This is a genomic window from Halomonas sp. CSM-2, from assembly GCF_002119345.1.
Taxonomy (GTDB): Bacteria; Pseudomonadota; Gammaproteobacteria; order Pseudomonadales; family Halomonadaceae; genus Vreelandella; species Vreelandella janggokensis.
This window is the reverse complement of sequence record NZ_NBYR01000002.1, coordinates 57,495-115,165: the sequence shown is the minus strand read 5'-3', so window position 1 is coordinate 115,165 and position 57,671 is coordinate 57,495. Positions and strand designations below refer to the sequence as shown.

Below are 57,671 nucleotides of genomic sequence, written 5' to 3'. Positions count from 1 at the left end.
TCGCAAGCGCCCATTGCCACTACGTATCCCTATAGTGAACAGCAGCGCATGCAGGCTGCCCATCACTGGAATGTTCTTGCCCGCCATGAGGCGACGCAGATCCTGAAGCGCGAGCGTGTCCGTTTCCGCGATTTACACATCCCGGATGCCCCGCAAGACGCCAACCACGCCTACAGCGGCGGCGAATTTGGCCGCGGCTTTCGGACTCTGCTCACCAGTGAACTGGTCTCGCGCGGTGCCAACCTGACCACCAAACCTCTGCCCAGCAGCGCCGAGGTTCATATTGACGTTGACGTCGTTGAGCACCGGGATCGAGACTTTGTACGCCCACCGATGGGGGCATTCACCGCCTTGGCAGGCGGTATAGCCGTGGCCGCGATACCGATCAATCAATGGGCGGAACCCGCCCTGGGACTTATCCCGGCCGCTGTCGCCGCTGACGTGACCAGCGGCAGTTGGACACACACCGGTAACGAAGAGATCATCGTCACCACCCAGATTCTCGACGGTGAGCAAATCCTCTATTCATCGTCGAACATTTATTACATTAACAGCGGCGACCGACGTCACTATGCGCCCGACCGTACCCCCTCAGCGCCGTCAACGCCGTCGGTTTCCATTACGGATAGGTGGTAATGCCATGTCTGCGATGTCATTTTCCGTTATGCACTTAACGCGCCCGCTTTCCGCTATCCGGTGGTTAACGGCCGGTCTTTTTGTATTGAGCCTTATGGGTTGTAGTGCGCTTGGCGGCGGTAATACGCAACAACAGGAACCCGCTCCAGACCTGCCCGAACTTGCACAAAAAGCGGCTGAGCAGATGGTGGCAAGCAACCCCGACATAACACGTTATAGCCCCATGATTGCCGCGACGTTCGTGAGCATCGACAACCTGAGTCAATCCTCCACGCTTGGGCGTATCAGCTCGGAACTCATGGCATCGGCACTGGGGCGCCAGGGCATGCAGGTGCGCGAGGTCAAGATGCGCGACAGCATGTTTATCGAAGAAAGCGTTGGCGAGCTGATCCTGTCTCGGCAAGTTCAGCGTCTGAGCGCACAGCACGATGCACGCTCCATCTTGATGGGAACCTACGCACAGGGGCAGGATTATGTCTACGTCAGTGCCCGCGTGGTGCGTTCAAGTGATGCCATGGTCCTGGGGAGTGCCGACTTCAGGCTTGCGTTGAACAACAATACGCGCAGCCTGCTTGAAAGCCAGGGCGGCTGGTAACGCCCAAAACACACGAACCCGCGCTTAACGGCGCGGGTTCGTGGCAAGTGCCCAACGGTTAATTGCCGACTAGGACGCTAGGACTGTTTCACCTTGCTGATAACCCACAGCAACACCACAGCGCCGACGATGGCCGTTACCAGTGACCCGATAAACCCACCGGCCTGCAGACCCAACAGGCTAAACAGGAAACCACCCAAGACGGCGCCCACAATGCCGACGCCGATATTGCCCAAAACGCCAAAACCTCCGCCTCGCATGATGTTGCCAGCAATCCAGCCAGCCAGACCACCAATAATCAACCAAGCAATGAAACCCATATCGCCTCCTTTCCGTACCTGTGGTTAATGTTATCCTGTTTCCTTGCGTGTTTTAACATAGCACACGGCGTTAATAATATTCATTGACAGTGGCTACGCTGAAAAAAGGATTGCCTATGATTCCCGACTCCCTCCAGCAGTTGCTTGATGGTGTAGACGGCCAGCAAACGTCTCACTGGCAAGGCCGCGACCTTGTACTGTTCAACGCCCCCTGGGGGGAACTGATTGTCTCGCTGCAAGGTGCCCAGGTGCTGCACTTTCGACCACCCAATGACCTTGGCTGGTTATGGGTAACCCCCACCCCACAGCCCATGCCTGGCGCCATCCGTGGCGGCATTCCGCTTTGCTGGCCCTGGTTTGCCGATGAACGCTACGCTGACGAAACGCCCGACCGGAGCGGCACCTTCCACGGCTTGGCGCGGCATGCCGACTGGCGGTTGGAAGCGGTCGATGAACATGCCGAGGGAATCGAACTTCACCTCTCCCCGACGCAGCCGTTGCACTCCCAACTGACGGTGCGCGCGGTCGTCCAGGCCAATGCCCAGCGGCTCGCAGTGGAATTGATCACTGAAAACGTGGGCGAAAGCCCGGTAAAGGTCAGTGGCGCACTGCATTCCTATCTCGCGGTCGACGATGCTCATCAGTGCCGACTGGAAGGGTTGACCGGTGCACGCTATCTCGACAAGCTGCGCGACTTTGCGGAAAGCGAGCAGCAAGGCATCCTGGCCATTCGCGGTGCGGTAGACCGTATCTATCACTCCAATGAAGCCGTGATGCTTCATGACGGCCCCCGCACGCTGCGCATCGGCAAACAGTCCAGCGATTCCACCGTGGTGTGGCACCCGGACCAACAGCCCCCTGCTGATACCTCTATCGAGGCCGCCAAACGCTTTGTGTGTGTCGAGGCCGCCAATACCCGTCTGGATCCCGTATGGCTGGTCCCCGGTGCCCAACATCTACTGGGTACCACGTTAAGCAGAAGCTGAGCTTTGCAAACCTTGATAGAGGACAACGCGCCATGCGCCAGCCGTTTCATCGCGAGCTGAGTAACCTGATAGAACGCGGCCGCGACCGCCAGCTTCGGCTGGCGGTCACCGGCCTCTCCCAGGCGGGCAAAACGGCCTTTTTGACCTCCCTGGTCAATCAACTCCGCCACGCTGGCGTTGAAGCACAGCTAGACCTGCTGCCGGCAGCCCGCGAGGGGCGCTTGCTCGGCGCCCAACGCCTTAACCAGCCTGACCTGGGCGTGCCGCGATTTCCCTACGACCCGGGAATGGCCGCGCTGCGCGATACCCCACCCCGTTGGCCTGAGCCCACCCGGGGGATCAGCGAACTGCGTCTGCAGTTACGCTACCGCCCCGCTCATCAGGGCTGGTTAGCGCCCGACATCGCCCATCTCACGCTGGATTTATTCGATTATCCCGGCGAGTGGCTGCTCGATTTACCACTGCTGCAGCACGATTTTTACAGTTGGTGCCAGGCACAGCCGCTGCACTCAGGCGACCAGCGCCGCGCCATGTTCCAAGAATGGCTGACCGAGGTGGAAACCCTCGACCCCGCTGCCGACGCCGACGAAGCGCAACTGGCAAGCCTAGCTGAAGCTTATGCTCAGGGGCTTCGACGCGCCAAACAGGCCGGGTTCTCCAACCTCCAGCCGGGGCGGTTTTTATTGCCAGGCGAGCTGGACGGGGCGCCGGTATTGCAGTTTTTCCCGCTTCCCAAGCTCAATATGCCCAAAGAACAACTGGAGGCACTTCCTCCTGACAGCCTGTATGCCACCCTGGCGGCGCGCTTTCGCTACTACCAGCAGCAGGTCGTGCGCCCCTTTTACCGTGACCATTTCCGCCGCTTCGACCGCCAGATCGTCCTGGTGGATGTATTGGGTGCGCTCAATGCCGGGCCTGAGCGGTTCGAGGACCTGTCCCAGGCGCTCAGCCAGCTGATGCACAGCTTTGATTATGGCCAGCGAAGCCTTTTGACGCGGCTGTTTGCCCCCAAGATCGATAAGCTGGCCATCGCCGCCACCAAAGCGGACCATGTCACCCCCGACCAGCACCGCCATGTCGTACAACTGCTGGAAGCTCTGCTGGCCGAGCCGCTCAAGGATCTGCGCTTTGCCAACATTCCTGTCAAGGCACTTTCGCTGGCCGCGATTCGTGCCACCGAAGCCCGCGAAGTGGTGCATAACGGTCAGCGTTCGCCCGCCCTGCGGGGCACCACGCTTGAGGGCGAAGATGTCCTGGTGTATCCCGGCGATGTGCCGCCCCGCTTGCCGACGCACGACTTCTGGCAACAGCAAGGCTTCGACTTCCCCAGCTTTCGCCCAATGGATACGCGATCTGAAGCCCTTGGTCACATTCGCATGGACGCCGCTATCGATTGGCTGATTGGAGATAAACTCACATGACCACCCCTCAGCCACGTCGGCACTTCAGCCTTGATGACCCCCAGGAAACCCGCGACGGTCCTGATGCCGAGCTGCGCCAGCGTAAAACCTTTACGCCTACCGATCACCACCAGCCCCTGCCCCCTACCGCCGAGGAAAAAGCCCTCCCCGAGGCTCGTCTAGGCGCGCCGCGCAAACGCCGCTGGGGGCTGATGCTGGCGCTGGGCGGGGGCGCCGTATTGGGCACCCTGGAACTGGCCACGGGTATTCCCGAGGCGATGGCCCAGTCCCAGTGGTTGACGATGGCCTGGCAGGCATTCGGCATTGGTTTGATCGGACTGGGCGGATTATCGTTGCTCAAGGAACTGGGCCGCTTAAGACGCTTAAAACGCCACGACCGGCTGCGCAGCGACCTGGCCGAGCTGCCTGAACGCTCTGCCAAGCAAGCCCAGCAGATGGCCGAACAGCTCAAACGCCAGCTCAAGCTGGCCGACGATGATCCGCACTGGCAAGCGTTCAGAGGCGCCTGTCAGCCCCACCATAGCGGCGAAGAGATCCAGACATTATTGCGCTACCACCTCCTCGCCCCCCGGGACCGGGAAGCACAGCGCTTGATTACACGCATGTCCGGCGAAACCGCCATCATGGTGGCAGTCAGCCCCCTGACACTGGTCGACATGGCGCTGGTGGCCTGGCGCAGCCTGGCGATGGTGGATCGGCTATGCCGTCTTTATGGCCTTGAACTGGGCTACGCCAGCCGTCTGCGGCTGTTTCGCCACGTGTTGCATAACATGGCGTTTGCCGGGGCAAGCGAGCTCGCCACCGATGCCAGCATGGATATGCTATCGCTGGATCTGGCCAGTCGCCTGTCCGCAAGGGCCGGCCAGGGCCTCGCCACCGGACTGCTCAGCGCCCGCCTTGGGCTACGCGCGCAACAGCTGTGCCGCCCGGTGGCTTTTACCGCCGAAGAGCAACCCAAACTCAGCGACTTGCGCCAGGATCTGTGGCGACAAATCAAGCGCCTCGACAAGGAAACCACGCCTCAAGACCGCTCATCCCGGCAGTAAACATCCTGATAGGCGGCTTCCGTTGAAAGCCCGTTAGGTTTCAACGCTGATTGTCGCCATGATAGTCGCTTGTCTCACCATTCTCGAATGAGGAGAAATCTTGCATGAATGATTCAAGCGATTCTGAATCCCCACCCATGGCAGACGACATGCAGACTGACTATGTCGTTGGCCAAGACAATATCTCAGGAAATCTCGGCCCCTTTGGTTTTGATATTCACAACCGGGTCTTTGCTGTATCAGCAGTTGCGTCAATTATTTTCATTCTCCTCACCCTGTTGTTCCCCGATCGGGCAAGCAACACCTTCCAGGCCATCGTCGCCTTCTCCACGGGGACACTGGACTGGTACTTCATGATCATCGTGGACTTCTTTATTCTGTTTTCCCTGGCGCTGGTCGTCCTGCCCCACGGATCGGTCAGGCTGGGCGGCCCTGATGCCCGTCCGGAGCACAGCTACCTCTCCTGGTTTGCGATGCTGTTCACCGCCGGGATCGGCATCGGCCTGCTGTTCTTCGGGGTGCTGGAGCCGGTTTATCATGCCAACGTCTCCCTGCCTTTGGGGGTTACCTCGCCGTTCGGGAGCGACGGGGAGTTGAACCCTGACGCAATTGCCGACGCCAGCGCCCTGGGCCTTGCTGGCACCTACCTGCATTGGGGCATCCACGGCTGGGCAGTGTATGTGGTGATGGCACTGGCACTGGGCATCTTTACCTACAACAAGGGCCTACCCTTCTCTATCCGCTCGGCGTTCTTTCCGATTCTCGGCGAGCGCGTCTGGGGCTGGTGGGGGCATGTCATCGATATTCTGGCAGTGTTTTCCACCCTCTTTGGGCTGGCGACCTCGCTCGGGCTTGGGGCTCAGCAGGCCAATGCGGGGATGAACTTCGTCTTCGGCCTGGAGGTGAGTACCTTCACCCAGGTCATCGTCATCATTCTGGTCACCGCAGTGGCGCTGGTATCGGTCTGGCGCGGGCTAGAGGGCGGCTTGAAGAAGCTCTCCGAGATCAACATGATCCTGGCCGTCCTGTTCTTCTTTTTCGTGCTGTTCGCCGGTCCCACCCTGGTCGCGCTCAGCGGGTTCTGGTCAGGACTTGCCACCTATGTCACTGACTTTCTGCCATTATCAGCGCCTTTCGGCCGTGACGACGATGCCTATCGCCAGTCCTGGACCATCTTCTACTGGGCGTGGTGGATCAGTTGGGCACCGTTCGTCGGTATGTTCATCGCACGGGTATCGCGGGGCCGTACGGTGCGTGAGTTCGTGCTTTGTGTGCTGCTGGTACCCAGCCTGTTCATCTTTATCTGGATGGGTGTCTTCGGCTCAACCGCGCTCGATCAGCTCTACGCCAATCCTGCCGCCAGCCTGGTCAAGGAGTATGTGATCGACAGCTACAGGCCCGAGCTTTCGCTGTTCGGCATGCTCAACGAACTGCCGCTGACCGGCCTGATGTCGACCCTGGGCATCATCCTGGCGCTGATCTTCTTTGTCACCTCCTCGGACTCCGGTTCCCTGGTGATCGATACCATCACCGCCGGTGGCAAGATCGATGCGCCACGGCCGCAGCGGATGTTCTGGGCAATCGTGGAAGGTCTCATCGCGATCGTGCTGCTCATCGGCGGTGGGCTGTCAGCGCTTCAGGCGGGCGTCACCGCCACCGCGATTCCGTTCTCCATTGTACTCCTGTTGATGTGCTACTCGATCATCAAGGCGCTCAATGGCGAATTGCGGCACTTACGCAGTTGAAAGGAAAACGGTGACAAAAAAGCCCTGCTGATCTGGCAGGGCTTTTTTTGTCCGCAGGTTTGAACGCTTACGCGAGTCGCTTCTCGGTCTCGGCGTTGAACAGGATCGCCCGGGCCATATCAACCCGCAGCGCCAGGCGTTCGCCGGGGGCAACGGCACATTTGGGCCCTACCCGCGCGGTGACCTCCTGCTCACCCAGTGGCAGGCGCAGCAGCATATCGGCGCCGGTCGGCTCAACGACGGTGACGCTGGCATGCATCAGCGTCCCTTCCGCCTGGGCGCTCAAGCGCTCATCCTCCTCGCTGAAATGCTCGGGGCGCAGGCCCAGAGTCACCGGCTTGCCCAGCTGCTCGGTCATGGCGTCGGTAACCCGTGCCGCTGGCCAGGGCAGGCACAGGTCCTCCTCATCCGGCGTGGCGATACGTACCGCATAGCCGTCACCATCACGCTCAAGCATCGCGCTGATAAAGTTCATCGATGGCGACCCCATAAAACCGGCCACGAACATATCCACCGGATTGTTATACACCTCGTCTGGGCTGCCTAGCTGCAAAATATGTCCGTCACGCATGACCGCAATGCAGTCTGCCAGCGTCATTGCCTCAACCTGATCGTGGGTCACGTAAACAATCGTTGTGCCCAGACGCTGGTGAAGCTTTTTGATCTCGGTGCGCATATCCACCCGCAGCTTGGCGTCCAGATTGGATAGCGGCTCATCAAACAGATAGACCTTGGGCTCCCGCGCCAGCGCACGCCCCATGGCCACCCGCTGGCGTTGCCCGCCTGACAGTTGCGAAGGCTTGCGCTCAAGCAACGGAGTGATCTGCAGCAGGTCGGCGACGCGCTCGACCGCAGCCTCACGCTCTGGCTTTGGCACCTTGCGCATTTCAAGCCCGAAGCTGATGTTCTGACGCACCGTCATGCTCGGGTAGAGGGCATAGGACTGGAACACCATGGCAATATCCCGATCAGACGGGGGACGCCAGGTGACGTCTTCGCCATCGATATAAATATTGCCGCTGGTGACCGGTTCGAGCCCGGCAATGGTGTTCATTAACGTCGACTTGCCGCAGCCAGACGGGCCCACCAATATCAGAAACTCGCCGGAATCAATCGAGATGCTGACATCTTTAAGGACCCGCTCTGCGCCAAACTCTTTGCGCACATTGTGGATTTCTAACGCTGCCATAATGAAAATCCTATTTGTTATTAGCCTTTAACCGAGCCCGCCGTCAGCCCACGCACGAAGTATTTTCCTGCCAGCACGTAGACCACCAAGGTGGGCAGCGCAGCGATCATCGCGGCTGCCATATCCACGTTGTATTCGCGCACGCCGGTGGAGGTATTGACCAGGTTATTGAGCGCCACGGTGACGGGCTGGGTGTTGTGGGCCGAGAACGCCACCCCGAACAGAAAGTCGTTCCATATCTGGGTAAACTGCCAGATCACCGATACCACGATGATCGGTGTCGAGACGGGCAGAAGGATACGCCAGAAAATACGGAAGAACCCCGCGCCATCCAGCTTTGCCGCTGATACCAGTTCATTGGGAATGCCGACATAAAAGTTGCGGAAAAACAGCGTCGTAAAGGCAATCCCGAACACCACGTGCACCAGAACCAACCCCGCACGGGAGCTTGAAATACCCAGCCACCCCAGGGTTTGCGCCATGGGCAGCAACACCACCTGAAACGGAATGAAACAGCCAAACAGCATCAGCGCAAAAACCAGTTCCGAGCCTTTGAAGCGCCATTTGGTCAGCGCGTAGCCGTTCAGTGCACCAATCGTTGTGGAGATCAGCACGGCGGGAATCACAATCGCGAAGGAATTCCAGAAGTAGCCGCCAACCCCATCACAGCGCATGCCGGTACAGGCCTCGCCCCAGGCTTTGGTCCATGGCGCCAGCGTCGGGTTTTGCGGCAGTGTCAGCAGCGTGCCGGCGCTGATTTCACTGAGCGGTTTCACCGAGGTCATCAACATCACCGCCAGCGGCAGGAGATAGAACAGGGCCGCGAGGATCAGCACGCTGTATACCGCCAGTCGACTGACGCGCGCGGCTAGCGTTTGACGACGAATCACATTAGCCATGCCGACGGCTCCTCAATTCGGAATACAGATACGGAATCAGAATGGCCAGCACACCGCCCAGCATTAGCATTGCGCTCGCCGAGCCCAGGCCAATCTGCGCGCGGTTAAACGCATGGGCGTACATGAAGGTGGCGGGCAGGTCGGATGCATAACCGGGTCCACCGCCTGTCAAGGCAACCACCAGGTCGAAACTCTTGATGGCAATGTGCGCCAGGATCATCACCGCGCTGAACACCACGGGGCGCAGGCAGGGCATTACCACCCGCCAGTAAACACGCGGCAGGCTGGCACCATCCAACTGGGCGGCCTTGATGATGCTGTCGTCAATGCCCCTCAATCCGGCCAGAAACAGCGCCATGACAAACCCTGACGCCTGCCATACGGCGGCAATCACCAGGGTGTAAATCACCATGTCCGAATCGACCAGCCAGTCAAAGCGGAATGACTCGAAGCCCCAACTGCGGACCATGGCCTGAATCCCCAGACTGGGGTTCAGCAACCACTTCCAGACGACCCCGGTGACGATAAAAGATAGCGCCATGGGGTAGAGGTAAATCGTGCGCAATGCGCCTTCCTGGCGGATTTTCTGGTCGAGCAGCATCGCCAGCAGTACGCCAATCACCAGGCAAATCACCACGAACAGCGAGCCGAAAATCATCAGGTTGGTGGATGCCACCCACCAGCGATCGTTTTGCATCAAGCGCGCATACTGACCAAAGCCGACAAAGTCGTAGCTGGGCAGCATGCGTGAGCTGGTCAGCGACAGAATAAAGGTCCACAGCATGAAGCCGTAAACAAAGAACAGCGAAATGGCCACCGAGGGGGCAAACACCAGGCGTGGTAACCACGCCTGCAACCCACTCGAGGTCGAGGCACGCGGAGCAGGATGCCCGACACGCGCCGTAGAAGTGTTTTTCATGGGGAAACGTCCTCGCCAGGAAGCGATGGCGCCGCCAGCACGGCGGTGCCGGTCAGCGCCTATACAGGTTGCGAATGAACGTTAGAACGAGGCTGCTTCAGCCGCGTTGACCAGCCGCTCCGCGGCTTCTTCGGCTTGCATGTCGTCGTCGTTGAAGTAGTTGGTCACCACGTCGAAGATAGCCCCCTGGATATCAGCACGTACGGCCATACCGTGCGCCATGCTCGGCACCAGCCCGCCCTCTTCAGCGGTGCGCTGGAAATCGCTGAGCGACTGCTGTGCACAGCTGTCAAACTCGCTCATGTCCAGATCGGGCCGTGCGGGAATCGAGCCCTTGGCCAGATTGAAGGCTTCCTGGAAGGTGGGCTCGAGTACCAGACGGGCCAGCGCCTGCTGGGCTTCCCGCTCGTCGTCATCGCTGACCCGGAACATGGCCAGGCTGTCGATATTGAAAGCAAAGACATCCTCGGTTCCCGGTGCCGGGGCGCACAGGTAGTCCTCCCCTGCTGTCAGACCTCGGGCAGTAAACTCGCCTTTGGCCCAGTCGCCCATCATCTGCATGGCGGCCTCACCGTCGATCACCATCCCGGTGGCGATATTCCAGTCGCGCCCGGACATGCCGTCATCCATCAGTGTGCGCAACCGCTTGAAGTCCTCCAGTGCATCAACCATCTGATCGCCGCCCAGGGCCTCGGGGTCAAGATCGACTAACGCGCGCTGATAAAATTCGCCCCCCTGACTGCCGATCACAACGCTTTCAAAGATGGTGGCGTCCTGCCACGCCTGACCACCATGCGCTAGCGGAATATAGCCCGCATCGCGAATGGCCTCGCCTGCGTCAAACAGCTCATCAAGGGTAGTGGGCATTTCAACGCCAGCGTCATCCAGTACCTCCGGGTTGGCCCATAGCCAGTTGACCCGGTGAACGTTGGCCGGCACTGCCACGTACTCGCCGTCGTACTGCATGATGTCGGCAACAACATCGGGCAATAACGCATCCCAATCTTCCGCCTCAGCGACATCATTCAGGCTGCCGAGCAAGCCAAGCTCGCCCCACTCTTGAATCTCGGGTCCCTTGATCTGTGCCGCCGAGGGCGGGTTGCCCGACATGGCACGCGACTTGAGCACCGTCATGGCCGTTTCACCCCCACCACCGGCAACGGCAAAATCTTTCCATCCGTAACCTTCAGCCTCCATCAGATCTTTGAGCACGTTAGCCGCCCGCGCTTCACCACCGGAGGTCCACCAGTGCAGTACTTCTACCTCATTGGCCTGAGCCTGGCCGGTCATGGTGAGGCCAGCGAGCGTGGTGGCAAGGACAAGGGAAGTTTTGTTCAACGCGGTTTTCTTCAACATGGGCATGGGTAACTCCTGCTGTTGTTGTTGTGTATCGTCAATGACATCCAACAGCGTACTGTATATACGCTCCCATGGGCGTTACCGAGTCCTGCATAGTGTTTAAGGTTTATTACAAATCCGTAATAGTTTCATGGTGCGGCACGGTCAGGGTGACGCACAGACCGCCCTCTGGATGATTCGCCAGTTGGATATCGCCGCCGTGGGCACGGGCGATGTGGCGGGCAATACCCAGGCCGAGCCCACTGCCCCCGGTATGGCGGCTGCGCGACGGCTCCAGGCGAACAAACGGCGAGAACACACGGGAAAACTGGTCGTCCGGAATGCCAGGGCCGTGGTCGCGAATCTGGATCGTCACGACGCCCGCCTGGTCCGCCAGCGATACATCCGCGTGGTGACCATAGAAGACGGCATTTTCCAGCAGATTCGCCAGACAGCGCTTGAAGGCCATCGGCTTGACCATGAGTGGTGCGGCCTTGCCCTGGACCGTTACGTAGCCGCCCTGAAGTCGAAGTTCCCCGGCGATATCGTCTATGAGTGACGCAAGGTCCACCGGCTCTGGCGTTTCGTGCAGATCCAGGCCTTTTACCGACGCCAGTGCGCCCTTGACCAGGCTATCGAGTTCGTCCAGGGCCGCACAAAAGCGCTCCCGCTGAACCTCATCCTCCAGCATTTCGGCGCGCAGACGCAGGCGCGTCAGCGGCGTTTTCAGATCATGAGAGATCGCCGAAAACAACCGTTCGCGTTCCTCGATCTGCTCCCGAATACGCTGTTGCATCCGGTTGAATGCCACCGCGGTGGCGGCGACCTCTTTGGGCCCACTCTCCTTGAGCGGCGGCATATCCAGGTCGTCGCCAAGCTGCAGTGCCGCTCTGGAGAGCCGAGCCAGGGGGCGGGTCGCACTACGAATCCCCATCAATGACAGGGCTATCACGCTGAGCAGCACCAGTAGCCCGACCAGTACGCGCTCTTCGGAAAGCCAGCGATAGCCGGTGAAAATATCCGGCACCCCCAGCAGCGTGGCCACGTAAAGCCAGGTGTCCGGAGCCAGCTCCAGTTGGACCACCAGAATCGGGGGCGAAAGTGGCTCCATCAGCAGGCTATGCTGGCCCCATCGCGGCGGCAAGTCCTTGAGTAACACTTCGTTATTCAAGACGCGAAGCGTCTCGGGCCGGGAGAACTCCACCACCACATCGTCGATATTGAGCTGCTCGGTGAGAATATTGCGCACGTTATCCACCACCACCCGCTTCTCCGGGCCCGAGCCAATATCCTCGATGGTCAAGCGCCGCTCGTTGATGCTGACAAAAAATCGCGTGCCGCCCATGTTGCGCAACTGGTCGAGCACGATGTGTCGATACTCATAGGGCAATGAACGAAAATACTGCATCGTGGATGCGATACTGAACGCCATATTGGTCGACAGCTCATCCAGCTGTCGCAACTGACTGGAACGCACTTGAGACGTCCAGATCGCATAGCTTGCCACCTGAGCGACCAACACCCCGGCCAGCATGATAATCACGAAGCGACCGCGTAACGTGGTCGGCAACCAGCGCGCGACACGCCGCTTGAGGGCTAGCCAGCGCAAAGGGGTCACGTCAGCGCGTCAACACGGGCGGTTAATATGTAACCCGCTCCCCGGACGGTGCGGATCAGTTGCGAATGCTGGGCGTCTTCGCCCAGTCGCTGGCGAAGTCGGCAGACGTGTACATCGATCGAGCGGTCCAGCGGCGGGGCGTCGCGGCCACGGGTGAGCGCATAGAGATCGTCGCGGGACAGTACCGTGGCGGGGCGCTCCAGGAAGACCTGAAGCAGTTGAAAATCGGCCCCGGACAACGCTGTACGTTCGCCCTGCTGGTCGATCAGTTCCCGGGTCATCCGATCCAGCTGCCAGCCGCCGAAGCTCACGCAGCGCGCCTGATCAGCGCTGGATGCGAGTTGAGCGGGTCGGGTTCTACGCATGACCGCCTTGATGCGCGCCAGCAGTTCGCGCGGGTTGAACGGCTTGCCAAGATAGTCATCGGCGCCCAACTCCAGGCCCAGAATGCGGTCGGTTTCATCGGCACTGGCGGTGAGCATGATAATCGGCACGTCGCTTTGCCGTCGCACTTCACGGCAGATCGAAAAGCCATCGTCCCCCGGCAGCATCAGATCGACGATCAGTAGATCTGCCGACGTCTGTTGCATAAGGGTTCTCAACGCATCGGCATCCTGGGCGGTAAGCACATGATAGCCATGACGACCCAGATAATCTGCCAGCAGTTCACATATTTCCGGGTCGTCGTCGACCACGAACAGCGTGGCGGGCTTGGTCGGGGTGGACGATGTCATGGTAGCGGTTGTCATCGAGGCAGGCTGATCCCACGCCATTATTATAAGGGAAGATGATCATGGGCGAGCCAAGCGCAGGTGACAAGGCTGCCTCGACTAAGGTGGTAGCCTGTTACAGCGCAAAGCGCTCGCGTAACCACTGGGCAACCGCCGCCTCACCATGATGACCAATACGTTTAGCGCCGGTGACGCGATCAGACAACGCCGGATGGGCGTTGGCCATCACCTGGGCTTCACCCGCCAGATCCAGCATTTCGGTATCGTTGAGGTTATCGCCAAAGGCGAGGCAGTCGGCGACCGTTAACCCCAACCGTTCCAGCAGTGATGATAGCGCGACCCCTTTGTTGACGCCGCGGGCCATGATTTCCAGCGAATCGACTGTCGAGTAGGTAATATGCAGCGCGTCACCATGAGCTTCCTGCGCCTGGGCCTCCAGCCGTTTCAACGCGGCTGGGTCGCCCAGATAAAGCACTTTGCCGACACCGTTCGTGTCCATCTGCGCGGGCGGTACGACGTCATAACGAAAGCCGGTAGACGCATGAAGTGACAGTAAGTGCGGGGCCTCAGCATCGATATGCCAGCCGCTTTCACGGTAAAGATTAAGCCGTACCTGGGGCGGGCGCGGAAGATCGATCAGTGTCTGTGCGTGTTCCGGGGCAACATGGTTGGCGGCGAGCAAGGTATCCTGCGGGTCGTGCACATAAGCGCCGTTGGTACTGATCAAGTGCGCCGGAATCGCCAGTTGATCACGGAACACCCGCATATCGTGATAATGACGGCCCGACGCCAGCGCGACGTGATGCCCCTGACCATGCAACTGGCGAAGTACGTCAACCGTCTCATCGTGCAGCCGATGATCACTCCCCAGCAGGGTTCCATCCAGATCCGAAACAATTAGCCGTGGTGTCATAGCGCGCTCCCGAGTGATGAACCAATAGCTTACCCGATTCGGCAAACTGCATGTAAGTAGTTGACTTGTCGTCTTCCAAATCGACCAACGGCAACGACAATTGGCGCGGCCCGCGGTAATCCGTATAGTGGCACCCTATCCTTCGCCAACTGATTGACCTCATGCTGCAAAACAATTCCGTGCTTGCCTCGCTCAAGCAACAGATTCGCGATACCACCCCACGTGCCGAAGGGGTGATCAAAGCTACCGAGAAAGGCTTCGGGTTTCTTGAAACCGACGACGGTGAATCCTATTTCGTGCCGCCCCCCGCCATGAAACAGGTGCTGCACGGCGACCGTGTCGAGGGCGTCATCCATGAAAACGGCGATAAAAAATCCCTTGAGCCCGAGAAGCTGATTGAAGCGGGGCTCGACCGTTTTGTTGCTCGTGTGCAAAAGCGCGAAGACCGCCTTGCCGTCGTGCCGGATCATCCCTCGATCCGTAACGTGCTTAAAGCGCGCATCAAGAACAGCCTGGATGAGTCGACCATTGCGGATGGTGATTGGGTCGTCGCCCGCCTGGTGCGTCACCCGCTGAAAGAAAATGATCGCGGTTTTTTCAGCCAGATTGACGAGCTGGTAGCCAAATCCGACGACCCCGCCGTGCCATGGCGTGTCACGCTTGCCCGTCATGCCCTTGAACAGGCATCTCCCAATGCGGGCGACGACTGGCCACTGCACGATGAAGGCCTCGCCCGTGAAGACCTGACGGCACAGCCCTTCTTTACCATCGACGGTGAAAAAACCCGCGATATGGATGACGCGCTGCACGTCACGCCGCGCGCCGAAGGCGGCTGGCAGATGAGCGTCGCCATCGCCGACCCTACCGCCTATGTGGAAGAAGGCCACGCCGCCGATCTCGAAGCGCGCACCCGCGCCTTTACGGTGTATTTGCCCGGCCAGAACGTCACCATGCTGCCAGAGAAGTTGTCGGATGAGCTGTGCTCGCTGTGGGAGGACCAAGAACGCCCGGCACTGGCCTGCACGCTGGATATCAATGCCGACGGTAGCCTGGGCAATTACCGCTTTTTTGCCGCCACTGTTAAATCCCACGCCAAACTGGCTTACGACCATGTGTCTGACTGGATCGACGGCCAGGGTGACTGGGCACCAGCGGATAACATTGCCGAACAGCTGACCGCGCTGCGCGATTTAACCGAAGCGCGTACCGCCTGGCGTAACGAGCATGCCCTGGTCTTCAAGGATCGTCCCGACTATGTCTTTGACCTGGACGATGCGGGGAATGTTCTGGGGATTCGCACCGAGGATCGGCGGATTGCCAACCGCATGATCGAAGAGTCGATGATTGCCGCCAACGCCTGTTGCGCCGATTTCCTCGCCCAGCACATCGGCCACGGCATCTTCAACGTGCACCGCGCCTTTGAGCCCGAGAAAGCCGAAGCCGCGCAGGAGTTCCTGGCGGGTCAGGAAATTGAGGTGGATCAGCAGGCGTTAACCGAGCTTGCCCACTACAAAGACCTCAAGCGCGCGCTGGAAAGCCGCGACGACGCCTGGCTGGATGCCCGCCTGCGCCGCTTCCAGGGCTTTACCAGCATGTCGGCCCAACCCGGCCCGCACTTTGGCTTGGGCCTTGCCGCCTACGCCACCTGGACCTCGCCGATTCGTAAGTACGGCGATATGGTCAACCATCGCTTGATCAAGCGCGTGCTGAAGGGTGAACAGGCTCCGGCCGAAGCCAGTCAGCAGCTCACCGAGCAGTTGACCGAGCGCCGCCGTCTGAATCGCATGGCCGAGCGCGACGTCAAAGACTGGCTCTATGTGCGCTACCTGACACCGGCAGCGCAAAACCAGGACACCTTTGACGCCGAGATCATGGCAATCAACCGTGGCGGCATGCGCGTTCGCCTGGTCGAAAACGGCGCCACCGCCTTTATCCCCGCCCCCTTGATGCACAGCGACCGCAGCAAGGTGGTCATCGACGATAAAGAGGGCCGCATCCAGATCGAAGGTGAAGAGCGCTACAAGCTCGGCGACAGCCTTCGCGTCGTGCTCACCGAAGCCCGTGAAGAAACCCGCTCGCTGGTGGCAAAACCCGCTGCTTGATAAGCGTGCTCATTGAGCTGACGTTAAGCCACGGTCTCGATTGACGAGAGCGTGGCTTTTTTATGTGCATTTCAGTCATCGCCCTGTCGCCGAACTGACTTATTGATTGGTTAAGGTAATTCATGACACTCATGTGGCTCGGAGGTTACCTTGCACATCGCCGATGTGACCATGTTCCATGCGCCGGCCAGCGGCGGCGTGCGTACCTATCTACAGGCCAAACATCGCGTCTTTTCCCGCTACCCCGGCGTGCGCACCAGCTTGCTGGTACCCGGTGCCGAGCGGGACAGCCTCGGTGATCAGCATACGTTACCCGCCTTTCGCTTACCCCTTGGGCAAGGTTACCGCTTTCCTCTACGCACCCGCCCGTGGCGCGATGCGCTGATCGGCTTACAGCCTGACCTCATCGAGGCCGGTGACCCTTATGTGACGGCCTGGGCAGCCCTTGAAGCCGGACAACGGCTGGGCATTCCCGTGGTCGGGTTTTATCACTCGGACTTGCCACGCTTGATGGGCGACCGTTTCGGGCAGCAGGTTAGTCGTCGCTTGATCCGCTATGTGACGACCCTCTACCGCCAGTTTGACAGTGTGCTGGCGCCCTGCCAGGCCATGGCGGACCGTTTGCGGGATTGGGGCGTCGAGCAGGTGCGTGTTCAGCCGCTGGGCGTCGACCTCAACCACTTTCATCCCACTCATTACGATGCTGAGTTTCGCGCCAACATGGGCATCCCCCCGCATAAAAAGCTGCTGGTTTTCGTCGGCCGTTATTCCCGGGAAAAGAATATCGATGTACTGCTGGCCACCATGCGCAAGCTGGGCGGCGGCTATCACCTGCTGCTGATGGGCCCGGGGATGCCCCACCAGGTCCCCAGCAACGTCACCGTGGTGGACCGCTGTTGCGGCGCGCACGAGGTCGCCAAGGCACTGGCCAGCAGCGACGCCCTGGTGCATGCCGGTACGCGGGAAACCTTTGGCCTGATCGCCCAGGAAGCCATGGCCAGCGGCATTCCGGTAGTGGCCGCCAGGGCCGGGGCACTGGCCGAGAACGTTCCCCTCGGCGCGGGCATTCTGTGCCGCCCGCTGGACCCGGCCGCCATGGCCGATGCCTGCGAAGCGCTGTTCAGTAACGACATTGCCGCCAGCGGCCGTTATGCGCGCCGCCATGTGGAACGTCATTTCAACTGGGATAGCGTGATGCATGCCCTGCTGGCGCACTATGAAAGCCTTACCGACATCGCCCTGCCCCATGCGCTCCCCCAACCTCGCTAAACCCGGCAGCGGACGTCGCTGGCGGTCGCTGCCTATCGCAATGATCGTTCTGGCCCTGGGGTTACCGCTGTTGCTGACCACCTGGATCGGCGGCAGCGACGCCTGGCAGCGAGTCGGACAGTTCCCGCTCGGCATCCTGCTGCTGATGCTGACGCTCGCCGCGCTATGCTGGAACCTGAACGCCGCGCGGCTGCGTTTGATGTTGGGCGGCCGGGCAGGCGCGCTCGGCCAGCGTGGTGCCCTGGGTATTGAGCTGGCCTCCAAATTCGCCCTGTGCGCCACGCCAGGCGGCAGCGGCGGTGCCGCCACGCTGCTGGTGCTATTGGCCCAGCGCGGGCTGCCGCCTTCCAAAGGCAGTGCCGTGTTTCTGATTGACCAGGGCTGCGACATGCTGTTTTTTCTCAGCATGCTCGGCGGGCTGGTGCTGTGGTCGTTGATTGGTGATGTGCACTGGCCGCACCAGGTGCTGGTCCAATCAGCTTTGGCGGGGCTGGTGATCGTCGCCACGCTGGTCTGCCTGCTGATCTACCATCTGCCACGCTTATTGCGCGCGCAGCGCTTCAGGCTCACCTGGCTCAGCCGTTACCGGCGGCGACGGCTTGCGCGAGGCTTTTTGGGGTTTCGTCAGGCGCTGAAGGTAACCCTGGCGTTGCCGCGGACCACCCTGCTTGCGATGATGGCGCTGACCACCGCGCACTGGCTGATGCGCTACAGCCTGCTTTACCTGGCCGTGCTGGGCGTCGGTGGCAACATCGATTGGGTATGGACCTTTCTGACCCAAATGCTGGCCATGGCGGCCAGCCAGCTGAGCTTTTTGCCCGGCGGTGCCGGCGCCGCGGAAGTCGGCGTGGGCTCGCTGCTGCTGCCATTGATGGCCGCTGAACAGGCCGCCGCTGCGGTACTGATCTGGCGACTGGTCAGCTACCATCTTTATCTGGCCGCTGGCGCGCCGTTTTTTCTCAGCTACGGATTTCGCTTGTTCAGGCGTAACGCCTCAATCGATGGCTACCTCCCAGAGACAAAAAAAGAGCACCCGTAGGTGCTCTTTTTTCATATCAGGCGCGTATTGTACACACCAGACGACGTAACCGTTTACCAGCCAGTCACTGCTTTCAGCGCGTCGCCGATTTCCGCCAGGGAGCGGACGGTTTTAACACCGGCGTCTTCAAGGGCAGAGAACTTCTCGTCAGCGGTGCCTTTACCGCCAGAGATGATCGCGCCCGCATGGCCCATACGCTTGCCGGGAGGTGCTGTCACACCGGCAATGTAGGCCACGACAGGCTTGGAAACGTTGGCTTTGATGTAAGCCGCTGCTTCTTCTTCCGCCGTGCCGCCGATTTCGCCGATCATGACGATGGCTTCGGTTTTCGGGTCTTTCTCGAACATCTCAAGGATGTCGATGAAGTTGGAGCCCGGGATCGGGTCACCACCGATGCCGACACAGCTGGACTGACCAAAGCCATGATCGGTGGTCTGCTTGACCGCTTCGTAGGTCAAGGTACCCGAGCGCGATACGATGCCAACACGGCCAGGCTGGTGAATGTGACCCGGCATGATACCGATCTTGCACTCGCCCGGCGTAATAACGCCCGGGCAGTTCGGTCCGATCAGGCGAACGCCCAGCTCGTCACACTTCACCTTGGCTTCGAGCATGTCAAGCGTGGCAATGCCTTCCGTGATGCACACAATCAGCTTGATACCGGCATTGGCCGCTTCAAGGATTGAATCTTTGCAGAACGGTGCCGGTACATAGATCACGCTGGCTTCGGCGCCGGTTTTCGCTACCGCTTCTTTCACGGTGTTGAAAACAGGCAGACCCAGGTGCTCCTGGCCGCCTTTGCCCGGCGTTACGCCGCCGACCATCTGGGTACCGTAGGCAATCGCCTGCTCGGAGTGGAACGTACCCTGGCCACCGGTAAAGCCCTGGCAGATGACCTTGGTGTTCTTGTCGATCAGGATGCTCATTACTTGCCCTCCGCCGCTTTAACGACCTGCTGAGCCGCGTCGGTCAGACTGGTAGCCGCGATAATGTTGAGACCGCTAGACGCGAGTTTCTCGGTGCCTAGCTCGGCGTTGTTACCTTCCAGACGCACCACGACCGGGACGTTGACACCCACCTGCTCAACGGCACCGATGATGCCTTCAGCGATCATGTCGCAACGGACGATGCCGCCGAAGATGTTCACCAGTACGGCCTTGACGGAGTCATCAGACAGAATCAGTTTGAAGGCTTCTGCAACGCGCTCTTTGGTGGCACCGCCGCCAACATCGAGGAAGTTGGCCGGCTTGCCGCCGTTCAGGTTGACGATATCCATGGTGCCCATGGCCAGACCAGCGCCGTTGACCATGCAGCCGATGTTGCCATCCAGCGCCACATAGTTGAGCTCCCATGCAGCCGCTTCAGCTTCACGCTCGTCTTCCTGAGACGGATCGCGCATTGCCTGCAGATCCGGGTGACGGTAAAGCGCGTTGCTGTCGAGGCCAAGCTTGGCGTCGAGGCAGTGCAAGTTGCCCTGGTCGGTGATGACCAACGGGTTAATTTCAAGCAGCGCCAGGTCTTTCTCATGGAACAGCTTGGACAGCCCCAGGAAAATCTTGGTGAACTGCTTGATCTGGTCGCCGGAAAGACCCAGTGCAAAGGCCAGTTCACGCGCCTGGTAAGGCTGTGCGCCGACCAGCGGGTCGATCTCGGCTCTGAGAATCTTTTCGGGCGTTTCTTCGGCGACTTTCTCGATCTCTACGCCGCCTTCGGTAGAGGCCATGAAGACCACGCGGCGGGTCGTACGATCGACAACGGCACCCAGATACAGCTCGTCGGCGATATCAGTGCAGGTTTCGATCAGAATCTTGGAAACTGGCTGGCCGTGCTCGTCGGTCTGGAAGGTCACCAGGTTTTTGCCCAGCCACTGCTCGGCAAACGCCTTGGCATCAGCCGGGTCTTTAATCAGCTTTACGCCGCCCGCTTTACCACGACCACCTGCGTGCACCTGGGCTTTGACCACCCACATGTCGCCGCCGATCTTTTTACATGCGTCTTCAGCTTCTTCGGGAGTGTCCACAGCAAAGCTCTTGGACACGGGTAGACCATAATCGGCAAACAGCTGTTTGCCTTGATACTCGTGAAGGTTCATCGATTCATGCCATTGGTTGCATGTGACTCGAACGATGATCAGTTTCCTTGAAAGAACTGTCATCCCCGTGCTTTCGATCTCTGTTTTTCAAACCGCGTCGAAAAGACATGGCCGAAAGCGTTGCGCCACCCTGGGGTGGCGCTTTTTTGTTACGGCGTAATTTACTTACGCTTTTTGCGGTTGGCCATATGGATCGCGTGGCCTTCAACCGCGAGCGCCGCTTCATGCACCGCTTCCGACATGGTCGGGTGAGCGTAGCACGTCAGCGCCAGGTCTTCGGCACTGGAACCGAATTCCATGGCAATCACGCCTTGAGCAATCATCTCACCGGCGTGCTGGCCAACGATGTGCATGCCCAGAATACGGTCGGTTTCCGCATCCGCGATGATCTTGGCATTGCCTTCGGTGGCGTTGTTGGCCATCGCACGGCCACTGGCCGCGAAGGGGAAGCTACCGGTTTTGACCTCGATACCTTTCGCCTTGGCTTCTTCTTCGGTAATCCCTACCCAAGCGACTTCCGGGAAGGTGTAGATCACGTTGGGAATGGCGTCATAGTTCATCTCGGCCTTATGACCGGCGATGATATCCGCCACCATGATGCCTTCTTCAGAAGCCTTGTGCGCCAGCATCGGGCCGCGAACGCAGTCACCGATGGCGTAAACGCCCGGAACATTGGTGCGGCACTGATCGTCAACGAAGATGAAACCACGCTCGTCAAGCTCGATGCTCACCCCATCGGCAATCACGCCTTTGGTGTAAGGACGACGACCCACGCTGACAATCAGCTTGTCGAAGGTCATTTCCTGTTCGCCGTCGGCGTCGGTGTACTTGACGGTAACTTCGTCGCCATTGGTTTCCGACCCGGTCACGCGAGCACCCAGCTTGATGTCCAGGCCCTGCTTCTTGAGCAGCTTCTGGGTCTCTTTGCTGATGGCACCGTCGACCATGGGCAGGAAGGAATCCATGGCTTCCAGTACGGTGACGTCGGAGCCCAGGCGATTCCACACGCTGCCCAGCTCCAGGCCGATAATGCCGGCACCAATCACGCCCAGACGCTTCGGCGTTTCAGTGAACTCAAGCGCGCCGGTGGAATCGACAATCAGCCCTTCGGTCAGCGGCGTCGGGGGAATTTCCACCGGCACCGAGCCCGCCGCCACGACGATATTATCGGCGTCGTAGGTGGTGGCCTTGCCGTCCTTATCGGTCACTTCCACTTGTTTGCCGGAAATGACTTTACCAGTGCCGTCAATGGCGGTGACGCCGTTGGCCTTGAACAGACCCGAGATGCCGCCGGTCAAGTTCTTAACAATCTTGTCCTTGCGGGCCATCATCTTTTTGACGTCCATGCTGACGTCACCGGCCTGGATACCCAGGTCGCCGAAATCGTCTTTCGCTTCAACGAACTTGTGCGATGCTTCGAGCAGCGCCTTGGACGGGATACAGCCGACGTTCAGGCAGGTACCGCCGTGCACGACGTTACCTTCCTTGCCGATCCATTTTTCGACACAGGCGGTTTTCAGCCCGAGTTGCGCCGCACGGATGGCCGCTACATAACCACCGGGGCCGGCACCAATAACGATCACATCAAACTTGTCAGCCATGTTGGCTCCTTTAGCTTGGGTGCCTCCTCCCTTTTGGGGCAGAAGGCAGGGTGCAATTGAACGTGAGTATGTGACAGGTCGTTATGACCCTTACACGTCCAGCAACAGGCGTGCGGGATCTTCCAGCAGCTCTTTCATGGTCACCAGGAATTGCACGGCATCTTTGCCGTCAATCATGCGGTGATCATAGGAAACCGCCAGGTACATCATCGGGCGAATCTCGACCTTGCCATTGACCGCCATGGGGCGTTCCTGAATCTTGTGCATCCCCAGGATGGCGGTTTGCGGCGGATTGATAATCGGGGTCGACATCAGCGAGCCGAAGATACCGCCGTTGGTGATCGTAAAGGTACCGCCCTGCATTTCATCGATGCCGAGCTTACCGTCACGGGCACGCTTACCGAAGTCGACGATTGTCTTCTCGACATCAGCGATTTTCATGCTGTCGGTATCGCGCAACACCGGAACGACCAGGCCGCGAGGAGTCGAAACGGCAACGCCGATATCCTGGTAGCCGTGATAGACGATGTCGGTACCATCGATGGAGGCGTTGACGTCCGGGAAGCGCTTGAGCGCTTCGGAAGCCGCCTTGACGAAGAAGCCCATGAAGCCAAGCTTGGTATCGTGTGCTTTGAGGAAGGTGTCCTTGTACTGAGCACGTAATTCCATCACGGCTGTCATGTCCACTTCGTTGTAAGTGGTCAGCATGGCAGCCGTTTGCTGAGCCTCAACCAGGCGCTTGGCGATGGTTTGACGCAGACGGCTCATCGGCACGCGTTTTTCTGGGCGCTCACCTTCTACCGCGGGGGCAGTGGCGGCTGCCGCAGCACCTTTAGGCGCTGCAGCGCCGCCGGACGTTTTCTTGGCCGAGCCTGATTTAACGGCTTTCTGCACATCCTCTTTCAGAATGCGTCCGCCCTTCCCGGTGCCTTCGATCTTGGCAACGTCCAGGTCGTGCTCCGCGACCATCTTGCGTGCGGCAGGTGCGAGGATCTTGTCGCCGACTTTTTCATCGGCGCCATCGTCACCGCTGCTTTCGGCCTTGGCTGGCTTGGCATCATCGCCGCCGCTGCCTTCGCCACCGGCCCCTTCGGTGAAGGTTGCCAGTACCGCTTCTGATTCAACCTGGCTGCCTTCTTCGGCCTTGATCTCGGACAGGGCACCATCGGCCGGGGCAACAACTTCAAGCACAACCTTGTCGGTTTCGATATCCGCCAGCACTTCATCGCGCTTGACCGCTTCGCCGACTTTCTTGTGCCAGGTCGCAACCGTACCTTCCTGGACCGACTCCGGGAAGCTAGGCGCTTTCACCTCATGCTGCTTGCCACCACCGCTATTGCCGTCGGCTTTCTTGGCTTCTTGCTCGTCGTCAGATTTTTCTGCCGACTTTTCAGCGCTTTCATCGCCAGACGATTTCGCTTCTTTCTGGCCACTGTCGCCAGAGGCTTCGCCTTCACCGATTTTGCCCAGCACCTGCTCGGACTCGACGGTATCGCCTTCGTCAGCCATCACGTCGGTCAGGGTACCCGCTTCCGGTGCGACGACTTCAAGCACCACTTTGTCGGTTTCAATCTCAACAATCAGCTCGTCACGCTCAACGCTGTCACCCGGCTTCTTATGCCAAGCGGCAACAGTGCCTTCGGCAACAGATTCCGGAAAGGTTGGCGCTTTGATCTCGGTAGCCATGTCGTTTCCCTTATGTGTTCTCTAAATCCGGTGGGCGCTTAAAGATTAAACGCGTCTTCCACCAGCTGGCGCTGCTGTTCAGTATGGACGGACATATAACCCGCTGCCGGAGCAGCAGAGGCCGGGCGTCCTGCGAATTTCAGATCACGTCCCAGGCCATCTTTCAGCATGTCGGCCACGGAACGCATATGGTGCTGACTGGAATACCAGGCACCCTGGTTCAACGGCTCTTCCTGGCACCAGACAATATCTTCCAACTGGGTATATGCCTGAAGGGCTTCAAGAAGCTCTTCTTTAGGGAAGGGGTAGAGCTGCTCAAGGCGCAGGATCGCCGTATCGTGACGCTCGTTCTCTGCACGCCAATTCACAAGATCATAGTAAACCTTGCCCGCACACAGGATCACACGCTTCACCTTCTCAGCCGTCAGCTCGGCCTGGTCGGCCAGTACCATATGGAACTTGCCATGGGCCAGGTCTTCGAGGCTGGAAACCGCCTGCTTGTGACGCAGAAGTGATTTTGGTGACATCACCACCAGCGGCTTGCGCAACGGGCGAATCACCTGACGACGCAGCAAGTGATAAATCTGCGCGGGGGTGGTCGGCACACACACCTGCATATTGTGCTCGGCACACATCTGCAGGAAACGCTCCAGACGTGCGGAGGAGTGCTCGGGCCCCTGACCTTCATAACCATGGGGCAGGAGCATGGTTAAACCGCATAAGCGGCCCCACTTGGTCTCACCCGAGGAAATGAACTGATCTACCACGACTTGCGCGCCGTTGAAGAAGTCACCGAACTGGGCTTCCCAAATCACCAGATCATTGGGGGCCGTGGTCGAATAACCGTACTCAAAGGCCAACACGGCTTCTTCCGACAGGATGGAGTCGTGGATGGTAAAGCGCGGCTGACCGTCTGACAGATTCTGCAACGGCACAAAGGTGGTGCCATCTTTCTGGTTGTGCACGACCGCATGACGGTGGGAGAAAGTGCCGCGACCGACATCCTGGCCGGTAATACGCACCGGGTGACCCTGGTCGATCAAGGTGGCATAGGCCAACGTTTCGCCAAACCCCCAGTTAATCCCCATGCCGCCGGCCTGCATCTTGCGGCGATCTTCGTAAATCTTGGCGACCTGACGCTGCACATCAACCCCATCCGGGATCTCGCACATTTTCGCCGCCAGTTGCTGCAGCCGCTTCATATCGAAGGTGGTATCGGCATTGCCGGTCCACTCATGGCCAAGGTAAGGCGTCCAGTCGACGAACAACGACTTGTTAGGCTCCTGAACCAGCGCATTGGCCACGTGGTTACCGGCCACCAGGTCATCGCGGTAGGTCTCGATCATCGCCTTGGCATCTTCTTCAGACAATACGCCCTGCTCGACCAGACGTTTGGCATACAAGGTGCGCGAAGAAGGATGATCCTTGATCTTCGAGTACATCATCGGCTGGGTACCCGACGGCTCGTCGGCTTCGTTGTGGCCGCGCCGACGGTAGCAGACAAGATCGATGACCACGTCTTTCTTGAACTCCTGCCGGTAGTCCAAAGCGACCTGGGTAGCGTGGAGTACCGCGTCCGCATCGTCGCCGTTAACGTGAAAAATCGGCGCCTGAACCATCTTGGCGATATCAGTACAGTATTCCGTGGAGCGCGAATCCAGCGGGTGCGACGTGGTAAAGCCCACCTGGTTGTTGATCACGATGTGAACCGTGCCGCCGGTCTTGTAGGCACGGGTCTGGGACATCTGGAACGTCTCCATGACCACGCCCTGACCCGCAAAGGCCGCATCACCATGGACATTGATGGGCAGTACTTTGCTGCCCTCTTCATCATTACGACGATCCTGGCGGGCACGTACCGAGCCTTCGACAACGGGCGCGACGATTTCCAGATGCGAGGGGTTGAACGACATGGCCAGATGGACTTCGCCGCCTGGTGACATGACGTTCGAGCTAAAGCCCTGGTGATATTTCACGTCGCCTGAACCGCGCTCGATGACTTTTTTGCCGTCGAACTCGTCGATCAAGTCAGCCGGGTTTTTACCCAGAATGTTGACCAGCAGGTTGAGGCGACCGCGGTGAGCCATCCCAATGACGACTTCTTTAGTGCCGTAACCGCCTGCCCGCTGGATAAGTTCGTCCATCATCGGTACAAAGGCTTCGCCGCCTTCCAGACCGAAGCGCTTGGTACCCGGATACTTGGACGCCAGGTAGTTTTCCAGGCCTTCGGCCGCCGTCAGGCGCTCCAGCACGTGCTTGCGCACGTCATCACTGAATTTGGGCGCACTGCGAACCGATTCGAAACGCCGCTGCAGCCAGCGTTTTTCTTCGGTATCGACAATGTGCATGATCTCGCAGCCAATCGAGCGACAGTAGGTACGATCAAGGGCATCGACAATGTCGCGCAACGGCGCCTTGTCGATACCTAGAAAGAAAGAACCAGTCTGAAACTCGGTGTCCAGATCAGCTTTTGAAAGCTGGTGGAAAGAGAGGTCGAGATCGGGAACGGGGGTGGGATTGCGCAGCCCAAGCGGGTCGATATTGGCCTTTTGATGACCTCGAAAGCGATAAGCGTTGATCAGCTGCAGGACTTTCACCTGCTTCTTGTTTTCGCCACTTTCAGCGGCAGCTACCCGGGCAGGACGATTTTCACGCCCCAACTGATAGAACTGATCACGAATAGGGCTTAGCGGGACATCGTGGGTGGCACTGCCCTCCGGGCGAGGCAACTGGTCAAAATAGTTGCGCCACTCGTCAGGGACAGATTCAGAATCGGCGAGGTACTGCTCGTAAAGCGCTTCCACGTAGTGAGCGTTGCCACCACTAACGTGAGAGGAACGCCACATCAACTCCATTATGCCTTGTTGCATTTCTCGGTCACCCTGCACTGATGGGGTGGTATCGGTATCGTCGCGTCACCGCGGCGACATCGGTATTGCCCTGCCGGCGGGGCGGGACATTTGCCGGCGGTACCGACCAGCGGCCGGAAACCCTTTTCAACTCAATTTCTTATCAGTTCATGCTCAAAAGCCGGTACTCACGGCACCGGCTTTTAAACTTGACTGGTCATATGGTGCGGCGCGTCGCCGCACCATATGACAGGCACTATGATAACAAGCGAAGCGCCACGATTTAAGTGCCATTTGTGCGCAACTTAAGTGGCATCCGCTTTTTATGCATAAAAGCCCCTTATTTTACGTGGCATCTGCCAGCAACATCTCACGAATCTTGCCAATCGCCCGTGTGGGGTTCAGCCCTTTCGGGCACACCGCCACACAGTTCATGATGCCGCGGCAGCGGAACACGGAAAACGGATCTTCCAGATCGGTCAAGCGCTCGCTGGTCGCCGTATCGCGCGAATCCGCAAGGAAGCGATACGACTGCAGCAGGCCTGCCGGGCCGACAAATTTATCCGGGTTCCACCAGAAAGATGGGCACGAGGTTGAACAGCAAGCGCACAGAATGCACTCATAAAGGCCGTCCAGCTTGTCACGCTCTTCCGGGGACTGCAGGCGCTCAATCGCCGGTGCGGGGGTATCGTTCTGCAGGTACGGCTGAATACGCTCGTACTGCTTATAGAACAGCCCCATATCAACGACCATATCGCGGATGACCGGCAAGCCAGGCAGTGGACGCAAGGTCAGCTTGTTGCCTTTCACGACCTCGGACAACGGCGTAATGCAGGCCAGACCATTCTTGCCGTTCATGTTCATGCCGTCTGAGCCGCACACCCCTTCGCGGCAGCTACGGCGAAATGCCAGACCGCTGTCCTGTTCTTTCATCATGTGAAGAACATCCAGCACCATTACATCGCGACCCTTGGTATCGACCTGAAACTCCTGCATATAGGGTGCGGAGTCGGTTTCCGGATTATAGCGGTATATGGATACCTGAAGATTGGACATAGTGACTCCCTCTCGTTGCAGAGATTAGTAGGTACGAACCTTGGGTTCGAACGTATCAACGGTTTTCGGCTTGAAGTTGACGTCGCGCTTCTTGAGTTCTTTGGACATCGGGAAGTAGAGCGAGTGCTTCAGCCAGTTGACATCATCACGGTCAGGGTAGTCGTAGCGCGAGTGCGCACCACGGCTTTCTTTACGCTCAAGGGCCGCGATCGCCGTCGCTTCGGCCACTTCCATCAGGTTATCGAGTTCCAGGGCTTCAACACGCGCAGTGTTAAACGCATTGGATTTGTCAGGCAGATGGGCGTTCGCAATCCGACTGCGTAGCTCCTCGAGTTTCTTGACACCTTCCTGCATGTTTTTCTCTTCGCGGAAAACACCGAAAGAGGTCTGCATGATGTCTTGAAGCTCCGCCTTCAGCGCGGGGATGCTCTCGCCACCTTCTGATTCGTTCCAGCGGGTAATACGCTTCATGGCCGAGGCAATATCAGACTCAGAGGCATCCAGGTAATCAATACCTTCGTTCAGCGCACCCTCGATGAACATGCCTGCAGCACGGCCGAAGACCACCAGGTCGAGCAGTGAGTTGCCGCCCAGACGGTTGGCCCCGTGGACCGATACACACGCCGCTTCGCCGCAGGCGTATAAGCCGTTAACGATGTGGTCTTTGCCGCTTTCGTCTTGAGTGATCGCCTGGCCATGAATGTTGGTCGGGATACCGCCCATCATGTAGTGGCAGGTCGGCACGACCGGGATCGGATCTTTCGCCGGATCGACGTGGGCAAACGTTTTGGACAGCTCAACGATACCCGGCAGGCGCTTACCAAGGACCTCTTCACCCAGGTGATCAAGCTTCAGGAAGACGTGATCGCCGTTCTCGCCACAGCCACGACCTTCGAGGATTTCCATGACCATGGAACGCGCGACGACGTCGCGGCCCGCCAGGTCTTTGGCGTTTGGCGCGTAACGCTCCATGAAGCGCTCGCCGTCCTTGTTGATCAGGTAACCACCTTCACCACGACAGCCTTCGGTAACCAGCGTGCCCGCACCGTAAATACCGGTCGGGTGGAATTGCCACATTTCCATGTCCTGCATCGGGAAGCCGGCGCGCAGCGCCATACCGATACCGTCGCCGGTGTTGATCAGGGCGTTGGTGGTCGAAGCGTAGATACGCCCTGCACCGCCGGTGGCCAGTACGGTGGCTTTCGACTTCACGTGGACCACTTCGCCGGTTTCGATGCACATGGCAATACAACCGACGACGTCGCCCTCGGAATTTTTCACCAGATCCACCGCGTACCATTCGTTCAAGAACGTTGTGTTGTTCTTGAGGTTGTTCTGGTACAGCGTATGCAACAGCGCATGGCCGGTACGGTCGGCCGCGGCGCAGGTACGTGCCGCCTGGCCACCTTCGCCGAAATTTTTCGACTGACCACCGAACGGGCGCTGATAGATGCGGCCATTATCGAAGCGCGAGAACGGCAGGCCCATGTGCTCAAGCTCAAAGACCGCTTTCGGACCCTCAGAACACATGTACTCCGACGCATCCTGGTCAGCGATATAGTCGCCGCCCTTGACGGTGTCATACATGTGCCAACGCCAGTCGTCATCGGGGTCGGAAGATGCGATAGCACAGGTAATTCCACCCTGGGCAGAAACAGTGTGGGAACGCGTCGGGAATACTTTCGACAATACGGCTGTCTTCTTACCGGATTTCGCAAGCTCTAGAGCAGCGCGCAGGCCAGAGCCACCGCCACCGATGATAATGGCGTCAAAGGTCAGGCTACGTAGGTTAGACATGTATCAAGCTCCCCACAGAATTTGAATGCCCCACACCAGGTACACAAAGATGGCCAGAATGATGAGAGACTGGGCACCTACGCGAACGAAGGTGGATTTAAGATAGTCGGTCGTCACGGTCCACAGACCTATCCAGGCGTGCGCGGCTACTGAGATAAAGGCCAGCAGGGAAAAAATCCGCATCCAGGTCTGATCGAACAGCGCCGTCCAGGCGTAGTAATCCAGGTCAGGGTTGAACAGCAGATAGGCCACCATGAAAACGGTGTAAATGGCCAGCACCACCGCTGAAAAACGCTGCATCAGCCAGTCGGACAGGCCGCTACGGCCAAAGCTTGTGATGTTGGTTACCATACCCAGACTCCTGCCAGAATAATCAGAATCGCGCTTACCACCACCGTGATTTGCGCTTTTTTCACACCGCCCTCGAGCGTTACGCCTATGTTTACATCCATCAGCAGGTGTTTAATGCCCGCGACGAAATGAAACGCCAGCGCCGATAACAGGCCCCAAGCCACGAACTTGGCGAAAAAGTTATTGGCCAGGGCACTACTAACGGCATCAAAGCCTGCCGGTGAAGACAGCGATTTACCGAGTGCCCAGAAAGCGAAAATGAGGCCAACAAAGAGGATGACACCGGTGATGCGGTGTGCAATCGACGTCAATGCCGGGAGTGGAAAGTGTATCGTCGTCAGGTCTAAATTTACGGGTCGTTTGCTATTCACGGCTTATACACACTCTTATTGGCCCGCTCTGCGACAGGTCGGGCATAGCCCGAGCGGGCAGTGATTACTGGAAGGGGCTCGGCCGTTGCCAAGTCTGGCACGACCACCAACCTACCGGTCGTGCGCCAGAGATTATAAGAAGCTTAGCCCCCGCTGACAAACCGAACTAAGGCTTTACTCGACCATTGTGCAAGAAAAAACTCCGTATTGTGAGTCGATTTTGCATCGCAGCATCGCTATAGTGTCGGTAAGCAAGCTCGTTAGTAAGCAGGTTAACGTATTATCCCTGAGATAACATTTTCCGCTCAAAGCGACACGTCAACCATGGACAATTATTAACCAAGACAACACACACTGTACAAGCATACCTAGCGATAGGGCTAATTGACAAAATGACGCACGCTTCTATAGTGGGCAGGCCTTTTCGCCGGCGCGGTATGCGCAGCACCGACTTTACGTCCCAACCCGAACTCGAAAGGAGGCCAGCATGGCTGACAGGAAAGCAACATTAACGGTAGACGGTCTAGATAAAACGATCGAACTACCGATGTACTCCGGCTCACTTGGCCCAGACGTTATCGACGTTCGCGCCCTGGGTGCCGAGGGCCTGTTTACCTACGACCCAGGCTTCATGGCCACCTCTTCCTGCCAGTCTGCCATTACCTACATCGATGGTGGCAAGGGCGTGTTGCTACACCGCGGCTATCCCATTGACCAACTGGCGAAAGAGTCCAATTTCGTTGAAATGTGCTACACCCTGCTGTTCGGTGACCTACCTGACGACAAGCAGTATGCAGATTTCGAGTCGCGCATCCGTAATCACACCATGGTCCACGACCAGATCAACAACTTCTTTAAAGGGTTTCGTCGCGACGCGCACCCGATGTCGATCCTGTGTGGTGTTGTCGGCGGTCTAGCGGCTTTCTACCACGACCACATGGACATCACCAAAGAAGAAGACCGCGAGATTAGCGCTATTCGCTTGATCGCCAAGATGCCGACGATCGCCGCGATGTCGTACAAGTACAACATCGGTCAGCCGTTCAACTATCCACGCAATGAGCTGAGCTATGCAGAGAACTTCCTCTACATGATGTTCAGCAACCCCTGCGAAGAGTACAAAATCAACCCGGTGTACGCTAAAGCCATGGACCGCATCTTTATGCTGCATGCGGATCACGAGCAAAACGCGTCTACCTCCACTGTTCGCCTGGCAGGCTCAACCGGCGCCAACCCCTTCGCTTGCATCAGTGCCGGCATTGCGGCTCTATGGGGACCAGCGCACGGCGGCGCCAACGAAGCGGTACTGGCGATGCTCGACGAAATCGGCGACGAGTCCGAAGAAAATATCCAGCGCTTTGTTGATAAAGCCAAGGATAAAGACGACCCGTTCAAGCTGATGGGCTTTGGTCACCGCGTTTATCGCAACTTCGACCCGCGTGCGAAGGTCATGAAAGAGACCTGCGACGAAGTACTGGCCGAGCTGGGCATGGCAGATGACCCGCAGCTCAAGATCGCCAAGCGCCTGGAGCAGATCGCCCTTGAAGATGACTACTTCATCGAGCGCAAGCTGTACCCGAACGTCGATTTCTATTCAGGCATCATCCTGAAGGCCATGGGTGTGCCGAGAAACATGTTCACGGTGATCTTTGCGGTATCACGCACCATCGGCTGGATCTCGCACTGGAACGAGATGCTCAGCGAAAGCTACAAGATCGGTCGTCCTCGCCAGCTTTACGTTGGCCACGAGCAACGCGACTACCCTAAAAAGTAAGCCGCGTTACGCAGAGTGAAATGAGCATACAAAGGCCGCCCCAGGGTGGCCTTTTGTATTTCTGCCATCATTAATTCACAACACATCAACAATCAGGTGATTTATGGCTACGATCAAGACAGTCGCATTTATCGGTCTAGGCGTTATGGGCTATCCCATGGCGGGGCACCTTGCCAAACAAGGGCTCACCACACGTGTTTACAACCGCACCAGCAGCAAAGCTGACGCCTGGGTAAGCGAATACGGAGGCAGCGCCCACGCCACGCCTCGCGAAGCCGCCGAAGGCGCAGATCTCGTCCTGGTCTGCGTCGGCAACGATGACGATGTGAGACAGGTGACAACCGGGGAAAACGGCGTGCTCCAAGGCATGGCGGACGGCAGCTTTCTGGTTGATCACACCACCGCATCGGCGGACCTGGCCCTGGAGCTTGATACCGCCTGCCGCCAACAGGGTATCGCCTTTCTCGACGCCCCCGTATCAGGCGGCCAGCAGGGTGCAGAAAAGGGGGCGCTGACCATCATGTGCGGCGGCCAACAAGCCCACTTCGATATCGTAGAGCCCGTTCTTGATCACTACGCCCGCGCCGTGACACTGGTAGGCGATGCCAGCAGCGGGCAGTTGACCAAAATGGTCAACCAGATCTGCATCGCGGGGCTGGTCCAGGGCCTGGCCGAGGGCTTGCATTTTGCAGAGCAGGCCGGCCTTGATCAGCAACAGGTCATCGATGTGGTATCCAAAGGTGCCGCGGGCTCATGGCAAATGGAGAATCGCCACAAAACGATGATTGCCGACGAATACGAACATGGCTTCGCAGTGGACTGGATGCGCAAGGACCTTGCTATCTGTTTATCCCAAGCGCGCCACTTTGACGCCACCTTGCCAGTGACTGCCCTGGTGGATCAATTTTATGCCGATGTGCAACGACTCGGCGGCGGCCGCTGGGATACCTCATCGCTGCTAAAACGGCTGCGCAAAGTGCAATAGATGCTTGACTTTTCACCCCTCCGCTAACCTCGCCAGGGTTTTCCACACTATCTGTGGATAACCCTGTTCACAACCACTAGAAAACGTCCCACAATCGCCATGATTAGCGGGGACGTCTTAAATTGGTCATTTTTTAACCTTGCGCAAGTTACTGTTTTTAAACAAATAATAATAAAACAATGATTTAGCGCACTCGCATCGCGGGGTTGTGCACAACCTGTTTCACAAAAACGCAAAAGTGGACAAGTCAAGTACAAAATACCCTGAATCAGCGTATTTTCAGCACATAATGAGGGTTATAAAACAGCGAGGCATAGACATGGGTAAGCACATCAAATGGGCTTTATAGCGCTACCAGTAAGGAAGGGATAATGCAGAAACATGGTGGCGTCCCATAGGGGGTTCGAACCCCTGTTACCGCCGTGAAAGGGCGGTGTCCTGGACCACTAGACGAATGGGACGTATCAAGCGCACTTCGCGTATGACGAAGTCAATATTGGTGGAGCCTAGCGGGATCGAACCGCTGACCTCAACACTGCCAGTGTTGCGCTCTCCCAGCTGAGCTAAGGCCCCACGTGTCGCGAAGACGGGCGTATATTACTGATTACGCTCGCCTTCGTCAACCAAGAAAATACCAAAATGTTTGGGCTATTATAATGGGCGGTTCTTATAGATCGCGAAACTCTTTCTCAAGACGCTTGGCCTGCTTCTTGGAAACGCCGCCAAGCACCTCAATCGCATGGCGGAGCCTTGCCCGCGTCACGTCTGAACCTAGAATCGCCATCGCATCCATCACCGATGTACTTGTACTACTACCGGTAATGGCGATGAACACAGGTGCCAGGAAAGCCTTCATTTTCAGATCAAAGTGCCCGGCCAATGTCTTAACTTCTTCAAGCAGGGCCTCTTTATGCCACGCTGGCACCACTTCAAAACGCCAGACCAGGAATTGCAGCAGCTTGACCAAATCGTCTTTTTCCAGCTTGACGCTGTCGAAGTCCTGCTCTTTCAGATCGGGCAAGCCGGAGAAGAAGTGCCCTGCCAATGGCGTCGCCTGGGCAAGGGTTTCGATACGCGGGCGAATCTGCGGCAGGATCTGCTTTACGTAGTCTTCATTAAAGGCCCACTCACGCAGTGCCATCAGTAACCCGTCGTCATCAAGGTCTTCGCGGATGTAAACCCCGTTCAGCCAGGTCAGCTTTTCCAGATCGAACACCGGCCCGCCCAAGGAGACACGCTGAACATCGAAGGCTTCCATCATTTCCACAAGGCTGAACTTTTCACGCTCGTCGGGCATCGACCAACCCATTCGACCCAGGTAGTTGGTCACAGCCTGGGGTAGAAACCCCATGCGGCGGTAGTAATTAATCGAGGTCGGATTCTTGCGCTTTGAAAGCTTCGACTTATCCGGGTTACGCAACAGCGGCATGTGGCAAAGCTGCGGCATCTCCCAACCGAAGTACTCGTAAAGCAGCTGGTGTTTGGGGGCAGAATTGATCCACTCCTCACCCCGCAGCACATGGGTAATGCCCATCAAATGGTCGTCCACCACATTGGCCAGATGGTAAGTGGGCATGCCATCCGATTTGAGCAGAATCTGCGCGTCTACCTGTGCCCAGTCCACTTCAATGTTGCCACGCAGCATGTCACCCACCACGCACACGCCGTCGTTTGGCACCTGCATACGCACCACAAAGGGCCAGCCTTCTGCCGCCCGACGCGCCGCTTCAGCTTCATCCAAAGCCAGATCGGCAGGCTTTAATGCTAACTGCATGCCGGCAGCCTTACGTCCCTCGCGCAGCTCATCCAGTTCTTCGCTGGTGCGATAGCACTTGAACGCGTGCCCGTCATCCAGCAGTTGCTGGGCATATTGCGCGTAAATATCGCCACGCTCGCTTTGCCGATACGGACCATGCGGCCCTCCCACATCCGGACCTTCATCCCACTCAAGACCCAACCAGCGCAGCGAATCCAGAATCATCTGTTCCGATTCTGGTGTGGAGCGCACCCGGTCGGTGTCTTCGATGCGCAGGATAAACTGGCCGCCGTGCTGACGTGCGAAACATAGGTTAAACAGCGCAATATACGCCGTACCAACATGGGGATCTCCCGTCGGCGATGGCGCAATTCGGGTACGTACGGTCATTGGAGCGTCCTTTTGGCAATAAAGCGTGGCGATATTATACGCACCCAGTGCTTAACCAACACCATCGCGTAGGGAACGACTCCCGTCAGAAAGCGTCACATGTGGGTTAAATAAACGTTGTCTGGAAAAAAATGCGCGTTATTGCACAATCGCTTAGTATGTCGTGGTGCGGACCACCTGAATTCAGGCCCTGTTTTCAGCAGAGAATCTATTTTAACGCCATCGGTTTGATGGACATTTTTAAACGAGCGACGCTGCTCATCGACGGGAAAACGAAATGGAATCGCTAGGCTCACGTATCAAGCAACTGCGGCTTAGGGCCAAGCTCAACAAAGCTGCCCTTGCACGTAAAGTTGGCGTATCGGATGTCACCATTTCTTATTGGGAGTCCGGAGCCATCAAGCAAATCGGCCATGAGCGTCTGGTGGCACTCGCCGAATCTCTGGATTGCTCGCTCGCCACATTGCTTGAGGGTGACAGCGCTCCACTCTTGTTGACGTTAAGTCACGAAGGACCGCTACCGTGGGAGCAGGTGCAGTCAACGGCCATGACCGTGCCCGATCACTTACCGCTCAAGGCCAACTGGAAAGCCCCATGCATCATGGTGACACCAGAGCCGGGTAGCGACTTTACACCTGCCAAACCGGGCGATTTACTCCTGCTGGGCCCAACCCATGTCTTCCACAAGACCGGCCTATACCTGGTGGAGCAGGACGGCAAGCTTCACTTTAAACAGTTAAGCAAAGCGACCAGCGACGCCTCTATTCAAGCTGTACTGTTAGCGCATTGGCGCTCCGCCTGACGAGTATTTCAAGGCGTCTGGAGTAACTCTGCGTCACCCCGTGACTGTCTGGGCTGGTTGCCGACCATAAAGCGTGTGGTGTAAGTGGCAATCTGGCCTAGGCCATGGCGGGATTGAGTAATCAATTCACCCGTCAGGTACTCGCCTTTTTCACCGATGCGTTGCTGCACAGATTCGGGTTGAACGGTGGCTTCGGACAGCTCCACGCTGACGCTATAGCCACCGTCCGGCAGACCACTACCAGGGCCGAACGGCCCAGCGACAAACTGCCCTTGCTCAACATCGACCCGCTCGCGCCAGCGCACGCGGCTCAGTTCGCGCTCGACAATCACTTGCAACTGAGCGCCATCGGGCAGGTTGGTTTCACCTTCTACCTGCAAGCGACGATCTGAGCCGATCGACGCCGAGACGAGGATTCGAACGTCCAACGGCTCAACTTCCTCAGTCTTCTCGCTCTGCGCCTGGGCTTCACGACTCGCGGCTTCTTCTTGGGCAATCGTTTCTGCCGTCTCGCGCGCCTGTTCGTCCGCAGCCTGCTCATCCCCGCCACCACAGCCAACAAGCAGTGTCATGGTGGATAACATGATGCCAACCAACGTTAGCCTGAAACCTGTTTTCATCTGATGCATATCCGCTCCTCGACCACCATAACCGCCAGCTTATCACTCCCCTGCCACATACACAGAGAAATAAGCCACTGATTGAGGAAAGGATTGCTCTAACCCTGCAGGCCACCCTTTTCAACGCATGCATTCAAACCATATGGACAGCATCTGCTATTTTTGGATGCCTCCGCCCGACGGGGCGGAGCTTTCCGCATAATCAGGCTAAGTTCGCTTCTCCAGAACACCGATCACCTCCGGCACAGCCGCTGTCGTGTCGTCGATAGACGTATAAAGGGCATGAACTGCCTCGGCAACGCCACGCTCCACCCCCAGTTCGTTGGTCATGGTGTGATAGTAACCCAGGTCTTTAGTGGCATTGGCAACGGTGAACTTGAAACCCGAGGGGTCATTGCCAACGATATAAGGGCGCAGTCGCTCCAGTACAACGCCTCCTCCGCCACCCGCTCCCAGCACTTCCAACAGCGCGCTGTCGCTAATACCCGCCTTGCGAGAAGCAGCCGTGGCCTCGGCCAGCACCGCCGAAAAGCCCAACGACACAAAGTTATGCAGTAGCTTTAGCGTATGCCCGGCGCCTACGTCCCCAGCATGGGCAATGTTTTCGGCAAACCCCTGCAGTAGTGGCAGGGTTTCATCGAATAACGCCGTCGGGGCGCCGACAATCAGATTAAGCCGTCCCTCTTCCGCTTCTTTAGGGGTACGCGTCATCGCCGCATCCATAAACCGGCCACCTGCCGCCACCACCCTGGCTGCCACTGTTTCTGTCGAACTGGGTAGTGCGGTAGAACAGTCGACGACGACACTGCCGGGCTTTAAGCCTTCCAGAACGCCGTTGGGCTCAAAGAGCACCGCTTCTACTTGCGGCGATCCGGTGACGCATAAAATCACCACCTCTGCATTTTGTGCTACTTCCCGGCCCGAACTCAGCGGGATGGCACCGGCTGCCATGAGATCATCCACAGGCTGATTACCTGGATGTTCAAGAAAGCTGACCTCATGGCCTGCACGCAGCAGGCTATTGGCAATACCATGGCCCATCAGGCCCACACCGACAATGCCTACCTGTCGAGATGTTGTCATTGTTATCGCTCCATTTATATTGCTGACATCCTAGTTGTGCTTGATCGCGACGGTCTTGATCCGTGTATAGCTGCGCAAGCCCTCAAAGCCTTTCTCCCGGCCATGGCCAGAGCGGCCAACGCCGCCGAAAGGAAGCTCCACGCCCCCGGCGGCCCCGTAGTTATTGACGAATACCTGGCCGCTGCGAATGCCTTTGGCCAAGCGTAGCTGGCGACCACCATCGCGGGTCCATATACCGGCGCACAGGCCAAAATCCGTGGCGTTGGCCAATGCGAGAGCTTCTGCTTCATCTTCAAACACCTGCACCACCAGCACAGGGCCAAACAACTCCTCGTGAAGCACTTCATGCCCTTTGGGGATATCCGTAAGCAGTTGAGGAAGTACGAAATGACCGCCAGTGGGTGCATTGGGTGCCAACTGCCCCATTGCCGCCACGCGGATGCCATCCGCTTTGGCGGCGGCCAGACGTTCTTCCAGCTTGGCTTTCTGACGCGCATTGATCAGCGGGCCACAGTCAGCATCCGCTTCACCTGCATCACAGCGCAGGGCAGCGAAGCGCTCACAAAGATTCGCGACGACGCTATCGGCGATCTCGCGCTGAACCAGGAGGCGGCTGCCCGCTGAACACGTCTGCCCAGCGTTTTGAATAATCCCTTTGATGACGGCGGGAAGCGCCGCATCGAGATCCGCATCCGCAAACACCAATTGAGGCGATTTGCCCCCCAACTCCAATGTCACAGGAACATGATGCTGCGCGGCCGCTTGGGCGACGTGCGTACCCGTTTCAGGCGACCCCGTAAAAGAGAGATGATCAATATCAGGGTGTGACGCCAACGCAGCCCCCGCCTCAGAGCCAAGCCCTGGCACCACGTTAAGCGCACCGGCGGGTAAACCATGATCCACGGCCAGCTCCGCCAAGCGTAGAACGCTTAAACAGGCGTCTTCCGCCGGTTTGAGCACAATCGTATTTCCAGCCGCCAACGCTGCCGCCACACAGCGTCCAAAAATCTGTGACGGGTAGTTCCAGGGAATAATCTGGGCGCAAACACCGTAAGGCTCGCGCAGCGTCATCACGGCGAAATCGGTTTCAAAAGGAATGGTTTCACCATGCAGCTTGTCAGCCGCACCACCGTAGAAGCGAAAATAGCGGGTGCAGGCAGCAATATCGCCCTTGGCCTGTGCCATGGGCTTACCGGTGTCGGCACACTCAAGCTGCGCCAGCTGTTCCTGATGCCCTTCGATAGTATCGGCGAAACGAAGTAACCATTCACTGCGTTGGCGGGCGGACCAACTGGCCCATTCACCTGACTGGCCGGAAAAAGACTGCTGCGCTGCCTTTACCGCGGCATCTACATGGTCTGGCTGACAGCGCGCAATGCGTGTCAATGGCTCCCCCGTGGCAGGTGCCTCTACCTCCAGCGTGGTGGCGGAATTCACCCAATCACCACCAATGAGGGCCTGTTGTGGCGGAAAGTCCGTCGTCTTCAACATGAAATACTCCTGTTATTGTCCTTGTTTGATTCACTTCAAAGCCACTCACCTAACCATAAAGAAAATCCACCAACCCAAGCGAAATCCACGGCATATAGGTAATCGCCATCAAACACGCCAAGATCACCAGTACAAAACGAACCAACCAGGGCAGCATCTGATCGATCGATATCTTGGCCACCGCACAAGCTGCAAAGAGATTCACGCCCAACGGCGGTGTAATCATGCCAAGGGCCAGGTTAACCACCATCACAAGGCCAAAATGAACGGGATGAATGCCGAACTGCATCGCGATCGGGGTCAAGATGGGGGCCAGCACCAGAATGGCGGCGGACGTTTCAATAAACATACCGACGACTAACAGCAACCCATTGACCACCAGCAGGAACATCATGGGGTCATTGATCGTGTTGGTCACCAGGGTGGCGATTTGCGCGGGGAGTCCCGTGCGGCTGAGAAGAAAACTAAATAGCGAGGCCGCCGCAATGATCAGCATGACGGCGGCGGTAGAGATCACGCTTTGGCGAAAAATCGGCAAAATATCGTCTATTTTTAATTCACGGTAGTAGAAGCCACCGACGATGAGGGCAAAAAATACCGCCACAGCTGATGCTTCGGTAGGCGTGAACACACCACCGTAAATCCCCCCGATGACGACCACTGGCATGAGCATTGCCACCCACGCACGCTTGACCGAGACCATAAAGCCGGTGCTGTCTTTATAATCTTCTTTACCAAAGCCCCGCACCTTACAGAAAAGATAAAGAAAGATGATCAGCGCGCTGCCAATCAATATGCCTGGCCCCACGCCTGCAAGAAATAGCTGCCCAATGGACGTATCGGTACTCACACCATACAAAATCAACGGAATCGACGGCGGAATAAGCACCCCTAGCTCCGCAGACGTGGCCTGAATGGAGGCCGCCAACGGCCTGGGATAGCCATGTTTCACCATGGCGGGAATCAAAATGGCACCGATCGCAAAGGTTGTGGCCACACTTGACCCTGAGACCGCTGCAAACATCATGCATGTCAGTACACAGGACATCGCCAGACCGCCCTGCACCCTCCCTACGATGGACTTGGCCAGATCCACCAGGCGTTGAGATATTCCGCCTGCCGCCATCAGGTTACCGGCGAGAATAAAGAAAGGAATGGCCATTAATGGGAACTTATCAATGCCGATAAACATCTGCTGAGGCACCAGCAGTAATGGCAACCGAGTGAAGAACTCAATGCCGATAATCGATGCCAGAATGATGGAAATAGCAATCGGCACACCGACCGTAAATAGAATGATCAAGGACAGACCAATCACCATGTTCATGGCTGAGATCCTCCTTTTGGCAAGTCGCCCTCTTGAGGCAGCTCTGCCTCTGGTAACGTCTCGCTATTTTCCGGACCCACCTGCTCTCGATCATTTAACTGCGCCAACAACCTTGCAACGGCGGCAACGATCGCAAAACATGACCCCATGGGAATCGCCGCATACGCCCATGACATCGATATATTCATGCCCGACATGGTCTGGCTACTTACCCGCATGGTCATCTGTATCCCGTAATGAATCAGCACGCCAAGCACCAATAGGCAACACACCACAATGACGATTTCCAGTAGCTTCATAAAACGCGTTGGAACGAGTTTATAAATGACCTCTACCGCCATCATGTAACCACCCCGAAAGGTAGCCGCCGCGGCCATGAACACACACCAGATCATCGCCGTGCGCGAGGCGACTTCAGACCAGGTAGAAGGCGCATTAAAAACAAAGCGAGTGAGGACTTGGTAAAAACTTAGCGTCACTGATATGGCTAGCATCACTACTGCAATGAGCAGGGCTAAGCGTGTTAAGTGGCTTTCCAGACGAAGAAATACCGCTAGCATAAAGGGTCACCGTGCAGAAACGGCCTCCAGAAGACTGGAGGCCGAAGTGGAGGAAGTGCTCAGCAATCGCTGGCTTTTTCCTGAACGCGCTCAAGCATTTCGTTGCCGTACTCAGAGGTAAATATCTCGTAAGCTGGCTTCACCGCTTCCTGGAAAGGCGCAACATCAATATCCGTTTTGACCGTCATGCCTTTCTCTTCGAGCAGTGCTACGCCTTCACGCTCCAGGCGTGAAACTTCTTCACGGGTTGCTTCAGCAGAGGCTTGTGCTGCCTGCTCAAACCAGCCACGCTCCTCCTCGCTCAAACCATCCATGAAAATCGGCGACCCCAGCACAACAGCCGGTGAATAGACATGTCCGGTTAGCGAAAGGTAGTCCTGCACTTCCCAGAAGTTGGTGGCGACAATCACAGTGATCGGGTTTTCCTGACCATCCACGGTCCCTTGTTGTAGCGCCGTGAAAAGTTCAGGGAATGCCATGGGGGTCGGACGTGCGCCCATTTGCCGAAACGCTTCCTGGTGCACCGAATTTTCCATTGTGCGAACGCGTAAACCTTCTGCATCTTCAGGCGTGGCGATCTCACGCTGGCTGTTGGTCATGTGTCGGAAGCCATTTTCCGACCAGGCCAGGCCCACTAGATTGTGATCACTCATTTTGGCGAGAAGCTCATCACCAAGATCACTGTCCAGTACGCAGCGCGCTTCTTCGTAGTCTTCAAATAGGAATGGCAAGTCGAGCACGTAGGTTTCCGGCACGAAGTTACCCAACGGACCCGTTGAAGTAATCACAAAGTCGACCGTGCCGATCTGCAAGCCTTCAATCATTTCCCGCTCACCGCCCAGGGAACCCGACGGATGTTCGTTCACGGTATAGGCCCCATCGGATAGCTCTTCCAGCGTCTCCTTGAAGGCATCTGCGCCCACCGAGTAATGCGACGAGGAAGACAGGGTATGGCCCAGGTTGACTTCCGTCGCCGCGTGGGCCTGAAGTGCAACGCCAGTAGTAGTGATGGCAGCGATAGCGGCCACGAGCGAGTGACGAGCAAAGTTCTTAGTCATCTTGATTCCCTCTTTTGTTATTTTGAGGGTGGGTTTTTTGGGCCCATCGCCACATGTGCGAACTTGGCCCAGGCAATTACCTACGGCGGTTAGCCGCGTAGGAACTCAAGCGCGTTCAGTCACGAACGCATCAATAATCTGTTTGAAATTTTCATCACCTACAAAGCCAAGCTGTTTGGCTTTTGCCGTGTCAAAGCGCGCCGGCCAGCTTGCCACAATGGCTTCAATGCGCGGGTCGGGCTCATGGCGTACTAATGAAAAGGCTTTCTCTCCTGCTGCGTCGCGCAGCGCTTCCAGCATTTCTGCCACCGTGATGGTAATGCCCGGCAACATGAACGCCCGAAAAGTGCCCAGCGCCTCACCCGGCACCTCTGCACCGTGGACAAGCGCATCGACGACCTTACCCGGCGACATCACGAACATGGGCAGTTCTACCGGCACCGGGCAGATCGCTTCTTCGCCATTCAGTGGTTCGCGTAAGATACTGGAAGCAAAGCTGGACGCAGCCGCATTCGGCCGCCCAGGCCGAATGACAATCGTCGGCAGGCGCAGCACAAGACCGTCGACCAATCCTCGGCGGCTATAATCATTGACCAACAACTCCGACATGGCTTTCTGAGCGCCGTAAGAGTTTTGCGGGTGAAGCGCCGTCATATCATCCAGCACCTCGGGCAAGTCTCCGCCGTAAGCCGCTACCGAGCTGGCCATGATCAAGCGGGTATCACTCAGTTCCCGCTGGCGGCAAGCTTCCAACAGCGCACGGGTCGCATCGAAATTGACCCTTAGCCCCAGGTCAAAATCCGCTTCGGCCGCCGAACTCACAACGGCTGCCAGGTGGTAGATAACATCCGGGCGTTGCTCAAAAACGCGATCCAGTGCGCCCGGCTCGGTAATATCCAGCGCCATGGGCGTCACCGCGACATTGCCGGCTTCGGGCTGCGGCGCTTCCACCTGGTCAATCAGCGTTAACCGTGTGACGGGCTGCTGGCGAAGCTCACCACGCGCGAGCAGTTGATGTACCAAACGCTGGCCGAGAAAACCTGCCGCGCCCGTAATGGCTATATGCATCTTTTTGCTCCTGATAGACGGCGATTGTTGTTCATTTACGTTAAACCCTGTCAGTGACCCGTCAGCCCCCACGGTTCGCCCCAGCCTAGACCCGCGCGGGTATCGGCGCGTGGTCGATACTCACAACCAATCCAGCCGCGATAGCCCAATGCACTCAAACGGTCAAAAATAGCGGGATAGTGGACTTCACCCACATCCGGCTCGTGGCGCTCCGGCACCCCTGCGACTTGAATATGGCCGATGGCGCTGAACTGACGTTCAAGGTGGCGGATCAAGTCGCCGTCCATGATTTGGCAGTGATAAAGATCAAACTGGAGCTTTACATTTTCCGCGCCTACCTCTTTTATGACGGCCATGGCCTGGGCCTGGCGAGATAGAAAAAAGCCCGGCATATCACGCGTATTGATCGGCTCGATGAGCACTTCTCGCCCCACTTTGGCGGCCTCACCCGCTGCAAAGCGAAGGTTGCGTACGTAGGTGGCATGATGCTCAGCCTGAGTAGCGGCATCAGCGCCTTCCGGGAGTAAACCGGCCATGGCATGGACGCGCGGGCAGTTGAGGGTTTCGGCGTAACGCAGCGCTTCAACCACCGAGTCACGAAACTCGGCTTCGCGCCCCGGCAAGCTTGCCAGACCTCTTTCACCCGCCTCCCAATCGCCAGGCGGCAGGTTGAACAGCACCTGCTCCAACTGGCATTCGTGCAATGCCTGGCGCAATTCTTCACGAGAAAACGCATAAGGAAACAGATACTCGACGCCTTTAAAGCCCGCCTTTCCAGCCGCGGAAAAGCGGTCCATAAAGCTGTATTCGTTAAACAGCATGCTGAGGTTGGCAGCCAATCGAATCATAGCGGTGCTCTTGTTCTTGATGCGTGTTAATTGATAGCGATACGTCAACAGCTTCTAATCCCGCGGGAATTTAGCTTCCAGATCCGCCACCTGCTCCGGCGTCAGCCCCCGGGGATTCTGGCCGCGTAACAGCAGGTAGAGCTTGGCTGTCTCTTCCAGCTCTTCGGTGGCATACACAGCGGCATCAAGGTTTTTCCCCGCCACCACCGGCCCGTGGTTGGCCAGAAGCACCGCGCTGTGTTTACCCGCCAGGCCACGAACCGCGTCGCCTAGCTTTGGGTCCCCCGGCATGTGGTAGGGCACGAGCGGCAGCTTCCCGACCCGCATCACGTAATAAGCAGTGAGCGGCGGAATACAATCGCATTGGTCTATTTCAGGCAGACACGAAACGGCGACCGAGTGGGTGGAGTGCAGATGCACAATCGCCCCTGACTGAGGCCGCTCCGCATACATCGCCATATGGAGGAACTGTTCTTTGGTGGGCTTATCGCCACCCAGCAACTGGCCCTTGTCATCCAGGTGCGAAATGCGCGCTGGATCCAGTCGACCCAAGCAGGCGTTAGTGGGGGTCATGAGCCAGCCACCATCATCCAGGCGGACGCTGATGTTGCCGCTGGACCCCATCGTCAGGCCACGATCAAACAATGACTTGCCCAGGAGGCTGATCTGATCCCGCAGGATGTTCTGGTCGTGAAGGCTCATGCCAGCACCTCGAACGCTCTTGTGAAGAAGTCGACGCCGCCAAAGTTGCCTGACTTCAGCGCCATGGAGAGCGGTGCCACACGCCCGGATAGCGGGGCCTGGGTCCAGGGCACGCCGGGGTCGATCTGCTCGCCAATGTGCAAGGCCGTAATGCCCAACGCCGATACCACGGCACCTGACGTTTCGCCCCCGGCGACCAGCAACCGGCCAACCCCCTCCTTGACCAGAGTGACCGCCAACTGGCTGAGCGCCTCTTCTACCAGCGCACCGGCGCGCGCAACGCCCAGCGCTTGCTGCGCTGCATTGACCTTTTCAGGCACAGCCGAGGCATAGATCAGTATGGGGGCTTCTTGAGACAACCGTTGCCGAGCAAAGGCCAATGCCTTTTCCTGCTGCCCTCCTTCAGCCAACGCCAACGGGTCAAGCGCGAAGCCACCATCGGGGTGTTTGGTCAGAAAATCCTCCACCTGGGCGAGCGTGGCACGGGAACAACTGCCGGAAAGCACCAGTGCACTTCCCTCGGCGGGGGATAAACGCCCTGGTTCATTGATAGTATCCAGCCAGCCATGGGCCCGATACTGGGCAGGCAACGCCTGACCCAGACCAGAGCCGCCAGTGACCAAGGGCATCAGAACGGTCGCTTCAGCGAGGACATCCAGGTCCTTTTCGTCCAGGGAATCGCAAATCACATGATGCACATCCTCGTCGGCAAGCGCAGATAAATGCTTACGCGTTGCGTCAGCGCCCCGGGCGAGCACCGCGCGGTTGGCTAGCCCCACGGGGTGCGATGTTTGCCGCGAGAGTACCCGCACCAGGTCTGCATCCTGCATGGGGTTCAATGGGTGGTTCTGCATGCCGCTGTCGTTGAGCAATCGATCACCCACAAACAGATGCCCCTGATAGACCGTACGGCCGTTAACCGGGAAGGCGGGCACCATGACGGTTTGAGACGCGCCCAACGCATCAAGCAGCGCATCAGCGACCGGGCCGATGTTGCCCTGGTCGGTGGAATCGAACGTGGAGCAGTACTTGAAGAACACCTGGCGGGCCCCCTGCCCGCGGAGCCAGTCCAGCGCCGCGAGGGAGTCGGCCACGGCCTCATCCACCGGGCAGGAACGGGACTTCAGCGCTACCACCACCGCATCAATATGCGTCAGGTCAATGTCCTCCTGCGGCACACCGATCACCTGCAGGCAGCGCATGCCGCCACGCACCAGGTTATTGGCAAGGTCGGTAGCCCCAGTGAAGTCATCGGCAATGGCGCCCAATACGATGCTAGATCCCATCCCCATTGTTCAGGCTCCCTGGTTGTCGTTGGCGGCTTCTGGCAATGTGATACCCGATAACCGCTGATAAACTTTAATCACCGACGAATCATCTTCGCGACCGAAACCGGCACCGCTGGCAGCAGTAAACTGCTGCAGCGCACTGGCGGCGACCGGCGTTGATAGCGATAGTTCGCGTCCGGTTTGATGCACGATATTGAGATCTTTAACGAAGATGTCCACGGCCGAAAGCGGCGTGTAGTCGCCACTCAGAATATGCGGCACCCGGTTTTCGAACATCCAGGAATTGCCTGCCGAGTGGGTAATCACCTCGTAAATAACGTCGGGGTCGAGCCCCATGCGAATCCCCAGCGCCATCGCTTCAGCCGCGGTGGCAATATGCACGCCTGCCAAGAGTTGATTGACCAGCTTCATGCTGGAACCCACCCCTGGGGCATCGCCAAGGCGGTACACCTTGGCGGCCATGGCGTCGAGCACTGACTGGCCATAGGTAAAAGCCTCCTCAGCCCCGGACGCCATCACTGATAGTTCGCCGCTTTTGGCTTTGGCGGCACCGCCGCTAATTGGCGCATCGAGGAGCATCAAGCCCGCGGCCGACAAACGTTCACCAAGCTGTTTTGCCTGGCTGGGCGCCACCGTTGCACACTGGATGATCAGGCTACCCGGCGCCAGGTGGCTTACCACACCCTGTTCACCGAACAGCACTTGTTCCGCCTGCGCCCCGTTAACGACAACCACCAACACAATATGGCAATGAGCAAGTTCAGCAGGGGTTGCCACGCTTTGCCCGCCTGCTGCCGCAAAGGCATCGCGCGCCTGAGCGGAAATATCACACCCGGTCACGTTAAAGCCCTGCTGGTGCAAGGTGGAGGCGGTTCCCATCCCCATGGCGCCCAGGCCAATAACGCCTACTTGAAGTGATTGTTTATTGTCTTGACTCACTGGCTGCCACCTCAATTTTTGTTGCGTTGGTTGCCATCAACACGGTGCTATTTATTAAATCGCCCGTCATTTCAAGGCGTATGATAGCGCTGTCATGATAGCGCTATCATTCTTTTTAGATTATTATTTTTACATTGACAAGCTAAACATCAGGTCCATACAACCAATGTCTAAAGATTCCTTACATACCGCTAAAAATCGACGCCACTCCGACCAGATCACGCTCACCCAAGTCGCCAAATCGGCAGGCGTATCGCCGATTACGGCATCGAGAGCACTCAACAACCCGGCCAAGGTTAGCGACACAACCCGACGCAACGTTTTAGAGGCCGTGGAACGCCTGGGCTACGTGCCTAACCTGGTCGCCGGGAGCCTGGCCTCTTCTCGTTCAAGGTTGATTGCCGTCATCGTGCCGTCACTGATCAATAGCGTGTTTGTTGAAGTCATCAAGGGGTTACAGGAAACGCTGGAAGCCGAGGGCTATCAGATACTGCTGGGTAATACCGACTACGACCTGGATCGCGAGTATCAGTTAGTGCGCACCTTCCTGGGCTGGTCCTGCTCGGCATTGGTCACTGCCGGACTTCGCCATAACAAGGCCTGTCATAAACTGCTGGCGAACTGGGATCACCCCATCATGGAAGTGATGGAACTGGGCAAAGGCATGGACCTTAATGTCGGTCTCGATCACGTCGCTGCAGGCCGCTGTATGGCCAGCCACTTGGTGGATAAAGGCTATCGGGATATTGTTTATGTGGGCGCACAACTCGCGCAGGATTACCGGGCCAGCATGCGTTATGAAGGGCATAAAGCGGTGTTGCAAGCCAATGGCATTGACGCGCCACTGGTCGAACTCGACACCCTGGGAAGTCTAAAGGCTGGCTCCGAGAGCCTTGACCAGGTGTTTGCTCGACACCCCAATACTAAAGCCATTCATTTCGCCAACGATGACCTTGCGGCCGGCGCACTGCTTGCTGCCCAACGCCGGGGGCTTAATATCCCCAAGGATATCGCTATTGCCGGATTCAATGGCCTGCCGCTTGGACAGCACGTCACTCCCCAACTGACCACGATCCTGTCCCCCCGGGAAGAAATGGGCCGTTTAGCCGCCAAAGAGCTGATCCGTCGGCTAAGCGGTAAAAATGTTGTCCGCCGTCAGCATGATGTCGGTTTCAAGCTTCAACTGGGTGAGAGCACTTAATCCAGCTTTTTTACCAAACAGCGCATAAAGCATCGCCCAATCGGGCGGTGATATAAGCGCGCACCGCAACGCGGTGCCAGGTTGATTTAGGCCCAAACCCCTGATATTTTTCCAGTATGACAAAGCGTGCCTACAAAGAGCGATTTTATCCCACCCCCGAGCAAGCGGCATTGCTGGCGCAGTCGTTCGGTTGTGCTCGTTTTGTCTGGAACAACACCTTGGCTTATCGCACTGAGGCGTATCAGCTGCTTGGCGAGTCGGTATCGCACTCAGCGGCTGAAAGGCGCCTGGTGGGCTTGAAGGCTGAGTTTTCGTGGCTCAAGGAAGTATCGAGCGTGATTTTGCAGCAGACGCTGCGCGATCAAAAAGCCGCCTTCGATAACTTCAACAACCCCAAGCTCAAAGCGCGGTATCCGCGCTTCAAGCGCAAGAACGGTCGGCAGTCGATCCGATTGACCAAGGCCGCCTTTCGTTATCGGGATGGCGAGATCACCATCGCTAAGACCACGGCACCATTGCCGATCCGCTGGAGTCGCCCGCTGCCCAGCGCACCCTCCAGTATCACGATTTCGAAAGACCGCGCCGGACGCTATTTCATCAGCTGCTTGTGCGCGTTCGATCCCGAGACGCTGCCAGTCACGTCAAAGACGGTAGGTATTGACCTTGGCCTGGCTGACCTGTTCATCACCAGCGACGGCGTAAAATTGGGCAATCCGCGCCATCTGAAACGTTATGAAGCCAAGCTGGCCTACTTGCAGCGCCGATTGGCGAAAAAGCAGAAAGGCTCGAACAACCGAAACAAACAGCGTCAGAAAGTGGCGAAGCTGCATGCCAAGATCGTGGACTGCCGCCGCGATGCTCTCCACAAAGCGACACGCGCACTCGTTAACGAAAACCAAGTGCTGTGCATCGAGTCGTTGAGCATCATCGGTATGATCAAGAACCGCTCCTTGGCCAAGGCCATCAGCGATGCAGGCTGGGGAGAGTTTGTCCGCCAGCTTGAGTACAAGGCCGCCTGGGCAGGTCGGCAGTTGGTCAGGGTCAGCCAGTGGTTCCCCAGCAGCAAACTATGCCATGGCTGCGGCCACAAGGTGGAAAAATTGCCGCTCTCGCAGCGCCATTGGCGCTGTGGCAGTTGCGGTAACCCCATCGACCGCGACATCAACGCAGCTAACAATATTCGAACCGCCGGACTGGCGGGGTTAGCCTGTGGAGCGACTGGAGCGGGGACAGCGGTCTAGCCGCTGTCTAGTGAAGGCGTGTAGAAGCAGGAAGGTTCTGTGGGTGACCTCAGAACCCTCGCCCAAAGCGCGAAGCGCGGCGGGCGGGGAGTGTCAGCAAAGCTCAACGATGAAATTATATTTGGGCTTAGTGAATTCATTGAACTTAACACTGACTGGGCGTTTTAACGTTGCTCTCTTACAGGCAGCAGGGGCCGATCAGGGCAATAACTGTCCAAGAATGAACAAGAACCTGAGGCAACGCAGTGGCTTAGCCAAACGCAGACCGGAAAAACACATGATTTCAAAGGGCGATGATGGACCGGAACGTTTTTCTCCAGGCAAAAGCATCAGACGCTTATGGCGTCAAAAGGAGGAGAGTTCACCGTGAATCTTTCAGCCGAATTACGTTTGAAGGCCATTATAGACGGCACACGAGCTGGCACCTGGGAATGGAATATCAGAACCGGGGACGTGGTTTTCAATGAGCGGTGGGCGACCATGCTGGGCTTCACCCTGGATGAGATTCAACCGCTTTCCATTGAAACCTGGAACCAGCTTTGCCACCCCGACGACCTGATGCGCTCCTATGAATTGATCGGTCAGCATCTGGACAACAAAATTCCTTTTTATGAATGCCTGTGCCGAGTTCGACGCAAGGACGGTAGTTGGTGCTGGATTCAGGACCGCGGCATGCTGGTAAAAGAGGCAGACGGCACCCCCACCGAATGGATGATGGGGACGCATATCGACGTTTCCAGCGAGCAGGAATCCCAACAGCACTTCACCCATCTCGCGGCCTCCGTGCCTGGAATACTCTTCTCGTTTGAAATGGACTCACCGGACGCCCTGCGTTTCACTTATGTCAGTGAACGTTCGTACGCCTATTTTGGCATCACTTGTACAGCCATTGAGGAAGATGCCTCGGCTTTCTTCGATAGGGTTCATCCACTCGACTCGTCAGAAGTCCATGCTACCGTACAAAACTGTTACAGGTCTTTATCGGAGGCGTCCTGTCAATTTCGAATGGTAATAGATGGCGCCGAACAATGGTTCCGGGCGGTTGCGCGGCCCATCCAAGACCCCTTTGGCAAGCTCGTCTGGCATGGCATGTCGATAAACATTGATGACCAGAAACAATTGGAAAATACACTGGCTCGCCTGTCCATTACCGATGAATTGACAGGGTTGTTTAATCGGCGCTACCTGACGCAGGCCCTCAACGACGCCATGGAGCTTTACCAGCGGTATCAGTCGCCTTTCTCGCTGATCAGCCTTGATGTCGATCATTTTAAGAAAATCAATGATCATCACGGCCATTTGGTGGGTGACAACGTATTGTCCAAAATCGCCGGATTGATGGCAGATCGATTAAGAACCACAGATATTGTAGCTCGCACCGGCGGCGAGGAATTTCTTGTCATTTTGCCTAACACCACCGAGAAGGAAGCCACCCAGATTGCGGAAACCCTTCGACAGATGGTCAATCAGGCCGAGTTTCTTGGCCATGACCATACACCTTTTATTGTCGCCATCAGTGGTGGCGTGTTGGAAATGTCCGAGGATATTGCGTCTGTCGAAGAGCTGCTAAAACGATCTGACCAACTGCTCTATGAGGCCAAGGATCGTGGCCGGAATATGGTGCTTGATGAGCAGACGGCCTCGATGAGTGGGCCTTTGCATTCCGGATCAAATGCGCGTCCCCATAACGACGTTGGAATCTACAGACCAAAGCGGAATATAGATCAATAACCACATGATCCTATTATGATTCACTTCTTCCAGCGAGCTATACGATACATGTTAGATACTGCGTCAGCCCCCATCACCATAACACCAGGCACTGACCCAGCCTGCAGATTAAAAACCAACCAGAGAACACTCCCTAATAACAAAGCGCTACGCCTGGGTAAGCCGTGAAGAAAGAAAATCCCCATACTCCCTATGATGACGGCAAAGACTGGCAAAAAATCCCAACTGCTCTGCCAGCTTAGCCCACCTGAAATAAGATATAGACCGATGAAAAGGGCAGCCAACCAAGCGCCTCGATATCGAATACCCACCAGGTTACGTACCGCGGTGATCAGATTGAGCAGAGCGGCCGTGGGCTGAGCCAGCAGCATGAAATGCAGACTCCATACCAGGCAGGAGCCAGACAGAAGCAAGAGCATTCTCACATCTTGTCTACACTGGAACGCCAGAATACCCGCTAAAGCAGCCAAGCCGCCGACACCCTGGGCCCAAAACCATGCCTCGCTCACACATCGTCCAGTCGAGCCGACAAGGTACCCGGCGCTAAAGGAAGGGACTGGCAGCGTGACCAGATACGCTCGTAGGCGGGACGAAGCCTTTCTGTCTGTTTTTCTGCCTCGCCAATGGCAGGTCTCAGTCGTGTCATTGCCTGCTCGATCCGCCGAGAAATGGCGCGCTGATCAAGCCGCGTCAGTTGGCCATCCGCCACAACGCGTTCACCTTCCACAAAGACCGAATCGATACTCGCACCACTCTCACCAAACACCAGCTGACGTAGAGGATCATTAAGCGGCGTAAAAGCGGGACCATCCAGACGATAGAGCACCAGATCGGCGCGCTGACCTGGTGCAATCCGTCCTAGCCGGCCTTCCATGCCAAGGGCTTTGGCGCCGCCCTCCGTGGCGGCATAAAGTGCCTCTTCGGCGCCAATCCAACGTTTGTAGTCGTTGCCGCGTAACTTATGTATCAAGGCTGTGTTGGATACAACTCGCAACATGTCGGTGGACTCCAGGGAGCCACAGCCATCTGTTCCCAGGCTCACATTGACGCCTGCATCCAGCAAGGCACGCATCGGCATGAGCCCAGAGCCCAGCTTCAAGTTGCTATTAGGGTTGTGCTGAACACTGGCACCGCTTCTGGCAATACGTGCAATGTCGTCAGGCGTCAGCCAAACGGCGTGAATCAAGGACGTACCGGGTGCCAGAAACCCCAGATCGTCAAGGTGCTGAAACAGGGTTTTCCCGCGTTCATGCCAGGCGGAAGCGGCCTGTAGGCGCGTCTCTTGAACGTGGATGATTACCGGTAATTGGGTAGCGTCGGCAAGTTCGCGCACCTGGCGCAGAAAACCATCGCTACAGCGCTGCGGTGCTGAAGGCGCCAGCAGGACGCCAACCCGGTTTACATCTGGATGGCGAGTCGCCGCGAGCTCTTCAACAAAACGCAGGTACTCGGAGGGAGGCGTGGCCTTGACGGTTGCCAAACTGGCCAACGTGTCGTCGCTACACTCCTCGTGGATGAAGGGCACACTCTGATGGAAAGGAACATCAAAAAGCGTCGGTCCCAGCAATGCGCGGATGCCAATGTCCTCATAGGCTGACATCGCCGCCTCGATATGTTCTGGATGCAGCACCGGCGAGGCGTTGAAGTCATCGACGATGCAGGTGGTGCCCGAGAGCAGCGCCTGACTGGCGCCCACCAAGGTCCGCAGGTAGACATCTTCAGCGGTGAGCGGCAACGGCTTAGCTGGACGCACATAATTCATCCAAAGCTCAAGCGGCAAACGATCGTAACGCCCCTTATGAAAGTTTTCATGGGAATGATGATGGCCATTGAGAAACCCCGGTACTGCGAACGTATGCCGGGCATCTACGGGCTCACCTTCAGGTGGGGCGCTGCCCGTTGGGCGAACGTCGCGTATCTCGCCGTTTTCAATAACGATATCGACAGGCGCTGGAAGCACATGAAGTCCATCTTCGGCCAGCGCCCTAAGCCCCAGCAATGTCAGTTTGGTCATAGCACCTACAGCCGATGCCCCCGTTAGGGGGCATCGGCTGTCTCCCTAGTATGATAGATCACTCGCCCAGATAGGCCTCGCGCAGGGCAGCCTGCTCGGCAGCCAGCGACTCGGCGAACGCTTCGTGTCCTTGAAACTGGATATCAGAGCCAATCTGGCTGATCAGCCGCAGGAACCCTTCGTTCTGGGTCATGCGCTCGAAGCCATCGCTAAGCTCGGCCACTACCTCATCGGGCGTACCCGCCGGCGCCATCACGCCACGCCAGAACTGAAAGACAACATCATAGCCCTCTTCCTGGCACGTCGGGATATCCGGATAAGCCTCCTGGCGCTCGATATCGGTCACACACAGACCCGTTAGCGTGCCCGCTTCCAAATGTTCACCGACGACACTGGGCGCGCCAGCATAGGCCATGGTATTGCCCCCCAACAATTGGGTCACAGCTGGGCCGCCACCGCCCAATTCCACACCGCGCATCTCAACATCGGCGGCGCCTTTCAGCATCTCGAACACTGTATAGGTAAAGCCGTTGCGGTTGTCGGAGCTATAAATCACTTCATCAGGATGATCACCCGCATGCTCAACCAGTTCACCAATGGTCTGGAAGGGCTGCTCCGGCGTGGTCACAAAGATAGCGGGGCTATAGTTGATGCGCGCGACAGGCACGAAGTCATCCATTTCATAGGGCAGATCTTCTACCTGAGGCCGTAGCGAGTTGATGGTAGGATCGCCGAACAGCAGCATGGTGCCATCGGGCGTGCTACCGGCCACTTCTGCGGCGGCCACTGCCCCGCCGCCGCCACCGCGAATCACCGAGATGAGCGAGCGCCCAAGAAACTCCTCGCCTACGGCCGTGATGATGCCGGCATGAAGTGAGTGGGACCCTCCGGCAGGATACGGGGTGACAAAACGAATCGGTTCATCGGGAAGGTGGCTCTCTTGTGCCAGCACCGTACTGGCAGCAGTGAGACTGGCAGCAGCCAGGGATGCCGATAAAAGTGTGAGAGGAAGAGTTTTATGGTTCATGAGTCGCCTCCGTTGGCGTTATGTGGCTTCTTGCGACGGGACCATGGGAGCCTGAGAGTGGCGCCCTTGGGCTTCAGCCCTCGCCATGCCAGAAAGGCAATGACCAAGACCAGAAGACAGAGAAGAACAAGACTGATCGGGCGTGACCAAAAGATCGCCAGACTACCGTTGGAGAACACCAGGGATTGACGTAATGCACTCTCGAAACCCGGGCCCAGCAACAAACCGATGATCAATGGCGCGATGGGAAAGCCGGTACGGCGCATCAGGTACCCCGCCCCACCCCCAAACACCAGAATCAGAAGATCAAAAGTGCTCGAATTGACGGCATAAGCACCACAAACGCAGAGCAGCAAAACACAGGGATAGAGCACAGCGTTCGGGATACGCGTCACCTGCTTTAGCCAGCGAATGGCGAATAGGCCGAACACCAACAACAGGAGGTTGGTCACCAAAAGCACCATAAAAAGACCAAACAGAAAACCGGGGTTTTGCTGTATCAGCAGTGGGCCTGGCATCATTCCCTGAGCCATGAGGGCACCGATAAGCACGGCGGTAATGGTGTCGCCTGGAATACCGAAAACGGTCATGGGGATGAGCGCTGAAGGGACCACGGCATTATTACCCGCTTCGGCAGCGGCAAGGCCTTCAAGCGACCCTTCACCAAAGCGCTCGGGCTCACGGGAGCGGCCCCGCGCCAGACCATAGGCGATCCAGCAGGCAATTTCAGCGCCGAGCCCCGGCAGCGAACCGAGAAAGGTGCCTAGTGAGGTCGAACGCAGAATCGTCGGCCGCAATACCCAGAATTCAGCCCAACGTAGCCGCTCTCCACCATGCTCAACGTCGCCAGCCGTTTGTTGACCTTCTGGTGGATGCGTCAGCTGCATCAATATCTCACTGAGCGCGAACATGCCGATCATCAAGGGAATCAGTGAGACTCCCGCCAGCAGATCGATATTGCCAAAGGTAAACCGCTGATAGCCAGACATTGGATCCAGCCCGATACACGCCACCAGCAGACCCAAGCCGGCCGCCGCTAACCCCTTGGCTGCGTTCCCGCCGCTCACGGTTGCAATCATGGTGAGGGCAATGAGATAGAGCAGTGCGAATTCAGGTGAACCAAAGCGAATGGCGATCGATGCCAGCGGAATCGCCACCACAATCAAAACCAGTGTCGCCATAAGATCGGCCACGACAGAGCTGAACAGACTCAACTCCAACGCCTTGCGGGACTTACCCTGCAGCGTCAGTGCATAGCCGTCTCGCGCCGAGGCCGCCGCAGCTGCCGTCCCCGGGGTATTAACCAAAATGGCGGGGATCGACCCACCGTAGATGGCCCCTTTATAGATCCCGAGCAAGAACGGTATGCCAATGGTGGCGTCCATGAAGAACGTAAAAGGCGCCAGGACGGCGACCGCCATGGTCGCCGTAAGCCCTGGTAATGCGCCGATCAGGATGCCTCCCGCCAACCCTCCCGATAGAGCCAGGAAAGTCCATGGCGATGCCAGCATGGCCAAGCCCTGCTGGAGAATCGAAAAATCGATCACAGCCAGCCTCCTCGGGGGAAGTAGATTCCCATCACGCCCTCGAAGAGGTGGATAACAAGCACTGGCGGCACAATCGCAAGTATCAACAGGATGTACCAGCGCCGCTCGCCAAACAGCAACGCCAGCAGCGGAACTGCCAGCATGCTGGTCAGCCAGATTCCCAACCACGGCAGTCCGATGGCCACAACGACCATCAAAACGTAAGCCGACAGCGCGCGGGACGTTCTCCCAGTTTTGATGGGTGTTGGCGGTTGAGGTCGCCAAGCCATCAGCATCAGCACAACGCCAAGGGCCGCGACCAGAAGCGCCATCAGTCCAGGAAAGAAGGCAGCCGAGCCAATATAACCAGGATCACCGTAGGGAGCCGTCGGGGCATGCACAATGCGAAGGAAGACCAGCCCGGCGGCAAGTGTTCCTAACCCCATCAGCGTTTCAAGAAGCCGAGTGGAGCGACGCGAAAGCACCGTGTTCATCAGGTCGACCATGGGCTGCCACCTGCGGGTCTGGGTTTGGGGCGTGCCGGTCCCGGCAAATCACAGCGCAGGAATTGCCCACGGCCTGCCACCCCCGCATAGGCACCATCGCGCCACACCACCTCACCGCGGCACAGCGTGGTAGCTGGCCAGGCACTCACCGGAATTCCTTCATAGGGGGTGTAATCCACCGCGTGATGCAGGTCATTATTACGGATCTTGCGGTCAAGCCCGGTATCCCAAATCACAAGATCCGCATCCGCGCCCACCGCAATCGAGCCTTTACGCGGATAAAGGCCGTACATGCGTGCCACGTTCGTGGCCGTCAGGGCCACGAACTGCTGAATAGACAGACGACCGGTCTCGACGCCATGGCTGAAAAGGAGCGCCATGCGGGTTTCCAACCCCGGAATGCCGTTGGGAATACGATCAAAGCTGGCATCGTTGCCTGCGGCAAACTTGCCCTCGGGGCCGGCAAAGGTGAAGGGGGCATGATCAGAGGAAAACACCTGAAAGACGCCACTCTCGAGACCGTCCCAGACCACTTGCTGGTTGGCGCGATCCCGGGGTGGGGGGCTGCAGATACACTTGGCGCCATGCGTCTCGTCATCCGTGATCCCCAGGTCATCCGCCGTCAGAAACAGGTATTGCGGGCAGGTCTCGGCATAGATCCGCAGGCCATGACTATGCGCCCAGCGCACCTGCTCAACGGCCTCACGGCCGGACACATGGACGATCAAAATCGGCACATCGACCAACTCGGCATAGGCAATGGCCCGGTGCGCGGCTTCACGCTCGACCAGCATGGGACGGGCCTCGGCATGATAGCGTGGTGCCGTATGCCCCTGAGCCAGAAGCCGCTCGGTCAACCAGGCAATGCAGTCCGCATTCTCGGCATGCACCATGACCATGGCGCCGTTTTCTCGAGCGACAGCCAGCACATCAATGATCTCCCGGTCAGCCAGTTTCAGATCGTCGTAGGTCATGTAGATCTTGAAAGAGGTGTAACCCTCACGAATCAGCGCAGGCAGTTCGACCCCTAACACCTCAGGAGACGGGTCAGTCACGATCAGGTGAAAGGCATAGTCGATGCAGGCCTTTCCCTCAGCGCGTCGATGGTAGTCGTCTACCGCTGACCTCAGGCTCTGCCCCTTCTTCTGCAGCGCAAAAGGAAAC

50 protein-coding genes and 2 tRNA genes (2 of these 52 cut by a window edge) are annotated in these 57,671 nt (G+C 57.7%); 15 read left to right on the top strand and 37 right to left on the bottom strand.

The window, feature by feature from the left end; genetic code table 11:
- A protein-coding gene (locus tag B7L15_RS02015; protein WP_085917520.1) for a hypothetical protein crosses the window boundary here: on the top strand, window positions 1–636 show its 3' portion. The gene continues 42 nt to the left of window position 1, outside the view; only the last 636 of its 678 coding nucleotides appear in the window; its start codon lies off the left edge, out of view; its stop codon occupies window positions 634–636.
- 4 nt (window positions 637–640) lie between these two features.
- Window positions 641–1,231, top strand: coding sequence for a FlgO family outer membrane protein (locus tag B7L15_RS02010; protein ID WP_176243616.1), 591 nt, complete (start codon window positions 641–643; stop codon window positions 1,229–1,231).
- A gap of 77 nt (window positions 1,232–1,308) precedes the next feature.
- On the opposite strand, the gene B7L15_RS02005 is transcribed toward B7L15_RS02010, so the two are convergent.
- Entirely contained in the window at window positions 1,309–1,551 is a 243-nt protein-coding gene (locus tag B7L15_RS02005; RefSeq protein ID WP_085917384.1) for a GlsB/YeaQ/YmgE family stress response membrane protein, read from the bottom strand.
- A 116-nt stretch (window positions 1,552–1,667) separates the two neighbouring features.
- Between B7L15_RS02005 and B7L15_RS02000 the strand changes: the two genes are divergently transcribed.
- The 4 genes from B7L15_RS02000 (at window position 1,668) to B7L15_RS01985 (ending at window position 6,749) form a co-directional block, all read left to right on the top strand.
- Window positions 1,668–2,537 carry a D-hexose-6-phosphate mutarotase gene (locus B7L15_RS02000; protein WP_085917383.1) on the top strand — a complete coding sequence of 290 codons (870 nt, stop codon included), beginning with the start codon at window positions 1,668–1,670 and terminating at the stop codon, window positions 2,535–2,537.
- Between the two features lie 32 nt (window positions 2,538–2,569).
- Window positions 2,570–3,958, top strand: a complete 1,389-nt coding sequence (locus B7L15_RS01995) for a YcjX family protein (RefSeq protein ID WP_085917382.1) — start codon at window positions 2,570–2,572, stop codon at window positions 3,956–3,958.
- Window positions 3,955–5,004 carry a YcjF family protein gene (locus tag B7L15_RS01990; RefSeq protein ID WP_085917381.1) on the top strand — a complete coding sequence of 350 codons (1,050 nt, stop codon included), beginning with the start codon at window positions 3,955–3,957 and terminating at the stop codon, window positions 5,002–5,004. The genes B7L15_RS01995 and B7L15_RS01990 overlap by 4 nt, the downstream gene beginning before the upstream one ends.
- Window positions 5,005–5,108: 104 nt before the next feature.
- On the top strand, window positions 5,109–6,749 hold the full coding sequence (locus tag B7L15_RS01985; protein ID WP_085917380.1) for a BCCT family transporter: 1,641 nt from the start codon (window positions 5,109–5,111) through the stop codon (window positions 6,747–6,749).
- Between the two features lie 67 nt (window positions 6,750–6,816).
- Here the strand turns inward: B7L15_RS01985 and B7L15_RS01980 are convergent, their stop codons facing one another.
- The 7 genes from B7L15_RS01980 to B7L15_RS01950 form a co-directional block, all read right to left on the bottom strand.
- A complete protein-coding gene (locus B7L15_RS01980; protein WP_085917379.1) occupies window positions 6,817–7,938 on the bottom strand; it encodes an ABC transporter ATP-binding protein in 1,122 nt (373 codons plus the stop codon).
- Between the two features lie 20 nt (window positions 7,939–7,958).
- Complete coding sequence (locus B7L15_RS01975; RefSeq protein ID WP_066322350.1) at window positions 7,959–8,837, bottom strand: carbohydrate ABC transporter permease; 879 nt, start codon at window positions 8,835–8,837, stop codon at window positions 7,959–7,961.
- On the bottom strand, window positions 8,830–9,756 hold the full coding sequence (locus tag B7L15_RS01970; RefSeq protein WP_085917378.1) for a carbohydrate ABC transporter permease: 927 nt from the start codon (window positions 9,754–9,756) through the stop codon (window positions 8,830–8,832). Before B7L15_RS01970 ends, B7L15_RS01975 begins: the two co-directional genes overlap by 8 nt.
- Before the next feature lie 81 nt (window positions 9,757–9,837).
- Window positions 9,838–11,118: an ABC transporter substrate-binding protein gene (locus tag B7L15_RS01965; RefSeq protein ID WP_085917377.1), complete on the bottom strand. Its 1,281-nt coding sequence runs from the start codon at window positions 11,116–11,118 to the stop codon at window positions 9,838–9,840.
- 106 nt (window positions 11,119–11,224) lie between these two features.
- Entirely contained in the window at window positions 11,225–12,628 is a 1,404-nt protein-coding gene (locus B7L15_RS01960; protein ID WP_085917518.1) for an ATP-binding protein, read from the bottom strand.
- 80 nt (window positions 12,629–12,708) lie between these two features.
- The gene (locus B7L15_RS01955) at window positions 12,709–13,446 is read right to left on the bottom strand and encodes a response regulator (protein ID WP_085917517.1); all 738 of its coding nucleotides are present in this window, start codon (window positions 13,444–13,446) and stop codon (window positions 12,709–12,711) included.
- A 112-nt stretch (window positions 13,447–13,558) separates the two neighbouring features.
- Window positions 13,559–14,356, bottom strand: coding sequence for a Cof-type HAD-IIB family hydrolase (locus tag B7L15_RS01950; RefSeq protein WP_085917376.1), 798 nt, complete (start codon window positions 14,354–14,356; stop codon window positions 13,559–13,561).
- Window positions 14,357–14,517: 161 nt separating this feature from the next.
- Here B7L15_RS01950 and B7L15_RS01945 point away from each other — a divergent pair, with 161 nt between their 5' ends.
- The 3 genes from B7L15_RS01945 to B7L15_RS01935 all read left to right on the top strand — a co-directional run bounded on the left by B7L15_RS01945 (window position 14,518) and on the right by B7L15_RS01935 (window position 18,766).
- On the top strand, window positions 14,518–16,458 hold the full coding sequence (locus B7L15_RS01945; RefSeq protein WP_085917375.1) for an exoribonuclease II: 1,941 nt from the start codon (window positions 14,518–14,520) through the stop codon (window positions 16,456–16,458).
- A 150-nt stretch (window positions 16,459–16,608) separates the two neighbouring features.
- Window positions 16,609–17,727 carry a glycosyltransferase family 4 protein gene (locus B7L15_RS01940; RefSeq protein WP_085917374.1) on the top strand — a complete coding sequence of 373 codons (1,119 nt, stop codon included), beginning with the start codon at window positions 16,609–16,611 and terminating at the stop codon, window positions 17,725–17,727.
- Window positions 17,675–18,766, top strand: coding sequence for a lysylphosphatidylglycerol synthase transmembrane domain-containing protein (locus tag B7L15_RS01935; RefSeq protein ID WP_309782681.1), 1,092 nt, complete (start codon window positions 17,675–17,677; stop codon window positions 18,764–18,766). The genes B7L15_RS01940 and B7L15_RS01935 overlap by 53 nt, the downstream gene beginning before the upstream one ends.
- A 53-nt stretch (window positions 18,767–18,819) precedes the next feature.
- On the opposite strand, the gene sucD is transcribed toward B7L15_RS01935, so the two are convergent.
- From sucD to sdhC, 9 genes are all read right to left on the bottom strand, one after another.
- The gene (gene sucD, locus B7L15_RS01930) at window positions 18,820–19,692 is read right to left on the bottom strand and encodes a succinate--CoA ligase subunit alpha (protein ID WP_066317215.1); all 873 of its coding nucleotides are present in this window, start codon (window positions 19,690–19,692) and stop codon (window positions 18,820–18,822) included.
- Window positions 19,692–20,858: an ADP-forming succinate--CoA ligase subunit beta gene (gene sucC / locus B7L15_RS01925; protein WP_066317210.1), complete on the bottom strand. Its 1,167-nt coding sequence runs from the start codon at window positions 20,856–20,858 to the stop codon at window positions 19,692–19,694. The genes sucD and sucC overlap by 1 nt, the downstream gene beginning before the upstream one ends.
- Window positions 20,859–21,019: 161 nt before the next feature.
- Entirely contained in the window at window positions 21,020–22,459 is a 1,440-nt protein-coding gene (lpdA, locus tag B7L15_RS01920) for a dihydrolipoyl dehydrogenase (protein WP_085917372.1), read from the bottom strand.
- Between the two features lie 90 nt (window positions 22,460–22,549).
- Window positions 22,550–24,145, bottom strand: coding sequence for a 2-oxoglutarate dehydrogenase complex dihydrolipoyllysine-residue succinyltransferase (gene odhB / locus B7L15_RS01915; RefSeq protein WP_085917371.1), 1,596 nt, complete (start codon window positions 24,143–24,145; stop codon window positions 22,550–22,552).
- Between the two features lie 38 nt (window positions 24,146–24,183).
- Window positions 24,184–27,015 (bottom strand): 2-oxoglutarate dehydrogenase E1 component, encoded by a 2,832-nt coding sequence (locus B7L15_RS01910; RefSeq protein ID WP_085917370.1) that lies wholly within the window; start codon window positions 27,013–27,015, stop codon window positions 24,184–24,186.
- Between the two features lie 324 nt (window positions 27,016–27,339).
- Window positions 27,340–28,050: a succinate dehydrogenase iron-sulfur subunit gene (locus tag B7L15_RS01905; RefSeq protein WP_066317198.1), complete on the bottom strand. Its 711-nt coding sequence runs from the start codon at window positions 28,048–28,050 to the stop codon at window positions 27,340–27,342.
- A gap of 24 nt (window positions 28,051–28,074) precedes the next feature.
- Window positions 28,075–29,847: a succinate dehydrogenase flavoprotein subunit gene (gene sdhA / locus B7L15_RS01900; RefSeq protein ID WP_085917369.1), complete on the bottom strand. Its 1,773-nt coding sequence runs from the start codon at window positions 29,845–29,847 to the stop codon at window positions 28,075–28,077.
- 3 nt (window positions 29,848–29,850) lie between these two features.
- Entirely contained in the window at window positions 29,851–30,198 is a 348-nt protein-coding gene (gene sdhD / locus B7L15_RS01895) for a succinate dehydrogenase, hydrophobic membrane anchor protein (protein ID WP_085917368.1), read from the bottom strand.
- Window positions 30,192–30,569 carry a succinate dehydrogenase, cytochrome b556 subunit gene (gene sdhC, locus B7L15_RS01890; protein WP_085917367.1) on the bottom strand — a complete coding sequence of 126 codons (378 nt, stop codon included), beginning with the start codon at window positions 30,567–30,569 and terminating at the stop codon, window positions 30,192–30,194. The genes sdhD and sdhC overlap by 7 nt, the downstream gene beginning before the upstream one ends.
- 487 nt (window positions 30,570–31,056) lie before the next feature.
- Between sdhC and gltA the strand changes: the two genes are divergently transcribed.
- Together gltA and B7L15_RS01880 are read left to right on the top strand one after the other, a co-directional pair.
- On the top strand, window positions 31,057–32,343 hold the full coding sequence (gene gltA / locus B7L15_RS01885; protein ID WP_085917366.1) for a citrate synthase: 1,287 nt from the start codon (window positions 31,057–31,059) through the stop codon (window positions 32,341–32,343).
- 103 nt (window positions 32,344–32,446) lie between these two features.
- Window positions 32,447–33,328 (top strand): NAD(P)-dependent oxidoreductase, encoded by an 882-nt coding sequence (locus B7L15_RS01880; protein ID WP_085917365.1) that lies wholly within the window; start codon window positions 32,447–32,449, stop codon window positions 33,326–33,328.
- A gap of 385 nt (window positions 33,329–33,713) precedes the next feature.
- Here B7L15_RS01880 and B7L15_RS01875 read toward each other — a convergent pair.
- From B7L15_RS01875 to gltX, 3 genes are all read right to left on the bottom strand, one after another.
- Window positions 33,714–33,789, bottom strand: a tRNA-Glu gene (locus tag B7L15_RS01875).
- A gap of 36 nt (window positions 33,790–33,825) precedes the next feature.
- A tRNA-Ala gene (locus tag B7L15_RS01870) sits at window positions 33,826–33,901 on the bottom strand.
- A 94-nt stretch (window positions 33,902–33,995) separates the two neighbouring features.
- Window positions 33,996–35,474 carry a glutamate--tRNA ligase gene (gene gltX / locus B7L15_RS01865; protein ID WP_085917364.1) on the bottom strand — a complete coding sequence of 493 codons (1,479 nt, stop codon included), beginning with the start codon at window positions 35,472–35,474 and terminating at the stop codon, window positions 33,996–33,998.
- Window positions 35,475–35,751: 277 nt separating this feature from the next.
- On the opposite strand from gltX, the gene B7L15_RS01860 reads away from it, so the two are divergent.
- Window positions 35,752–36,276: a helix-turn-helix domain-containing protein gene (locus tag B7L15_RS01860; protein ID WP_085917363.1), complete on the top strand. Its 525-nt coding sequence runs from the start codon at window positions 35,752–35,754 to the stop codon at window positions 36,274–36,276.
- An 8-nt stretch (window positions 36,277–36,284) separates the two neighbouring features.
- On the opposite strand, the gene B7L15_RS01855 is transcribed toward B7L15_RS01860, so the two are convergent.
- From B7L15_RS01855 to ltnD, 11 genes are all read right to left on the bottom strand, one after another.
- Window positions 36,285–36,905: a hypothetical protein gene (locus B7L15_RS01855; protein WP_085917362.1), complete on the bottom strand. Its 621-nt coding sequence runs from the start codon at window positions 36,903–36,905 to the stop codon at window positions 36,285–36,287.
- 198 nt (window positions 36,906–37,103) lie between these two features.
- Window positions 37,104–37,979, bottom strand: coding sequence for an NAD(P)-dependent oxidoreductase (locus tag B7L15_RS01850; protein WP_085917361.1), 876 nt, complete (start codon window positions 37,977–37,979; stop codon window positions 37,104–37,106).
- Between the two features lie 30 nt (window positions 37,980–38,009).
- Window positions 38,010–39,470, bottom strand: a complete 1,461-nt coding sequence (locus B7L15_RS01845) for an aldehyde dehydrogenase family protein (protein WP_085917360.1) — start codon at window positions 39,468–39,470, stop codon at window positions 38,010–38,012.
- 49 nt (window positions 39,471–39,519) lie between these two features.
- A complete protein-coding gene (locus B7L15_RS01840; RefSeq protein WP_085917359.1) occupies window positions 39,520–40,797 on the bottom strand; it encodes a TRAP transporter large permease in 1,278 nt (425 codons plus the stop codon).
- On the bottom strand, window positions 40,794–41,357 hold the full coding sequence (locus tag B7L15_RS01835; RefSeq protein ID WP_085917358.1) for a TRAP transporter small permease: 564 nt from the start codon (window positions 41,355–41,357) through the stop codon (window positions 40,794–40,796). Before B7L15_RS01835 ends, B7L15_RS01840 begins: the two co-directional genes overlap by 4 nt.
- Window positions 41,358–41,416: 59 nt before the next feature.
- Window positions 41,417–42,415: a TRAP transporter substrate-binding protein gene (locus tag B7L15_RS01830; RefSeq protein ID WP_085917357.1), complete on the bottom strand. Its 999-nt coding sequence runs from the start codon at window positions 42,413–42,415 to the stop codon at window positions 41,417–41,419.
- Between the two features lie 105 nt (window positions 42,416–42,520).
- Window positions 42,521–43,483 carry a D-erythronate dehydrogenase gene (gene denD / locus B7L15_RS01825; RefSeq protein ID WP_085917356.1) on the bottom strand — a complete coding sequence of 321 codons (963 nt, stop codon included), beginning with the start codon at window positions 43,481–43,483 and terminating at the stop codon, window positions 42,521–42,523.
- 50 nt (window positions 43,484–43,533) lie between these two features.
- Window positions 43,534–44,331, bottom strand: a complete 798-nt coding sequence (gene otnI, locus B7L15_RS01820; protein ID WP_085917355.1) for a 2-oxo-tetronate isomerase — start codon at window positions 44,329–44,331, stop codon at window positions 43,534–43,536.
- A 54-nt stretch (window positions 44,332–44,385) separates the two neighbouring features.
- The gene (otnC, locus tag B7L15_RS01815) at window positions 44,386–45,033 is read right to left on the bottom strand and encodes a 3-oxo-tetronate 4-phosphate decarboxylase (RefSeq protein WP_085917354.1); all 648 of its coding nucleotides are present in this window, start codon (window positions 45,031–45,033) and stop codon (window positions 44,386–44,388) included.
- Window positions 45,030–46,325, bottom strand: a complete 1,296-nt coding sequence (otnK, locus tag B7L15_RS01810; protein WP_085917353.1) for a 3-oxo-tetronate kinase — start codon at window positions 46,323–46,325, stop codon at window positions 45,030–45,032. Before otnK ends, otnC begins: the two co-directional genes overlap by 4 nt.
- Before the next feature lie 3 nt (window positions 46,326–46,328).
- Entirely contained in the window at window positions 46,329–47,276 is a 948-nt protein-coding gene (gene ltnD / locus B7L15_RS01805; RefSeq protein WP_176243615.1) for an L-threonate dehydrogenase, read from the bottom strand.
- A 151-nt stretch (window positions 47,277–47,427) separates the two neighbouring features.
- On the opposite strand from ltnD, the gene B7L15_RS01800 reads away from it, so the two are divergent.
- The 3 genes from B7L15_RS01800 to B7L15_RS01790 all read left to right on the top strand — a co-directional run bounded on the left by B7L15_RS01800 (window position 47,428) and on the right by B7L15_RS01790 (window position 51,434).
- Entirely contained in the window at window positions 47,428–48,462 is a 1,035-nt protein-coding gene (locus tag B7L15_RS01800) for a LacI family DNA-binding transcriptional regulator (RefSeq protein ID WP_254902829.1), read from the top strand.
- Between the two features lie 116 nt (window positions 48,463–48,578).
- Window positions 48,579–49,703, top strand: coding sequence for an RNA-guided endonuclease InsQ/TnpB family protein (locus B7L15_RS01795; protein ID WP_085917350.1), 1,125 nt, complete (start codon window positions 48,579–48,581; stop codon window positions 49,701–49,703).
- 366 nt (window positions 49,704–50,069) lie between these two features.
- Complete coding sequence (locus B7L15_RS01790; RefSeq protein ID WP_176243614.1) at window positions 50,070–51,434, top strand: sensor domain-containing diguanylate cyclase; 1,365 nt, start codon at window positions 50,070–50,072, stop codon at window positions 51,432–51,434.
- 20 nt (window positions 51,435–51,454) lie between these two features.
- On the opposite strand, the gene B7L15_RS01785 is transcribed toward B7L15_RS01790, so the two are convergent.
- The 6 genes in view from B7L15_RS01785 to hydA are tightly spaced (at most 58 nt apart) and all read right to left on the bottom strand, a layout consistent with a single transcriptional unit that may run on beyond the window.
- Complete coding sequence (locus tag B7L15_RS01785; RefSeq protein ID WP_176243613.1) at window positions 51,455–51,943, bottom strand: YgjV family protein; 489 nt, start codon at window positions 51,941–51,943, stop codon at window positions 51,455–51,457.
- Entirely contained in the window at window positions 51,940–53,448 is a 1,509-nt protein-coding gene (locus B7L15_RS01780; protein WP_085917347.1) for an amidohydrolase family protein, read from the bottom strand. The genes B7L15_RS01785 and B7L15_RS01780 overlap by 4 nt, the downstream gene beginning before the upstream one ends.
- Window positions 53,449–53,506: 58 nt before the next feature.
- Window positions 53,507–54,475: a tripartite tricarboxylate transporter substrate binding protein gene (locus tag B7L15_RS01775; protein ID WP_085917346.1), complete on the bottom strand. Its 969-nt coding sequence runs from the start codon at window positions 54,473–54,475 to the stop codon at window positions 53,507–53,509.
- Window positions 54,472–56,022: a tripartite tricarboxylate transporter permease gene (locus B7L15_RS01770; protein ID WP_085917345.1), complete on the bottom strand. Its 1,551-nt coding sequence runs from the start codon at window positions 56,020–56,022 to the stop codon at window positions 54,472–54,474. Before B7L15_RS01770 ends, B7L15_RS01775 begins: the two co-directional genes overlap by 4 nt.
- The gene (locus tag B7L15_RS01765; RefSeq protein ID WP_085917344.1) at window positions 56,019–56,507 is read right to left on the bottom strand and encodes a tripartite tricarboxylate transporter TctB family protein; all 489 of its coding nucleotides are present in this window, start codon (window positions 56,505–56,507) and stop codon (window positions 56,019–56,021) included. Before B7L15_RS01765 ends, B7L15_RS01770 begins: the two co-directional genes overlap by 4 nt.
- Window positions 56,495–57,671, bottom strand: partial view of a dihydropyrimidinase gene (hydA, locus tag B7L15_RS01760; protein ID WP_085917343.1) — the 3' portion only. It continues 275 nt past the right edge of the window; 1,177 of the gene's 1,452 nt are visible here — the last part of the coding sequence; its start codon lies off the right edge, out of view — the gene reads right to left on this strand; its stop codon occupies window positions 56,495–56,497. Before hydA ends, B7L15_RS01765 begins: the two co-directional genes overlap by 13 nt.

Excerpts from the sequence above, each read along its gene's own strand:
- sucC (WP_066317210.1), bottom strand. The coding sequence starts at position 20,858 with ATGAACCTTCACGAGTATCAAGGCAAACAGCTGTTTGCCGATTATGGT.
- otnC (WP_085917354.1), bottom strand. The coding sequence starts at position 45,033 with ATGAGCCTTCACGACCAGAACATCCTGCGGGATCAGATCAGCCTCCTG.
- B7L15_RS01990 (WP_085917381.1), top strand. The coding sequence starts at position 3,955 with ATGACCACCCCTCAGCCACGTCGGCACTTCAGCCTTGATGACCCCCAG.
- B7L15_RS01855 (WP_085917362.1), bottom strand. The coding sequence starts at position 36,905 with ATGCATCAGATGAAAACAGGTTTCAGGCTAACGTTGGTTGGCATCATG.
- B7L15_RS01775 (WP_085917346.1), bottom strand. The coding sequence starts at position 54,475 with ATGAACCATAAAACTCTTCCTCTCACACTTTTATCGGCATCCCTGGCT.
- lpdA (WP_085917372.1), bottom strand. The coding sequence starts at position 22,459 with ATGGCTGACAAGTTTGATGTGATCGTTATTGGTGCCGGCCCCGGTGGT.
- B7L15_RS01830 (WP_085917357.1), bottom strand. The coding sequence starts at position 42,415 with ATGACTAAGAACTTTGCTCGTCACTCGCTCGTGGCCGCTATCGCTGCC.
- odhB (WP_085917371.1), bottom strand. The coding sequence starts at position 24,145 with ATGGCTACCGAGATCAAAGCGCCAACCTTTCCGGAATCTGTTGCCGAA.
- B7L15_RS01880 (WP_085917365.1), top strand. The coding sequence starts at position 32,447 with ATGGCTACGATCAAGACAGTCGCATTTATCGGTCTAGGCGTTATGGGC.
- sucD (WP_066317215.1), bottom strand. The coding sequence starts at position 19,692 with ATGAGCATCCTGATCGACAAGAACACCAAGGTCATCTGCCAGGGCTTT.
- otnK (WP_085917353.1), bottom strand. The coding sequence starts at position 46,325 with ATGGGGATGGGATCTAGCATCGTATTGGGCGCCATTGCCGATGACTTC.
- denD (WP_085917356.1), bottom strand. The coding sequence starts at position 43,483 with ATGCATATAGCCATTACGGGCGCGGCAGGTTTTCTCGGCCAGCGTTTG.
- B7L15_RS01780 (WP_085917347.1), bottom strand. The coding sequence starts at position 53,448 with ATGACCAAACTGACATTGCTGGGGCTTAGGGCGCTGGCCGAAGATGGA.
- B7L15_RS01795 (WP_085917350.1), top strand. The coding sequence starts at position 48,579 with ATGACAAAGCGTGCCTACAAAGAGCGATTTTATCCCACCCCCGAGCAA.
- sdhA (WP_085917369.1), bottom strand. The coding sequence starts at position 29,847 with ATGTCTAACCTACGTAGCCTGACCTTTGACGCCATTATCATCGGTGGC.
- B7L15_RS01935 (WP_309782681.1), top strand. The coding sequence starts at position 17,675 with ATGAAAGCCTTACCGACATCGCCCTGCCCCATGCGCTCCCCCAACCTC.
- gltA (WP_085917366.1), top strand. The coding sequence starts at position 31,057 with ATGGCTGACAGGAAAGCAACATTAACGGTAGACGGTCTAGATAAAACG.
- B7L15_RS01800 (WP_254902829.1), top strand. The coding sequence starts at position 47,428 with ATGTCTAAAGATTCCTTACATACCGCTAAAAATCGACGCCACTCCGAC.
- B7L15_RS01995 (WP_085917382.1), top strand. The coding sequence starts at position 2,570 with ATGCGCCAGCCGTTTCATCGCGAGCTGAGTAACCTGATAGAACGCGGC.
- B7L15_RS01860 (WP_085917363.1), top strand. The coding sequence starts at position 35,752 with ATGGAATCGCTAGGCTCACGTATCAAGCAACTGCGGCTTAGGGCCAAG.
- B7L15_RS01840 (WP_085917359.1), bottom strand. The coding sequence starts at position 40,797 with ATGAACATGGTGATTGGTCTGTCCTTGATCATTCTATTTACGGTCGGT.
- B7L15_RS02005 (WP_085917384.1), bottom strand. The coding sequence starts at position 1,551 with ATGGGTTTCATTGCTTGGTTGATTATTGGTGGTCTGGCTGGCTGGATT.
- sdhD (WP_085917368.1), bottom strand. The coding sequence starts at position 30,198 with ATGGTAACCAACATCACAAGCTTTGGCCGTAGCGGCCTGTCCGACTGG.
- B7L15_RS01965 (WP_085917377.1), bottom strand. The coding sequence starts at position 11,118 with ATGCCCATGTTGAAGAAAACCGCGTTGAACAAAACTTCCCTTGTCCTT.
- B7L15_RS01835 (WP_085917358.1), bottom strand. The coding sequence starts at position 41,357 with ATGCTAGCGGTATTTCTTCGTCTGGAAAGCCACTTAACACGCTTAGCC.
- gltX (WP_085917364.1), bottom strand. The coding sequence starts at position 35,474 with ATGACCGTACGTACCCGAATTGCGCCATCGCCGACGGGAGATCCCCAT.
- B7L15_RS01985 (WP_085917380.1), top strand. The coding sequence starts at position 5,109 with ATGAATGATTCAAGCGATTCTGAATCCCCACCCATGGCAGACGACATG.
- B7L15_RS01960 (WP_085917518.1), bottom strand. The coding sequence starts at position 12,628 with ATGCTGGCCGGGGTGTTGGTCGCTCAGGTGGCAAGCTATGCGATCTGG.
- B7L15_RS02000 (WP_085917383.1), top strand. The coding sequence starts at position 1,668 with ATGATTCCCGACTCCCTCCAGCAGTTGCTTGATGGTGTAGACGGCCAG.
- otnI (WP_085917355.1), bottom strand. The coding sequence starts at position 44,331 with ATGATTCGATTGGCTGCCAACCTCAGCATGCTGTTTAACGAATACAGC.
- B7L15_RS02010 (WP_176243616.1), top strand. The coding sequence starts at position 641 with ATGTCTGCGATGTCATTTTCCGTTATGCACTTAACGCGCCCGCTTTCC.
- B7L15_RS01845 (WP_085917360.1), bottom strand. The coding sequence starts at position 39,470 with ATGTTGAAGACGACGGACTTTCCGCCACAACAGGCCCTCATTGGTGGT.
- B7L15_RS01850 (WP_085917361.1), bottom strand. The coding sequence starts at position 37,979 with ATGACAACATCTCGACAGGTAGGCATTGTCGGTGTGGGCCTGATGGGC.
- B7L15_RS01765 (WP_085917344.1), bottom strand. The coding sequence starts at position 56,507 with ATGGTCGACCTGATGAACACGGTGCTTTCGCGTCGCTCCACTCGGCTT.
- B7L15_RS01905 (WP_066317198.1), bottom strand. The coding sequence starts at position 28,050 with ATGTCCAATCTTCAGGTATCCATATACCGCTATAATCCGGAAACCGAC.
- B7L15_RS01980 (WP_085917379.1), bottom strand. The coding sequence starts at position 7,938 with ATGGCAGCGTTAGAAATCCACAATGTGCGCAAAGAGTTTGGCGCAGAG.
- B7L15_RS01975 (WP_066322350.1), bottom strand. The coding sequence starts at position 8,837 with ATGGCTAATGTGATTCGTCGTCAAACGCTAGCCGCGCGCGTCAGTCGA.
- B7L15_RS01970 (WP_085917378.1), bottom strand. The coding sequence starts at position 9,756 with ATGAAAAACACTTCTACGGCGCGTGTCGGGCATCCTGCTCCGCGTGCC.
- B7L15_RS01955 (WP_085917517.1), bottom strand. The coding sequence starts at position 13,446 with ATGACATCGTCCACCCCGACCAAGCCCGCCACGCTGTTCGTGGTCGAC.
- B7L15_RS01950 (WP_085917376.1), bottom strand. The coding sequence starts at position 14,356 with ATGACACCACGGCTAATTGTTTCGGATCTGGATGGAACCCTGCTGGGG.
- B7L15_RS01945 (WP_085917375.1), top strand. The coding sequence starts at position 14,518 with ATGCTGCAAAACAATTCCGTGCTTGCCTCGCTCAAGCAACAGATTCGC.
- B7L15_RS01910 (WP_085917370.1), bottom strand. The coding sequence starts at position 27,015 with ATGCAACAAGGCATAATGGAGTTGATGTGGCGTTCCTCTCACGTTAGT.